Annotated in this window: 46 protein-coding genes and 2 pseudogenes (2 of these 48 running past the window's edge); 8 read left to right on the top strand and 40 right to left on the bottom strand. The window is 31.9% G+C overall.

Annotated elements, in window-relative coordinates; translation table 11 throughout:
• The 4 genes from MHI13_RS21610 to MHI13_RS21625 form a co-directional block, all read right to left on the bottom strand.
• A protein-coding gene (locus tag MHI13_RS21610) for a thioesterase family protein (RefSeq protein ID WP_064210814.1) crosses the window boundary here: on the bottom strand, window positions 1-132 show its beginning. Its footprint begins 336 nt before the window's first position; only the first 132 of its 468 coding nucleotides appear in the window; its start codon is at window positions 130-132; its stop codon lies off the left edge, out of view.
• A gap of 5 nt (window positions 133-137) precedes the next feature.
• The gene (locus MHI13_RS21615; RefSeq protein ID WP_064210815.1) at window positions 138-1100 is read right to left on the bottom strand and encodes a 3-hydroxyacyl-CoA dehydrogenase NAD-binding domain-containing protein; all 963 of its coding nucleotides are present in this window, start codon (window positions 1098-1100) and stop codon (window positions 138-140) included.
• Window positions 1097-1987 carry a BKACE family enzyme gene (locus tag MHI13_RS21620; RefSeq protein WP_058121762.1) on the bottom strand — a complete coding sequence of 297 codons (891 nt, stop codon included), beginning with the start codon at window positions 1985-1987 and terminating at the stop codon, window positions 1097-1099. Before MHI13_RS21620 ends, MHI13_RS21615 begins: the two co-directional genes overlap by 4 nt.
• A gap of 135 nt (window positions 1988-2122) precedes the next feature.
• Window positions 2123-2671: a TetR/AcrR family transcriptional regulator gene (locus MHI13_RS21625; RefSeq protein WP_064210816.1), complete on the bottom strand. Its 549-nt coding sequence runs from the start codon at window positions 2669-2671 to the stop codon at window positions 2123-2125.
• A 301-nt stretch (window positions 2672-2972) separates the two neighbouring features.
• On the opposite strand from MHI13_RS21625, the gene MHI13_RS21630 reads away from it, so the two are divergent.
• Window positions 2973-3155, top strand: a complete 183-nt coding sequence (locus tag MHI13_RS21630) for a hypothetical protein (protein ID WP_340762015.1) — start codon at window positions 2973-2975, stop codon at window positions 3153-3155.
• Window positions 3156-3375: 220 nt separating this feature from the next.
• Here the strand turns inward: MHI13_RS21630 and MHI13_RS21635 are convergent, their stop codons facing one another.
• A complete protein-coding gene (locus MHI13_RS21635) occupies window positions 3376-3585 on the bottom strand; it encodes an LPXTG cell wall anchor domain-containing protein (protein WP_064212390.1) in 210 nt (69 codons plus the stop codon).
• 214 nt (window positions 3586-3799) lie between these two features.
• On the opposite strand from MHI13_RS21635, the gene MHI13_RS21645 reads away from it, so the two are divergent.
• Entirely contained in the window at window positions 3800-4015 is a 216-nt protein-coding gene (locus MHI13_RS21645) for a hypothetical protein (RefSeq protein WP_340762019.1), read from the top strand.
• Between the two features lie 320 nt (window positions 4016-4335).
• On the opposite strand, the pseudogene MHI13_RS23515 reads toward MHI13_RS21645, so the two are convergent.
• The 13 genes and pseudogenes from MHI13_RS23515 to kdpA all read right to left on the bottom strand — a co-directional run.
• A pseudogene (locus tag MHI13_RS23515) lies at window positions 4336-4419 on the bottom strand (YSIRK-type signal peptide-containing protein); the annotation flags it as partial.
• 377 nt (window positions 4420-4796) lie between these two features.
• Entirely contained in the window at window positions 4797-5975 is a 1179-nt protein-coding gene (cntE, locus tag MHI13_RS21650; protein WP_064210744.1) for a staphylopine family metallophore export MFS transporter CntE, read from the bottom strand.
• An 11-nt stretch (window positions 5976-5986) separates the two neighbouring features.
• Window positions 5987-6736: an ABC transporter ATP-binding protein gene (locus tag MHI13_RS21655; protein ID WP_064210743.1), complete on the bottom strand. Its 750-nt coding sequence runs from the start codon at window positions 6734-6736 to the stop codon at window positions 5987-5989.
• The gene (cntD, locus tag MHI13_RS21660) at window positions 6714-7544 is read right to left on the bottom strand and encodes a staphylopine uptake ABC transporter ATP-binding protein CntD (RefSeq protein WP_064210742.1); all 831 of its coding nucleotides are present in this window, start codon (window positions 7542-7544) and stop codon (window positions 6714-6716) included. The genes MHI13_RS21655 and cntD overlap by 23 nt, the downstream gene beginning before the upstream one ends.
• Window positions 7541-8410: a staphylopine uptake ABC transporter permease subunit CntC gene (gene cntC, locus MHI13_RS21665; RefSeq protein ID WP_064210741.1), complete on the bottom strand. Its 870-nt coding sequence runs from the start codon at window positions 8408-8410 to the stop codon at window positions 7541-7543. The genes cntD and cntC overlap by 4 nt, the downstream gene beginning before the upstream one ends.
• Window positions 8407-9339 carry a nickel/cobalt ABC transporter permease gene (opp1B, locus tag MHI13_RS21670; protein ID WP_064210740.1) on the bottom strand — a complete coding sequence of 311 codons (933 nt, stop codon included), beginning with the start codon at window positions 9337-9339 and terminating at the stop codon, window positions 8407-8409. The genes cntC and opp1B overlap by 4 nt, the downstream gene beginning before the upstream one ends.
• Before the next feature lie 12 nt (window positions 9340-9351).
• Entirely contained in the window at window positions 9352-10950 is a 1599-nt protein-coding gene (gene cntA, locus MHI13_RS21675; RefSeq protein WP_340762022.1) for a staphylopine-dependent metal ABC transporter substrate-binding lipoprotein, read from the bottom strand.
• Between the two features lie 50 nt (window positions 10951-11000).
• Window positions 11001-12311, bottom strand: a complete 1311-nt coding sequence (gene cntM / locus MHI13_RS21680) for a staphylopine biosynthesis dehydrogenase (RefSeq protein ID WP_064210738.1) — start codon at window positions 12309-12311, stop codon at window positions 11001-11003.
• Complete coding sequence (gene cntL, locus MHI13_RS21685; protein ID WP_064210737.1) at window positions 12304-13119, bottom strand: staphylopine biosynthesis enzyme CntL; 816 nt, start codon at window positions 13117-13119, stop codon at window positions 12304-12306. The genes cntM and cntL overlap by 8 nt, the downstream gene beginning before the upstream one ends.
• Entirely contained in the window at window positions 13116-13958 is an 843-nt protein-coding gene (gene cntK / locus MHI13_RS21690) for a histidine racemase CntK (protein ID WP_064210736.1), read from the bottom strand. Before cntK ends, cntL begins: the two co-directional genes overlap by 4 nt.
• 555 nt (window positions 13959-14513) lie before the next feature.
• Window positions 14514-15074, bottom strand: coding sequence for a potassium-transporting ATPase subunit KdpC (kdpC, locus tag MHI13_RS21695; RefSeq protein WP_064210735.1), 561 nt, complete (start codon window positions 15072-15074; stop codon window positions 14514-14516).
• 15 nt (window positions 15075-15089) lie between these two features.
• Window positions 15090-17111 carry a K(+)-transporting ATPase subunit B gene (locus MHI13_RS21700; protein ID WP_064210734.1) on the bottom strand — a complete coding sequence of 674 codons (2022 nt, stop codon included), beginning with the start codon at window positions 17109-17111 and terminating at the stop codon, window positions 15090-15092.
• A gap of 19 nt (window positions 17112-17130) precedes the next feature.
• A complete protein-coding gene (gene kdpA, locus MHI13_RS21705; protein WP_064210733.1) occupies window positions 17131-18813 on the bottom strand; it encodes a potassium-transporting ATPase subunit KdpA in 1683 nt (560 codons plus the stop codon).
• A 267-nt stretch (window positions 18814-19080) separates the two neighbouring features.
• Between kdpA and MHI13_RS21710 the strand changes: the two genes are divergently transcribed.
• Entirely contained in the window at window positions 19081-21741 is a 2661-nt protein-coding gene (locus MHI13_RS21710; RefSeq protein ID WP_064210732.1) for a sensor histidine kinase, read from the top strand.
• A complete protein-coding gene (locus MHI13_RS21715) occupies window positions 21741-22442 on the top strand; it encodes a response regulator transcription factor (RefSeq protein WP_064210731.1) in 702 nt (233 codons plus the stop codon). Before MHI13_RS21710 ends, MHI13_RS21715 begins: the two co-directional genes overlap by 1 nt.
• 144 nt (window positions 22443-22586) lie before the next feature.
• Here the strand turns inward: MHI13_RS21715 and MHI13_RS21720 are convergent, their stop codons facing one another.
• From MHI13_RS21720 to MHI13_RS21735, 4 genes are all read right to left on the bottom strand, one after another.
• Window positions 22587-23699, bottom strand: coding sequence for a quinone oxidoreductase family protein (locus MHI13_RS21720; protein ID WP_064210730.1), 1113 nt, complete (start codon window positions 23697-23699; stop codon window positions 22587-22589).
• 94 nt (window positions 23700-23793) lie between these two features.
• Window positions 23794-24672, bottom strand: coding sequence for a T3SS effector HopA1 family protein (locus tag MHI13_RS21725; protein ID WP_064210729.1), 879 nt, complete (start codon window positions 24670-24672; stop codon window positions 23794-23796).
• A 15-nt stretch (window positions 24673-24687) separates the two neighbouring features.
• A complete protein-coding gene (locus MHI13_RS21730; RefSeq protein WP_064210728.1) occupies window positions 24688-25644 on the bottom strand; it encodes a phosphotransferase in 957 nt (318 codons plus the stop codon).
• A 190-nt stretch (window positions 25645-25834) separates the two neighbouring features.
• Window positions 25835-25984, bottom strand: a complete 150-nt coding sequence (locus tag MHI13_RS21735; RefSeq protein WP_193750991.1) for a hypothetical protein — start codon at window positions 25982-25984, stop codon at window positions 25835-25837.
• Window positions 25985-26311: 327 nt separating this feature from the next.
• Here MHI13_RS21735 and MHI13_RS21740 point away from each other — a divergent pair, with 327 nt between their 5' ends.
• Window positions 26312-27232, top strand: coding sequence for a hypothetical protein (locus MHI13_RS21740; protein WP_064210727.1), 921 nt, complete (start codon window positions 26312-26314; stop codon window positions 27230-27232).
• 111 nt (window positions 27233-27343) lie between these two features.
• Here MHI13_RS21740 and MHI13_RS21745 read toward each other — a convergent pair whose 3' ends face one another.
• From MHI13_RS21745 to MHI13_RS21775, 7 genes are all read right to left on the bottom strand, one after another.
• Complete coding sequence (locus tag MHI13_RS21745) at window positions 27344-30457, bottom strand: CDP-glycerol glycerophosphotransferase family protein (protein WP_064210748.1); 3114 nt, start codon at window positions 30455-30457, stop codon at window positions 27344-27346.
• A gap of 564 nt (window positions 30458-31021) precedes the next feature.
• On the bottom strand, window positions 31022-32740 hold the full coding sequence (locus MHI13_RS21750) for a CDP-glycerol glycerophosphotransferase family protein (RefSeq protein ID WP_064210726.1): 1719 nt from the start codon (window positions 32738-32740) through the stop codon (window positions 31022-31024).
• A complete protein-coding gene (locus tag MHI13_RS21755; RefSeq protein WP_023350872.1) occupies window positions 32728-33756 on the bottom strand; it encodes an alcohol dehydrogenase catalytic domain-containing protein in 1029 nt (342 codons plus the stop codon). Before MHI13_RS21755 ends, MHI13_RS21750 begins: the two co-directional genes overlap by 13 nt.
• On the bottom strand, window positions 33749-34465 hold the full coding sequence (locus tag MHI13_RS21760; RefSeq protein ID WP_340762033.1) for a D-ribitol-5-phosphate cytidylyltransferase: 717 nt from the start codon (window positions 34463-34465) through the stop codon (window positions 33749-33751). The genes MHI13_RS21755 and MHI13_RS21760 overlap by 8 nt, the downstream gene beginning before the upstream one ends.
• 616 nt (window positions 34466-35081) lie before the next feature.
• On the bottom strand, window positions 35082-36551 hold the full coding sequence (locus MHI13_RS21765) for a trypsin-like peptidase domain-containing protein (protein ID WP_064210747.1): 1470 nt from the start codon (window positions 36549-36551) through the stop codon (window positions 35082-35084).
• 352 nt (window positions 36552-36903) lie between these two features.
• Complete coding sequence (locus tag MHI13_RS21770; RefSeq protein WP_064210724.1) at window positions 36904-37566, bottom strand: ABC transporter ATP-binding protein; 663 nt, start codon at window positions 37564-37566, stop codon at window positions 36904-36906.
• A gap of 12 nt (window positions 37567-37578) precedes the next feature.
• A complete protein-coding gene (locus MHI13_RS21775) occupies window positions 37579-38628 on the bottom strand; it encodes an ABC transporter permease (RefSeq protein ID WP_064210723.1) in 1050 nt (349 codons plus the stop codon).
• A gap of 276 nt (window positions 38629-38904) precedes the next feature.
• Between MHI13_RS21775 and MHI13_RS21780 the strand changes: the two genes are divergently transcribed.
• Together MHI13_RS21780 and MHI13_RS21785 are read left to right on the top strand one after the other, a co-directional pair.
• Window positions 38905-39882: a tRNA dihydrouridine synthase gene (locus MHI13_RS21780; protein WP_002434900.1), complete on the top strand. Its 978-nt coding sequence runs from the start codon at window positions 38905-38907 to the stop codon at window positions 39880-39882.
• 219 nt (window positions 39883-40101) lie between these two features.
• Window positions 40102-40596 carry an isoprenylcysteine carboxyl methyltransferase family protein gene (locus MHI13_RS21785; protein WP_002469851.1) on the top strand — a complete coding sequence of 165 codons (495 nt, stop codon included), beginning with the start codon at window positions 40102-40104 and terminating at the stop codon, window positions 40594-40596.
• Window positions 40597-40859: 263 nt separating this feature from the next.
• Here MHI13_RS21785 and MHI13_RS21790 read toward each other — a convergent pair whose 3' ends face one another.
• From MHI13_RS21790 to MHI13_RS21815, 6 genes are all read right to left on the bottom strand, one after another.
• Window positions 40860-41378: a dihydrofolate reductase family protein gene (locus MHI13_RS21790; protein WP_002434909.1), complete on the bottom strand. Its 519-nt coding sequence runs from the start codon at window positions 41376-41378 to the stop codon at window positions 40860-40862.
• Between the two features lie 257 nt (window positions 41379-41635).
• The gene (sph, locus tag MHI13_RS21795; protein ID WP_176605639.1) at window positions 41636-42616 is read right to left on the bottom strand and encodes a sphingomyelin phosphodiesterase; all 981 of its coding nucleotides are present in this window, start codon (window positions 42614-42616) and stop codon (window positions 41636-41638) included.
• 280 nt (window positions 42617-42896) lie between these two features.
• Window positions 42897-46124, bottom strand: coding sequence for a DEAD/DEAH box helicase (locus MHI13_RS21800; RefSeq protein WP_002434962.1), 3228 nt, complete (start codon window positions 46122-46124; stop codon window positions 42897-42899).
• Entirely contained in the window at window positions 46124-47308 is a 1185-nt protein-coding gene (locus MHI13_RS21805; protein WP_064210722.1) for a sigma-70 family RNA polymerase sigma factor, read from the bottom strand. Before MHI13_RS21805 ends, MHI13_RS21800 begins: the two co-directional genes overlap by 1 nt.
• Before the next feature lie 407 nt (window positions 47309-47715).
• Window positions 47716-49044, bottom strand: coding sequence for a 5-methylcytosine restriction system specificity protein McrC (locus tag MHI13_RS21810; RefSeq protein WP_193750995.1), 1329 nt, complete (start codon window positions 49042-49044; stop codon window positions 47716-47718).
• Window positions 49031-51034: an MrcB family domain-containing protein gene (locus MHI13_RS21815; RefSeq protein ID WP_340762035.1), complete on the bottom strand. Its 2004-nt coding sequence runs from the start codon at window positions 51032-51034 to the stop codon at window positions 49031-49033. The genes MHI13_RS21810 and MHI13_RS21815 overlap by 14 nt, the downstream gene beginning before the upstream one ends.
• 270 nt (window positions 51035-51304) lie before the next feature.
• On the opposite strand from MHI13_RS21815, the gene MHI13_RS21820 reads away from it, so the two are divergent.
• On the top strand, window positions 51305-52117 hold the full coding sequence (locus MHI13_RS21820) for a DUF6994 family protein (protein WP_002435014.1): 813 nt from the start codon (window positions 51305-51307) through the stop codon (window positions 52115-52117).
• A 234-nt stretch (window positions 52118-52351) separates the two neighbouring features.
• Here the strand turns inward: MHI13_RS21820 and MHI13_RS21825 are convergent, their stop codons facing one another.
• The 5 genes and pseudogenes from MHI13_RS21825 to MHI13_RS21840 all read right to left on the bottom strand — a co-directional run.
• The gene (locus tag MHI13_RS21825; protein WP_275477994.1) at window positions 52352-52786 is read right to left on the bottom strand and encodes a restriction endonuclease subunit S; all 435 of its coding nucleotides are present in this window, start codon (window positions 52784-52786) and stop codon (window positions 52352-52354) included.
• A gap of 140 nt (window positions 52787-52926) precedes the next feature.
• Window positions 52927-53595: pseudogene (locus MHI13_RS23520) on the bottom strand (restriction endonuclease subunit S); the annotation flags it as partial.
• Window positions 53588-55144 (bottom strand): type I restriction-modification system subunit M, encoded by a 1557-nt coding sequence (locus MHI13_RS21830; RefSeq protein ID WP_002469809.1) that lies wholly within the window; start codon window positions 55142-55144, stop codon window positions 53588-53590. The pseudogene MHI13_RS23520 and the gene MHI13_RS21830, both read right to left, overlap by 8 nt.
• A 147-nt stretch (window positions 55145-55291) precedes the next feature.
• The gene (locus MHI13_RS21835; protein WP_002469806.1) at window positions 55292-56377 is read right to left on the bottom strand and encodes a hypothetical protein; all 1086 of its coding nucleotides are present in this window, start codon (window positions 56375-56377) and stop codon (window positions 55292-55294) included.
• Window positions 56378-56673: 296 nt separating this feature from the next.
• Window positions 56674-57671 carry the 3' portion of an AlbA family DNA-binding domain-containing protein gene (locus MHI13_RS21840; protein WP_002434568.1) on the bottom strand. It continues 178 nt past the right edge of the window, so only the last 998 of its 1176 coding nucleotides appear in the window; the start codon falls outside the window, past its right edge — the gene reads right to left on this strand; its stop codon occupies window positions 56674-56676.

Here is a 57671-nt window from a genome sequence, read left to right on the forward strand (position 1 = left end):
AGTTAAACCTAGATGTGCTAACCAATCATCTGTTGCATCACTTAATACGCGATTGTATTCTGCATCATTCATATGTCCATTATGATCCACCCATTCTTGAATCACTTTCGTGTCATATTGATACTGATTCATTACGTTTAACGTACCTCCTGACTCGAATTTTTAAGTATATCTGAACCTTCAGGCCAATATTGTTCTGCCAACGCTTTGACTTTTATTAGAAATTCATTACGTTTTTGGTCTAATTCTGACATTGTATAACCTTGTGAAGATGCTTCACTTCCTGTAACTACCTTCTCGTATAAATCTTCTGTTAACTCAGGTGCAACAAGTTTCGTCCATGGCTTTTTGAGTGCAGGACCAAACTGTTTAAGCATATGACGCATACCACCTTCGCCTCCAGCTAAGTGGAAAGTCATAAATGGGCCATATTGTGCATAACGTAAACCGGCTGCGTGAGTGAAAGCTTTATCTACCTCTTCAGTTGATGCAATACCGTCGTTAACAATGTGTAATGCTTCTCTCCATAATGCTTCCATTAGACGGTCGGCAATGTGACCTTCAATTTCATGGCGTACATGTAACACGTCCATTCCAATACCTTCATAGAATTGTTTAGCTTTTATAGTATTTTCCTCTGAAGTTTGTTTACCAGGTACAATTTCTACAAGTGGCAAGATATACACAGGATGGAATGGGTGTGCAACGACTAAGCGCTCTGGGTGTGATAAATTTTTCTGTAATTCTGAAGGCATAATTCCCGAAGTACTTGAGCCAATTGTTGCATAAGGTGATGCATAAAAATCAATCTCTCTTAAAACTGTATCTTTAATTTCCTCAACTTCAGGTACATTTTCTTGTATGTGTTCAACTTCTTTAACAGCTTCTTTTAAATCTGTGGTAAATGTCAATTTCTCTAGAGATGCGTTGTCGGCAAGCCCCATTTGTTCAGCATATGGCCAATTCTGTTTCACTTGCGCCAACATTCTCTCATATGCGCCTTCACTTGGATCTGTAGCGATGACCTCATGTCCGTGGGCAAGCATTCGAGTAATCCAACCACTTCCTATAACACCTGTTCCTACAACTGCTACTTTCATGATTGGCCTCCTTTAGGAGTTCTAAGATTGAATTTTTCTCTAGCTTCTGCTGGTGTTAATGGTTCGATATCTAGTTCTTTTAAGATCTTTTTAGCTTCTTCGACAAGTGCTTCGTTTGTTGCTTTAACACCTTTAGAAATGTAAATATTATCCTCTAAGCCCACACGTATGTTTCCGCCACGTTGAGCAACTTCTCTCACTGTCGGTAATTGCATTTTCCCAATACCAAATGCTGACCAATGTGCATTATCAGGGATACGTGATTTTAAATAATCAATTGTTTCTGGATCATTTTCAGCGCCCCAAGGTATGCCTAAGCAGAATTGAAACATTGGATCGCCCTCGATAAGGCCTTCCTCAATCATTTGTTTAGCGAAACTAACATGGCCTGTATCAAAACATTCTAGTTCAGGTTTAACCCCAGCATTTTTAACCATTTCAGCTTGCTTACGTAACCAAGATGCGGGGCTTAAATAAACAGAATCACCCATATTGACACTGCCACAATCTAATGTACACATCTCTGGTAATAAATCTCCAACGGGTTTATGACGTTCTTCTGGGGTTTGAATCCAAGTGCCTTCTCCACCTGTTTCTGGATGTTCTAGACTTGGAATAAAGTCACCGCCACCTCCAGAAGTAATATTGATAATAATATCTTCTTCTGCTTCTCTTATAAGTCTTACTGTTTCTGCGTAAAGTTCTGGATCATGGCTTACGCCTCCAGTTTCTGGATCTCTAACATGAATATGAGCAACTGTAGCTCCTGCTCTGGCACATTTAATTGCTGAATCAGCGAGTTCTTGTGGTGTAACTGGAACATTTTCATTTTTTTGAATTGTATCGCCAGCACCTGTGATGGCTGCTGTTAATAGAACTTTATTCATCTTTAACACCTCTATATTTTTAGTTTTAAGACAGTAGTTACTATACCAACCAGTCGGTTTAGTTTCAACAGCTCTATAAAAAAATAGAGCCGAGTAATGCGTCTAACACCACTCAGCTCTATGCTTATAGAAATTTTAAATTTTTTTATTTTTTTGAACTTGTTCTTTTAATCTTTGAATGACTTGTTCTCTCATTTTTTCATCTATTGCACTAATACCAAATATTTCTGACAACCATAAACCATCTACAGCTAGCCTAATGATTGTCGCATCCACTTCGTCTAAACCATCACTCTCAATATGATTTTGCCAATCTTGATAAGACTCACGTAAAGGTGATAATAATAGTTTATTAGAACCTTGGGCAGCAAGCATTCCTGATGTAATAGGCGCATTTTCCGTTCTATGTTCACGTGTCGCTTCTATAAATGCATTTAACCATTGTCCAGACTCATCAGAATCAGAATTGACATATTTATTAACTTTTTCTTGGTAAAGATTATTTGCAAAATTCACAAGCTCTTGAATGAGTCCCTCTTTACTTTTGAAATGATAAAGTAAACCACCTTTACTAACACCAGCTTTTTTTGCTACAGCATCTAAAGTTAAATAGTCTGCACCTTGCTCATTAATAATACTGGCCGCGGATTCAAGAATGTATTGTTTTTTCGATACTCTAGCCATTACGCCTCATTCCTTTATTTTGAAAATTGTTATAATCAATGTTTTCATACACGTTTAACAATTAATATGACTAAGATAGTATGTTTCATTATAAATACTTTTACTCATAAAAGTCCAACTTTGAAAATTTAATTACCAAAATTCAGAGGTCTGCATGCTTTAGTACGATAAATATTAATATTTAGAATTTATGAATTTTTAACTCACACTTCGTTGTTTTATCATACTCATTAACATTATGCATATGGCTAGCACTCCACGCACGGTAATTACAAATATTCTAGGACTAATAAGTTTGTTAATGGCAATTGGTGCGATTGTATTATTCGGATTCAATAGTCCTATTAAATCAATTATCACGATTGCTGCGGTTGCAGTAACTGGATTGATCTTAGCATCTATTATTGGCTCATTAATTAAAAATTCGACTTATTACACTTACATATTCCAATGCCATGGAAATAAAGGTAAAAGTCAATCGTAATATATAAGAAACATCTACCCGTTGTGAGATTTTAACGCAACCAAGGTAGATGTTTTTTAATAGGTAGACTTAATATAATGACTTTATTTATAGACCTAAAAAAGCGCAAACTTGAAATCCACCCATTTCAAATTTGCGCTTGATACGTATTCTTCGGTAAATTGTGATTTAATTTATCTTCTCATTATTTTAGAGAACCGAATGTATCAAATTTAATATATTATTCTTGTTCTTTTCTTCTTCTAGAAACGACTAATGCTGCACCAGCTGCTAAAGCAAGACCACCAGTTAAGCCAACGTTAATACCTGAACCTTCCCCTGTTTCAGGTAATTCATTTGAATTAGCATTATGACTTTCACTAGTCACTTTGTCATTATTTACATGTGATGAAGATGGTTGATTAATTACTAAATCTGTACCTGCAACCACTAAGTTAGGATTTGAAATACCATTATCTTTAGCTATTTGATTTACAGTTGTATTATGTTCTTTAGCGATTTCTTCGATTGTTTCACCAGCAGCTACTTTATGAGTAGTCCCTTCTACAGTATTACCAGATTCTTTATTTGTTGCTTCTGATGAACCATTATCTTCTTTTGGTGCTTCTTTATCTTGGTCTCCATCTTGTTTTGATGCATCTTTGTTGTCTACTGTTGTTCCATCTTTATCTTGGTCTTCTGCTGTTCCATTTGATGAGCCGTTGTCATCTTTTGTTGCTTCTTTATCTTGGTCTCCATCTTGTTTTGATGCATCTTTGTTGTCTACTATTGTTCCATCTTTATCTTGGTCTTCTGCTGTTCCATTTGATGAGCCGTTGTCATCTTTTGTTGCTTCTTTAACTGATTGGTCTCCATCTTGATTTGATGCGTCTTTGTTGTCTACTATTGTTCCATCTTTATCTTGGTCTTCTGCTGTTCCATTTGATGAGCCGTTGTCATCTTTTGTTGCTTCTTTATCTTGGTCTCCATCTTGTTTTGATGAGTCATTTCCATTTTCTGTTACATTACCGCTGTTTTGATCTTGTTCTCCACTAGCTGTATTCGCAGGTGTATTATTATCTTCATTGTTATTGTTTTCAGTGTTACCTGCAGTATTTGTAGAATCTTGATTTTCGCTTCCTGATGTATCTTTAATAGTATTATCAACTGAATTAGATGGATTATCATCTTCTGCTGCGTGTGCACTATAACCTGACGAAATGAATAATAATCCCCCAATTGCTACTGATGCAATCCCAACGCTTAGCTTTCTAATTGAAAAAAGTGTTTTTTTTGTTCATAAATAACGCTCCCTTTGATTTTTTCACAAAAATATTAAAGTAGTAATTTAATAAACATCCCTATGTAAAAACCATTGATTAAGATTCTGAAAGTTAATAAATATTTAAGCCTAGCTACACCAATTAATTTTCACATTTTATCCACTAAAATATTGTTGTGCTACTCTTATTTTATGTTTAGATTATGTTTTGTAAATACTTTGTTTGAAAATTTACAAAAATTTTAAAATCACAAAATGATAAATTTACAATTTCTTTTCATTTTGAGAGGAATTCATTGGAAAAAGAAAGTGAGACACACAATTCTTGTCTCACTCTACAAATTTCATCTATTATTTCAAATTATTTCACTTCATCTTAATTAAATGACATTACCTTTTTTCATGATACTCATCAACATCATGCACATGACTAATATTCCACAAATCACATACATCCAACTTAATCCAACTAAGTCCGATACGGGCCCCATTATGCTTCCACCTAATGAAACTCCTAAATCTGCACAGGCAATAAACAATCCAAGTAACATATTTCGGCCAGATTTAGGCAACACAAAGCTTAAATACGATGTAAGTGTTGGATAAACAAGTGCTTGTGTAACACCAATGAATATAGCGCTTAGGTAAAAGATAACTACATGTACATGAGGTCCTATTGCCACAATCAATGACGCAATGGCAAGTAACAACAGCACACTCACCATATATAGTGGGTGCCAGAGTCCATCTGAGGGTATATATTTACGTAAATACATCCGCGCTAGTACCACTGCTATGGCTTGAATCGTTAAAAATATTCCCGCATTCGCAAATTCGTATTGTATTGTATACAGTGGCACAAATGTACTTACTGCCCCAAAGACAATAGATACAATCATCATAATTAACCCACTATTAAAAAGTTCTTTATTTTTAAAGAAATGGGCAAATACTGTAAAAGCGTTAAATTGTAATGGTTCAATCTTATCACTTGTGTCGGGCTCTGATTCAACAAAGGTCACTCGGTAACCGAAGAATGTCGTCATCGCTGCAATCCCTATCATCACTATTGCAAAAATAGACATATGTCCATAATTCCATATACCAACAGCAATTAACGGTCCTATTAAATTAGGAATTGTTGAAAATAACGAATATAAGGATACTCCTTCTGAACGATGCTCTTCCGGTAGTGCATCGATAATACCAAGTTGTAAGGACATAGAGAAGAATGCTGTACATACACCTTGCATCACTCTTGCTATAAAGTATCCTTCTATCTCTGTGAAACCGTATAATATTAACGCACACGCATTAATTAATAAGATCATCCGCAATACTTTAATGGGACCTACACGCGCAATAATCTGTCCTGCCCATGGACGGAATACCATTGTTGTTAACATATAAGCCCCCATCACAATACCGATAACTGAATTAGAAGCACCCCAATGATGCCCGCGTAATGGAATAAATACATTTAATATTGCATTTGCACTGAAAAACATTAATGTCAGTATGTATAATCTTAGAAATGGCCAAGCCATGGCTCCTTTCATTGTCTCACTCCTTAGAATATCAATTGTTTATGAATCAATGCTGTCGTATAAGGATGACGACTTAAATGTAAATCGTGCGTCGCTATACATTCTTCGATTTGACCGTCCTTGAAAATGATTAACCGATCACACACATAAGTTGCTGCTTGAATATCATGTGTGATAAAGATATAACTCAAATGACGTGTACGTCTTAATCGTCTCAGTAAGTCTAAAATCTGAGTTTGAATAGACATGTCTAATGAACTAATGGCCTCATCAAATAAAATATATTGAGGATTTATACTAATAGCACGTGCAATCGCCACACGTTGAGCTTCTCCACCAGATAACATATGCGGATATTTATCTATGTATTCTGCTGATAGCCCTACTTCTTCTAATAGTCGAATCACTTCAACTTCTAACTCATCTTTTCGCTTATGGTGACAACGACACATCACTTCAAACATGATTTCTTGTACATTTTGGAAAGGATGCAACGAAGACGTATAATTTTGAAATACTGCACTTATTTGATGTCGTCTTACTTTCTTTCGGAATATAGGCTGCTCATTCAACGTAACTTGTCCTTTGTCCGGTTTTTCAATACCTAATATCATTCGACTGAGGGTAGACTTACCGCTTCCACTTTCTCCAATAATACCAATACTCTCACCCACTGAGCATTCAAATGAGATACCTTTAATAATTAATTGGGAATCAGAACGAAATAAAGATTTCTTACCATATGACTTCTCAACATTGGTTACTTTTAGCATGTATTTCACCTCTCATCACACGTTCAAAATGCTCATTTATTTTCTTTTTAGCGGATATCAAATATTGTGTATATGCATCCTTAGGTTGGTTCAGTATAGCTTCTGTAGCTCCTGATTCAATCACGCGCCCATTTTTCATCACTATGACTCGATCTGCAATATGATGAATTACTGATAAGTCATGTGAAATAAAAATCATTGCACAATTAAAGCGATGTTTAATATCTTGAAATGCTTTGAGCACATCGTATTGCGTAATCGTGTCTAAAGCTGTAGTTGGTTCATCTGCAATAATCAATTTAGGTTTTAACGCTAATGCTAAAACAATCATCAAACGCTGCAACATACCACCTGACAACATATGCGGATATGACGTTAAAATCTTTTCTGGCTCTTTCAGCTTCATAAATGTCATATATTCTACTAGTGTTTGTTTAATCTGCAATTGAGATAACACTGTATGTATACGCATCGTTTCAAACATTTGTTTACCCACTGGAGTGGAAGGGTCAAATGCACGTGTACCCTGTTGCATCACCATCGCAATATACTTTCCTCGTTTACGACGTAAATCCCTTTTGGATAAGTGCATGAGGTTTTGATTTTCAAAATAAATATCGCCTGTCACATGAAGACGTCCAGGGTTTAAACCTGTCAAAGCTTTACACGAAATGGATTTGCCGCTACCGCTTTCCCCAATCATTCCTAATGTTTCACCATGAGCTACGCTAAAGTGCACATCCTTTATCAATTTAACGTTCGTCCAACTATCTATGATTTGAAGATGTTCAACCGATATAAGTGTCATGACGACATCACACCTTTCTTTAAAGCACGTTGTTTCTCTTTAGAAGTAATGCGCGGGTCGATTGCAACTTGTAACGCATCCGATAAGAAGTTAAATGCCATTACGATAATAACGATCACGATTCCTGTAGTTATCATCATTTCAGGGTGCGTGAACATCACTTTACGTGCCTCATTTAACATCATTCCCCACTCAGCAGTGGGCGCTTTGACACCTAACCCTAAAAATGAAAACCCCGACATCTGCAATATCATTGAACACATTGAACTACTTGAAATAATAGCGATATCCGCTAACGTGAGTGGCAAAATATGTTTCCAAATGATCGTCATATGATTCATACCAATTGTTTTAGCAAACTTCACATGATCTGATTCAGTGTATTGCATGACGCTTGTGCGAATGACTCGACAGAACCATGCCCACCGCGTAAGTATGAATGCTAAAATAATATTTTCTACACCCATACCACACAGTGTAATTAATGCTAATGTCACCACATAACTTGGAAATGCTAACATGACATCACATAACCGCATGATGATGCCATCTATATAACCTGGGAAATAACCAGAAATAAATCCTAATATTGCTCCTATCGCAACGGTAATAATTAAGGCAATGAAAACATATAATAAACTCGGTCTAATAGCATAAATTATTCGTGTAAGTACATCTCGTCCTAAATGATCAGTCCCTAACCAATGTGACCAACTTATACTTGCGAATTTATTCGCCGTATCAATTTGATTAGGTTCATAAAATGTGACGATAGGCGCTAGTAAACCTAATGCCACATATACACAGATAATGGTCATTGCTATTACTGCACCTTTATCATGCAATAATCTTTTAAATATCATCATATTGCCTCCCTTAATTTGGGATTTAAGTATGCATTGATGATGTCTGCCATTGTGTTAAATACGATAAATAAAACCGCGATAATTAATACATACGCTTGTATAACTGGGAAGTCATGTTCAACAATCGCTTTAATACTTAATTGTCCTAGACCTGGCCAGGCAAAGACATTTTCAATAACAACAAGACCGCCCATAATCATTGGCACTGACATACAGAAGATGGACACTGCAACTTGTAAAGCATTACGTAAAACATGTGACAATAACGTCAACGTATGCACGCCGCTTGCTCTTAAATACAACACGTAATCTTCGTTCAGTTGCTCAATCATTGCACGTCTCACATTTCTGAAATAAATACCTGCGTAAGTAATAGTGACGACAAGAACAGGTAAAATATAGCTTTCTGGACCTGTTAAACCTGAAGTTGGTAATACATTTAATTTTACAGATATATAAATAATTAACATCGACGCAATCCAATATGATGGAAGTGCTGTTAAGAAAAATGCGATTGAGCGAATAATGCGATCTGTCAGTTTCCCTTTAGTTAGAGCACTTATAACCCCTAGTAAAATAGATGTGATAATAACTGAAATACTTGAAATCAACGTTAATTTGAAAGTATTGAAGAAGGCAGGCCCAATGCGCTCTGAAACTGATTCTCCAGTAATGTAACTCGAACCAAACTTAAACTGTATAGCTTTAATAAGCCAATTCATATATTGAATCAATATGGGTTCATTAAATCCATACTTCTCTCTCGTCTCTGCAATTAACTGAGGTGTAATGTTTGGTGTGCCTTGAGCGTGTAAAATCGTAACAGCTGGATCACCTTTAGTCAGGTATGTCATCATGAATGTCATAAAACTCACTACAATCAATAAAGGGAACATGAGTGCAATACGTTTTATTATAAATTTGACCATCAAGATGCTCCTTTACTTATATTGCATTTCGTTAAATGGTAATTCATATTGTGATTGTGTAAACGACACTTTGTCTAAGTCCTTAGGTGCTACCACAGTCATCCTGCCGTAAGATATCGGAATGAAGATACCTTCTTCATCTACTTGTTTTAAAATGTGTTGATATGCTTTAGAACGATCCTTTGAATTCTGTATCTTGAATGCCTCATCGATATCTTTATATAATTTTGATTTATTCTTAATGCCAGACATTGCACTTTCATATCCTGTTTTAGTTTTGAGTGCTGCAAGCGTGCTTTGTGGATCATATAATAATCCCCAAGTTTGATTGAACATTAAATCATAATCTCCAGATGTACGTCTTTCAGCAACTTTATCTGACGTTTCTCCGTTAATATTTAATTTAACTCCTAATTTTTTAAATTCTGCTTGTAAATATTCCGCTTGCTCCTTTTGATTAGAGGATCCTTTATCGTAATACATTGATAAGGTTAAATCTTTACCATTCTTTTGACGGACGTTTTTCTCTTTGGTCAATTTCCAACCAGCTTCATCTAATAGCGCTTCTGCTTTTTTAGTATCAAACTGACGTGTTGGCATGTTGAAGTTAATGTCTGTCACATTTTTCGCAAATAACTGAGTTGCCGGTTTTTCTTGACCATCTAGGATGTCTTTAGATATTTTATCTCGATTCACCATATATCCTAGTGCTTGCCTTACTGTCTTATCATTGACTGCACTATCTTTATTACCTGAGTTCACCACAAGCATTTTCGTATTCATTGGCTGACTTCGTTTTATTTGGTATTGTCCTGTGTCCTTGAGTTGATTCAAACTATCTTTATCTAAGCTGTCAGTTCCTCTATCATCGGTAAACGCAAAGTTAGTTTCACCTTTTTTCATAGATAAGAATGCTGTTTCTCCAGCGGGTTTAACTTTCGCTTCGACTTTATCTAATTTAGCTTTTTCGCCCCAATATTGATTATTTTTATTAAATTCTGCTGACTCATCTTTGTGATGTTGACCCATTTTAAACGGACCTGTACCATCAAATGATTTCACGCCATCTTTTGTTGTGCCGTTTTTAAAGTCTTTAGGAGACACAAATACATATGGACGAGGCATAGCAAGCTCTGCTAAGGCTGGTTGATATGCTTCTTTTAAGTGAAGCTGAACAGTGTATTTATCTTTAACTTTCACATTGTCGATAAGTGTGGAAATTTTTAACCAAGAATGTAACTTTCTATTTTGTTGTACAGCATCGATATTTTTCTTTACTGCCGCAGCATCAAATTTTGTACCATCATGAAAAGTTACATCTTCTCTAAGATGAAAAGTGTATGTTTTACCATCATTTGAAATATCCCATTTCTTTGCTAATAATGGTTTAATCCCCTCTTTCGTATGACGTACCAGAGGTTCATAAATCATACTTTCTGCTGACATTGAACCACCGTAGACATGAGGATTCATATCTCTGATGTCCTTAACAGTCGTATAAGATAATGTCTTTTGTTCTTTCTTCTTTTCTAATCCCTCACTACCACCGCAACCTGCTAACAACATCCCTGATGCAAGTAAAATCGTACTCATCTTTGTTAATCTATTCATTTTGTTTCCTCTTTCTATGTTGATAATAATTGTTGTGTGTTCTTTAAGTATTAATGTGTCGCATTATGTTCAGTTTTATTTTTTAAAAATTGTTTTACCAAAGCAATGTCCTCATCGTACTGATGTGAGTCAAATTGAGCTGATAGAGATTGTTTAGGGTGTTCTGCACGGTAGCCATCACAATAGCTACGATAACGTGCTAAAAATTGATCAATCATTGGTGTTTTAACGTTAAGCGCCCTCCCTACAGCTTGAATCATAGCTGTTCGATAGCTATCCTCACTTGGCATTCGCGGAATGTATGTAACGCCTTCTTCATCAATATAAAGACGTTTATATGGTACTGCCGAGAAGTCAAAGTAATGTCCATTCGAATCTGGTTCAGAAAATGGATCGATTAAAATAGCAGTGTAACGAACATAGAGTAAATATTCTTGATGTATCGCTGGTAAGTCTTCAAATTGATTAATTTCTCGTTCACTTAGCGTTTCTGGTCTGACCGGATAATTCTCTTTGACCATAAATTTTAAAAGATTGACGGACGGCACTCTTAATTTTTTTAAAATTTTCATCATCTCTACCCACATTTGACGCATTTCTCGTATCAGTTTCATCGTGATAGGTCCTTCAGGAAATAACTTATAGACGTAAACAGGAACTGTTGTCCCTTTGAAAACTGCTTGTAATGAAAAGTCATTCATAAATAATGCAGGATGAACATAGAGCGAGCTATTATGTACTTCAGCATGTAACGGTGTATCCATTACAGCGATTTGGATATTCAAATGATGAAATAGTACACATATACGATCTATAAATCTTGAATCGGTACGAGTCGATCCAACATATAACTTTGACTTCACACCTGATGTGAGAACTTGATGTGGTTGAGTAGTATCAACTACTCGTGTGTCTCCTAAATATGTTGAAAAGGACACTACTTCTACATCTAGATTTAACTCTGACAACAGTTGTTCTATTACCATATGAGAACCTAAAGTCGGAGATACTAGAACAATGTGTTTTAGACACTCAACTGTGGCCTTTGCGAGTCGATCTAATATTGAGCGATACGCATCAGCCGTGCACGCCATGATTAGAGTATTGTAAGTACCACTCACTTCCTGTATATCTTTATAAAATTGTCGCACTTTAAATTCACCTGAAAGTTGTTGATGTGCAGCATTTTGAGTGGTGACCTTAAAATAACCGTCACGTTGATACGCATTATAAACACGTTGGGAGCTGGCTGAAGTCTTAACACGACTTACCATATCAATAGTTTGATGCGCCATTTGGCTACATATTTGAGCAAGTTGAATGGCCACAGGTCCACTTCCAACTATTAAAGTATTAGACATGCACCGCACCTCCTTTATTAGAAGCTTTGCGGTACAATGCAATATCGAAGATGTGTTCAGGTCGTGAGAGCCGTTCGACACAACTCCATTTTGTTTCCTCTGTTTGCTGAGATGGATAATTGAATAGCGATTTAATACCATCTCCATAACGCATCGCTACAACCACGTTATCGTTTGTTATAGCGTGTAATTGATTTAGAATATCGTATTTAACAGGGATGGTAGAGCTGAAAATGATGTGCGTAATCGTCTGCATATCGTCTATTTCTTTAACAGTTTGATTGGTAATTGCTATATCTTCGTTTGGAGCAAGCACCTGAACAATTCGTTGTCCTAAATCAACTGCTTGTGAATCGATATCAATGCCTATTACAGAAGCACCTGTTTCTTTAGCTACTTGAACAAGCGTCATGGGATAAGCACCTGACCCAATTAGTAATAATTTATCTTCTTTACCAAAATGAAATTGGCCGAATTCTTCATGAATACACTGTTCAACATTGTCAAAGTAACCAGTTGTAGACGCTCGTCCATCTAATAATCTTTTAGCACGTATTTCTTCAACACGTTTTACACACTGTGACGTTATATCTTGAAGCTGGTGAGTTAAACTTGCTTTTGCTTCATTGTTGCTCCAATCTTCAAATTGATGTTTAGCAATGGGATTTAAAATAAATTGACTATAATGGTCAACTAGCGTTTCCAATGCCTGGATATAATGCTCATCTTCTAATACTTGGTAATATAGTGTTTCAAATTGCCTCAGATATTCTTGTAACTGTTTGTTTATACCGTGTTTTGGGTTCATAATTGTGTCTTTGTCTCCTGTTCTATATATGCTAGTCCTGTTGCGACAGTTGAAACTTGACCTTTGATTGATGTGATGTATCCCTTTTTATTATTGTATGTCGAAGAAACCACTATACTTCCCCCTGGTTGCTTCACTTTGAAATCTTTACATGGTTGATTCGTTTGATATTGTTGGAAAACACCAATTGAAGCAGCACCTGAGCCATAGCTATTTTCCCAAATTAAGCTTTGCACTTCAGGTATATAAATAAGTGGCATTAAAAAGTGTTGTCGTGAATCAAATAGCATGATTCCAATAGTTTTAAATGTAGTATGCCATTGTTGTTCTCTAACAAATTGTTCGACTTGGTATTTGAAGTTCATTGTAGTCTCTTGCGTTTGAATAACATAGTGTATGTAAGTTTCATAAATTAATTCGAGCGCATCGTATGGTTGACCAGCGATAATTAATTGTCTTGGTACAATACTTTGCACTTGAGGCATCCCGACCTCATAATATTGCTGGTTATGAACGGTACATGACACGGTTTGAGAACAACCTGATATTTTTAATTGAAACTGCTCACTTTCAAGCAATTGATGTTCTTGTAAATAATGTATGTATGACATCGTTGCATTCCCACAAAATTCATTCCCACTCATTACTAAATGAAATTGATCCCCATTGGTATAATCACAAGATTCAATAAAACCAACTTGTTCACAACACACATGTGTCGTCGCCATTAATTGATTAGCGATTGATGCATATTCTTCAGGATGATGTTTAGAGTGAACAAGTATAGTCATATTTCCTGATGGATTATACTTAGAAAATTCAACTATCTGTCGATGCATATGATGCTCCTTTATGTTGTAAATTCTCTATTAAGGTTATTGATAAAAAAATAATTGTATGTAGAGTTATCAATAACCTTAAATTAGTTGTACAAAATAAATCGTAATAGTTACGATTTGAAGATTATAGTATACGAGTCGGATAATATTGTCAATATAATTGATAATAAATTTCATTTAGATGAGTTCGGTGGAAAGGACAATTTGTGCATTGTGAAGAGCGATTGAAGATAAAAAAAGCTAGCAAATTGGCTAAAAACAAGCCAATGCTAGCTTAAAAGGGGTATATAATTAGACTTCCCGATGTGTTACATCAGACAAACCGAAGGCTTACCCCATAAATTTTAAGAAGCTCTTATAAAGAGGATTTGAAGCGTCTTTATCTAATTTACACCTATAGATAAGTTGTTTTAATAATGACTTTCGTACTCACTACTTTTAAGAAATATATCTTCTAGTAAAAGTTCTTCTAAATCTACTTTGAATATATCTATGTCTAAAGAAACATAAAGTTTAACAATAGATGGAATAGTGTTTTTTCTTTAGTTTTTAACGTTATATCATTTTATCAAGTGCAATATTCATTTTAAGTACATTCACGTAGTCTTCAGTCATGGGTGAGGATTGTTTATGTTGTTGAATTATTTGTTTGATTGTTGCTTCCTCGATACCACGTTCATTCGCTATCCTTTTCGCTTGAGCATTAGCATTGGAAACAGTAATATCTGGATCTAATCCTGACCCTGAAGCAGTCACAGCATCTGCAGTAAGATGACGTCCTTCATTTTGAATCGAATCTTCAACACACTGTTTAAATTGAGGATTAGAATTTGCTAGATTTGAACCACCTGATGAAGGTCCACCGTTCGCTTTTAAAAGTTTCTTGTCCATATTATAATTTACGGCACTTATTCGACCATGGAAGTATTTAGAATCGTTCCATTGTTGACCAATTAATTCTGAACCAATTACTTTACCATCTTGTTTAATTAAACTTCCATTAGCTTGATGGGGAAATGCGACTTGACCTATTGCAGTCACTGTTAGCGGAAATATAAACCCACAAAGGACAAATAGTACTACTATAAGTCCAACACTTTTTCGTATCGTTGCCATTCTACATCTCCTCCTTTAGACAACGTATTGAATAATTACATCGATGAATTTAATACCTATAAATGGCACAATCATACCGCCTAATCCATAGACCAACATATTTTTCATTAATATCGTTTGCATTGAAGCGCCTTTAAATTGCACGCCTTTCATCGCAATTGGTATGAGTAATACAATGATTAATGCATTGAAAATGAGTGCCGATAGCACTGCTGATTCAGGTGAATATAAATGCATAATATTTAAACGATTCATCGCCGGCATAGCTGACATAAACATAGCTGGTAGAATTGCGAAATATTTCGCGATGTCATTCGCAATACTAAACGTTGTTAAAGATCCGCGTGTCATCAATAATTGCTTACCAATTAAAACGACTTCCATTAACTTTGTAGGATTAGAATCTAAATCAATTAAATTCGCCGCTTCTTTCGCACTTGTTGTACCAGAGTTCATAGCTAAACCAACATTAGCTTCTGCTAGAGCAGGTGCATCATTTGTACCATCACCTGTCATCGCCACAATATGACCTTTAGCTTGTTCTTCTCTAATAACATTAATTTTATCTTCTGGTTTACATTCTGCGATAAAACGATCTACACCCGCTTCTTTCGCAATCGTTGCTGCAGTAAGTGCGTTATCACCTGTACACATGACGGTTTCGATACCCATCTCGCGTAATTCTTGAAATCGTTCAACAAGACCGTCTTTAATAATGTCTTTTAAATATATGACACCTAAGATTTCATTATTTTCAATAACAATCAGTGGCGTGCCGCCTTTTTTAGACACTTCAGTGACGCGTTCATCTAAACCATCAGGAATAGTCCCACCCGCTTCTTTAACACGCTTAATCATGCTATTAGGTGCACCTTTATACACTTCATGATCTTCAAACTTCGCACCACTCATACGAGTCTCCGCAGTAAATGGGAAATATTCGCCTCTTTCTTGAGGTAGCTCAATGCCTTGGCTTTGTGCAAGTTTAACAATACTACTTCCTTCAGGTGTATCATCTTCTACGGAACTTTCATATGCTGCTCGCACTAATCTTTCATAACTCGTTGATGCCACAGGAATAAATGCATCTGCCATACGATTACCATAAGTAATCGTTCCAGTTTTATCAAGAATCAACACATTTACATCACCACATGTCTCTACGGAACGCCCACTTTTCGCTAAAATATTAAACTGAGTCACACGATCCATTCCAGCGATACCAATAGCAGATAACAATCCTCCAATTGTTGTTGGAATTAAGCAGACTGTTAAGGCAATCAACATCACAATCGATAAATTGAAATGAAGAAATTGTGCTAAGGGGTACATCGTCATAATTACGACGAGAAAGATAATAGTTAGCGTCATTAAGAGCGTGAACAATGCAATTTCATTCGGTGTTTTCTTTCTTGTCGCCCCTTCAACTAAATGAATCATTTTATCTAAGAATGATTGACCTGGTTCCGAAGTGATTTCTATTTCTAACCAGTCAGAAGTGACAGAGGTGCCTCCAATAACATTATTGAAATCTCCGCCACTCTCTTTAATCACTGGCGCTGATTCACCGGTAATCGCAGATTCGTCGACAGTTGCTAAACCTTTAATAACTTGGCCATCATTAGGTATTTGTTCTCCAGTTTCTACACGAACGATGTCTCCTTTTTTCAAATTGCTAGCATCTATCACTTCGTAGCTGCCGTCTTCTTTAATTAATCGCGCCGTCATTTCTATTTGTGTCTGGCGTAAGGCATTCGCTTGCGCTTTCCCTCGCCCTTCTGCTAACGCTTCTGAAAAGTTAGCAAAAATAAGTGTCAGCAATAAGATGATGAAGATACTTAACACATACATACGCGATACATGTTCTTGTATAAATAAATGAGGTACAAAAATTAATAAAAATGATAGCAACATGCCCACTTCTACAACAAACATGATAGGATTCTTCACCATATATTTTGGGTTTAATTTCACAACACTTTCCTTCAGTGCTTGTTTAACCAAACTTGAATCAAATATTTTTGATGTTTTCATCATTTTCTATCATCTCCTTTCATCACGAATGCAACAGTAGTTGTTCTCCTATTGGTCCAAGCATTAAATCTGGTAGGAAGGTCAAACCACTGAGTAAAATGATGAAGATAATCAACACGGTGCTAAAGAACAGGTTATTAATCGGTACATCTTGTGAGTCATCGGTATGTTGATATGTTTTCTTGTTGACCAAGCTAGACACAATCAACAGTTGTAAGACGATGGGGATATAACGTGCGACGAGCATCACAATTGCTGTCGAAATATTCCAAAATACAGTGTTGTCTTTTAAACCTTCAAAACCTGAACCATTATTAGCAGATGAAGATGTAAATTCATATATGACTTGAGAAATGCCATGGAATTGTGGGTTTGTTATCGCATCTTTCGCGCCAGGAATGATAAATGCCAATGCTGAAAATATTAATATCAATAATGGATGAACTAAAAATGTGAGTGCTATCCATTTCATCTCTTTGGATTCGATTTTCATACCTAAATAACTGGGCGTCTTTCCAATCATTAAACTGCAAATAAAAACAGTTAACATCACATAGATCAACATATTCATTAGACCGACACCTTCACCACCAAAAACGGCATTTAACATCATAAGAATCATTGGAACCATGCCACCCATAGGTGTGAGACTGTCATGCATGTTGTTAACAGTACCAGTCGTAAAAGCTGTCGTAATAGTTGTAAATAAAGCTGATTGACCAATACCGAAACGTGTTTCTTTGCCTTCCATATTGCCTCCATCAATTCCTAAGTGGTGTAAAATCGGACTTCCTCCAGTTTCATAATGTAGACAAATAAGTAAAAGCACGACAAACATCGTAAACATCGCAATAAAGACCATTACCGCATGGGGATGGATGTGCTGTTTAGCGTTCAGCATTCTGCCAAATAAAAAAACAAGCGATCCAGGAATTAACATCATACTTAAAGCCTCTGCGAAATTAGACCAATAGGTTGGGTTCTCAAATGGTGTGGATGAGTTGGCACCTAGGAACCCTCCACCATTCGTTCCAAGATGTTTAATTGACTCTAATGAAGCCATCGGTCCATATGCAATGGTTTGTTTCACGCCTGACATGGTTGCAACTACTAGATTGCCATGTAACGTTTGAGGTGTACCTTGACTGATAAGGAATATGCTTAACACGAATGCGAATGGGATTAAGACACGTATGATAAATCGCACGACATCTTGATAGAAGTTTCCTATGACGTCTGTCATACCCGTTAGTCTACGCAACATTGCGATGCATACTGAGTAACCTGAAGCGGCTGAAGTGAACATCAGACACGTAATGACACCCATTTGCGTGAAATACGTTAATCCTGTTTCGCCCGCATAATGTTGTAAATTTGTATTCGTTAAAAACGAGGCTGCCGTATTAAATGCGAGAGACACTGATTGACTTAAATTGTGATTGGGATTTAACCATAGCCATTGTTGTGTCAGTAGTAAGATAAATGCTAATGCACCAGTTAAACCGTTAAAACATAAAAAGTGTTTTAAATATGTTTTACCTGACATGTGCTCTAGTGACGTACCAATCAATTTGTAGAGTCCCTTTTCAATAGGTGAAAATAAGACATCCATCTTAGACGGTACGATTAAAGCCACTGTATATAAGTATCGACTCATCACGTATGAGAGCACGATAAATGTGATTAAAAATAGAATCATACTCATGATATTTCCTTCTTTCGCTACTAGAATTTTTCACTCCAAAGTAATGCATAAAATAGAAATAAAATTATTCCGATGATCATGAAGGCTAAAAATGTAATCATTGTGCTTCCTCCTCACTTTCATGGACATCTTAGCAAGAGCACTGTAATTAAAGTATTAATATTTGAACAAAGTTATAAAGGAAATATAAAGATAAGAAATTAAATAAAAATAAAAATGGATAAATAGATTAATCTTAATTAATATGTAATTAAGAGGTGGTGGCATATGGAAAGTTCACATAGACACAGAGGTAAACTCACCATTTATTTAGGCTATAGCCCTGGTGTTGGAAAGACATATGAAATGCTATCGAACGGTATCGACCTTTATAAAGAAGGTGTCGATATTAAAATTGGCTATATAGAGCCACATCAACGTCCTGAGACAAGTGCGCTTGCTAAACAACTACCAGAAATTAAGACCTCTAGCCGAAAATTTGGGAGTCATCTCTTTCACTTTATCGACGTGAATCAAATTGTTGAGGCGCATCCAGATGTTGTGCTTATCGACGAGTTGGCCCATACGAATATCTCAAAAACACGACATTTAAAGCGTTACATGGATATTGAAGAAATTCTTTCTCATGGCATTGATGTTTGGACGACACTTAATATTCAACATATTGAAAGTTTGAGTGGACAAATAGCACTGATGACAGGTATCCAAGTATCAGAACGTGTTCCAGATCAATTTATAATGTCTGCTGATGCTTATGAAGTCGTTGATATTTCGCCAAATATGTTGATTCAACGCCTTAAGGCTGGAAAGGTATACAAAAGGGAACGCTTGGATACTGCTTTTTCCAATTTTTTCACATATGAGAACCTGACAGAGTTACGTGAACTTACGCTAAGAACTGTTGCGGATATTATGAGTCAAAAAGAGCAACAGTATAAAACGAAGCATACTGATGTTACGCCTCATATTGCAGTAGCTGTAAGTGGAAGTATTTATAATGAACGTGTGATTCGTGAAGCAAGACGCGCTGCGTATAAAGAGCATGCAAAGTTTACTGCTATCTATATCGACACCTTTGAAACACGTTCTGAAAGTCGTGCGCAAGATCACTATGTTCATAAAAATCTGATGCTTGCCAAATCACTAGGTGCTGAGATTAAGGTGTTATATGCACAAGATATTGCGAAGACTTTGATTGATTGGTGCGATAAATCATTTGTGACTAAATTGGTGCTCGGTCAGTCTGAACAACCACCTTGGAAAGAGTACTTTAAGAAGTCATTAATTGAACAAATTAATCATACTACGCATCACTTTAAATTAGAGATTGTCCCGATACATCAGATTTATTCGGATAAGCAAAATCGTGATCGAAGTAGCCATAAAAAAGATAAAAAACCCTACCAACTCACGTTATCAATCGATATCGTTAAAATGTTAACCATCCAAATCGTATGCGTACTATTAGGAATGTGGATTTATAAGATGGATAAGAATGAGTCTAGTGCTATTATTCTTTTGATGTTTTTTATTGGCATTATCGTACTTTCCATTTGGACACAGTCATATTTAATTGGTTTCTTCGCATCGATATTAAATGTCTTCGTCTTTAACTATTTCTTTACTGTGCCGAGGTTTACGCTTGAAATGTATCGCTTTGAATATCCCATCACTTTTGTGACGAGCATATTTGCTAGCATTTTCACGAGTGGCATATTGAAAAATTTAAAATATCAGCACTCCCTCACCGAACGTCAGTTATACCGTACGGATATTATGTTGCAATTTAATCAGTCGATTAAGGAATCATATTCGACTATGAAATTGCTGAGTGTGGCTGGTGATCAAATTCACCAATTATTAAAGCAGGATGTTACTGTATTTCAAATCGAAGCTAAGAAAGTGATGCAGTCCGCATCGTTTGGAGTTAGCTCGAGTGCGCATAACCATGGGACTGAGGATGCTGAAACGTTAAGTTGGGTAATAGAGAATGAAAGACGTGCGGGTAGACTAACCGACACCTTCCCAGGTAGTAAATTTCTATGTATTCCAATTGGTACAAGACCAGTTAAGGGTATCATTTCGATTCAGTTTACAGATGAGGATTACATCGATACATACGACAATTCTATCTTAGATTCAATGTTAAACGATTTGACCCTTGCCGTTGAGAATGTCGCCCTACTCAAGCAAACGAGACAGTCGATGGTAATAGCTGAAAGAGAAGCTACAAGATCAAATTTCTTACAATCCATTTCACATGATATTAGAACGCCATTAACATCTATTATCGGTAATTTAGATGTAGTGAAATATCATAATGATGGCTTGGATAAAAATGAACGAGCGCAATTGTTAACCGCTTCATACGAAGAGGCACAATATTTATATACGTTAGTCACAAATATACTTTCTCTAACGAAATTAGAGCGTTCAGATATTCAAATTAAGCGCACATCATACCTTGTAGAGGAGCTACTCGAAGAATTTGAAGATGGACTCGTACGTCGTCATCAAAATCATAAAGTCACTATTGAAGATAATGGAACATTCGCACTGGTATATATCGACAGCAAATTAATGCTACAAGTTTTATTTAATTTGGTAGAAAATGCATTAAAGCACGCTGAATCGCATTCTGTTATCACCTTACGCGTGCATGAACAAGACTCAAAGATATTATTTGAAATCATTGATAATGGTAAAGGTATACCTAAAGAAGAGCGAGATTTAATTTTCAATCCATATTATTCGGGGGATTACTTTAAAGATAATAAAAAGGATAGTCTAGGACTCGGTTTGTATTTAGTCCAACTTATATTAAAACAACATCACAGTAAATTAGAATATCAATCCAATGAACCAAGTGGCAGTATATTTTATTTTTATTTAGATAAAGAACAAAATAAAAATGGAAGGGTGAGATGATGAAATCTACACTTTTAGTTGTTGAAGATGATGAAGCAATTTTACATTTAATCGATGTAGCATTAACTATGAGTTACTATAAAGTTATTAAAGCGAAAACAGGTAGAGAAGCGGACTTCCGCATTAGAACAGAACATCCAGATATTATATTACTTGATCTAGGTTTGCCAGATATTGATGGGCTTTCTTTAATTAAACGATTAAGAGAATGTGTGGACACCCCTATTATCGTTATCAGTGCGCGAACAGAAGAGGAAACTATTGTAAAAGCGTTAGACTACGGGGCGAATGATTATATGACTAAACCCTTTAATATTGATGAATTACAAGCACGTATCAGGGTTGCACTTCGCGTTTCGAAACGACCTGACACGATGCAAAATAACTTTGAGAACGGCCCGTTAATCATTGATTTCAGCGGTAATTCTGTTTATATGATGGGACAGGCTATTCACCTAACACCTTATGAATTCCAATTATTAGAAATTTTAAGTCAGCATGTTGGTAAAGTATTAACATATCAGGTTTTATTAAAAGCACTATTTGGATACGTTAACAAGTGTGACATGTCATCATTACGAGTACATATGGCCTCACTGCGGAAGAAGCTTAATAACAGTGATACAATGTATGAAAGTAGTATGAAAAAACTCATTATCACCCATCCAAGAATTGGTTATCAAATGCAACATTTGGAGTGATATTAAAGCTTTGTATAAATTAATAACAATGTAAACGCCACATTCTTTGTTGAAGAGGATTGTGGCGTTTTATATATAGCTTTTATATTTATGAAGTTTTAATTAAGTAGTAGTATGAATAACCTTCTAACATCTTTTTAACTTTTAATCATATAACATGATTGCTTTGCCTAGACGTCCTCGTGTGTTATAGGTACGGTCAACAAATGCACTACCTTCCTCTATAGAGTAGCTTCTATCGATTGGAACAATAAACTCATTTTCATTATAATCTGAAATACCTTTTTCTAAGTCTTCCCAAGTTCCGATACAATTACCTATCAATGAAAGATTATTAAGCATAACTTTTAACATAATATTTTTCAGATGGTTAGGTGTTTTTTCATCTTCATTTTCAGAAAAGTCGGGATGTTGGTTTTTATAACCACATGTAATATAGCGTCCGCCTACTTTCATTTGATTCACTGCTTTTTCTAAATGCAAATCAAAATAAGGATCAAATATGACGTCAAATTCACCTAAGTCTTCTTCCCACTTCTGCATGTTCCTATCTACTTTTTGTAATTTAGCTGGCCGAATGAGTGCTTGTTCTTCAGGCGTCCATTCCGATGTAGTTAATATTGTCGTATCGATTCCTTTACTGATTAAGTTATTAATAATAAACATAGACGTATTAGAGCGACCGCTCAGTACTAGTGCACGTTCATTCTGCTTAAGATTTACGCGTCTTACCATGCTTGTTGAAGTTTGACTACCTATTGAGAAGCCTGCTGCAACTGCGTTATTCATATGTTCTGGTATTTTGATAAGCTTTGATTTATGTAATCTGAGCCATCCTTTTGAAGCTTCGTTTGTGACTGCTCCAGGTGCCACCCCTGGAAAAGGAGGGTCGGGATACGCACAGTTGGGTATCACACGTTGTCCAATTTCAAATTCATCAACTGAATATCCTTTAGCTACAATTCTCCCTACAAAGTCAGAACCAAAATAATCGAATGGTGGAGCTTGAGAATTTACATCTTCTTGCATTTTTAAAGCGGCTTTTAGAATAATGGCTTTATCTCTGTAATTGCAAGAAAACGCATCAACTTTTACTAACACGAAATGGTCGTTCTCTGATGCATCTTCGTTAAAACTTGGTCGTTCTAATTCAATCAAACCACAATGAATGGGTGTTCCTGCAATACTTACATCAGGTAACATCGTTACATCTTCTTCTGATACTAAATTTGTATTAATTAAAGCTAAAACTTTCATAAGCTGAGTCACTCCTATCAGTATAAGTCACACACTTTTAAAACTTTTGGATAGAGTATTTTCATAATGTAGCGCACGCACCATAAATCTCTGTTCACTTAACTTTATTTTTAGACAAATCATTAATATCTATCTGATTCGCAATGAATCTTTGCTTTAGTAATAATTTGAAGGAGGCACCTGTAATAAAGTAGTCTTGAATGGCGTCGGCTATAGCACTACAACGATGTTCACCAAAGCTCTGTTGAATACCATTAGTTTGAATAGGTTCTTCAGCTGTAAAGAGGTTGTATGTTAATTGACTCGCAAGTTGAGAGCCTTTTTTAATCTTTATATGAACCCTTTTAACATGTTCAATTAATACTTTTTCAACTTTGTCTTTATCTTCGCTACTGTAAAACACGAGTGCGTCATTTCTTGGGTAACTATCAGAGGAGGATAAAATTTTAGCAGAAAAGCTCACGTTCTTTTCAACTAACTCATTTACACATTTACTCCATAACTCTATAGCATATTGAGGCGTGTCTGCATAAATATAATGACGTGTAACCTTATTAATATGTAAACCATTATTTGTATGTACGAACATGAAAAATCCAGGCGTCAAATTAGGTCTTGAACAAGGCACAACAATACTATTATCTTCATTGACTTCTTCTTTGATTCGAATCCCTTGAATAACATGGTAGATTTGACCGTTAAAGTTTTGTGTACTCGTCTCTACTCGAATCCCAGGATCTTTAATACTACTGGCAATTTGTTGGTTTAAATCATTAAATGTTTTTGATGATTGTTTGACTTGATTGTTCAAATTTCCAGTATGTAACATCGAATATAACCATTGTTTTAACTTACTTTTTTGATTTTCAAGGACGTCATCATATGTTTCATTATCTATTTTAACTTTGTTTAAATCCGTTTCTAATTCTATTTTTTGTGCTAAATCTTCTAACGTATTCACTTTTTCTGTCATAGTACGTCCTCCAATTTATTTAAATAGTTCTATTAGATTTTCTGGAAACACTATTACTTCTCTACCTATCCCAAGTATCGCTTTATCTATGGCAGTTATACGAAATGAAAATTTAGCTCTGCTCATGATTCTTTCCACGAGAAACCATCCGATATTTCGAGCAAGATGTAGGTTATTAATCATTTTCTTAGATACATATGTTTGATAAGCTAATTGAATTAAAGGTCTCATTTGTTCAATGTAATTAAGACCTCGTTCCATAAACTGATCTTCTATCTCCTTAGCATCTGAAGTTTCTTGAGTCGTTTCGGTAAAAGTTTTTAATAAGCAATCAAAATAAATAGAACCAATCAGTCCCGCTAAATCTCTACTTGGATTCCCTTTACGTAATTCTTCAAAATCTATAATCCAAATGTCCTCATCCGTAAATATAAACTGATCCAAACGAATATCACCATGACAAATACAGACGTCAATATCATGAGATTGCTGCATTATCGTTTCTACGAGTTCTGAGTCTTGTTGCAATAAACTAAACAACTCTAGTTCTGCGCCCGTACAGCCGGCATATTCATATTTATTTAATGCATATAACAACGATTCACGCTGCGGTAACTGATCTTCTGAATCTATATCCACATCATTGATATCGGATAAATGTAATGTCGCTAACATATCTGAAGCTTTTGCGATTTTGTGTTTAAAATTTGGGGATGGTTGTTCTAATTCTTCTTCTAACGATGTCGCATTTTCAATCCATTGATATTTAAGCGATAAACTGTCTTCATCATAGTCAATCAACTTTGGAGACTTCAATCGAATAGTATCTGTGCGTAAGTTTTCCCATTTCAAGCAATTATTGTATCTTCTGAGCGCATCAACTTTAGGTCCTTTAATTACTTTATGTAAATATTGAGTTGTTCCATCTTCTTCAAGACTGATGATATTACGACCTTCTTTAACTTTTTGCATTAAATGTTCTAAGCTCCTTTCATGTAAATTACATTTTTTATTTTTAAAATGTGTAAGGTATGATTTATGTAATGTTTGGCGTTATGAATTAGATATTAATATCTCACATAGCCATTTCTTTATTTATATTAAAAAGTTACTACCCTATAATCTTAGTCATTTAATTTAACATTATTGATGATTAACTGCGTTAATCTGCACTCCAAGTAACTGTATAAGAAACGGATGCAGAAATTGATGATGTACGACCATCACCTAAATCTCTTTCTTCAATTGCACTTCGTTGAATATTATTTGATGATGTATAGTGACTATATCCGTTGATTAAAATATTTTCCATATCGATTCCTCCTGATGTTATAGGGTAGCAACCGCTTTCATTATAATTCTGAAAAAGAGTAAATTCAATTTTTATATGTAAATTTACATTAAAATTATTAATATCTTAATAAATAAAATAATAAAATTGTCACTAGTATAAAGATAATATTAATGTTTAATAAAAATTAAGTAAGTTTATCGTGAAACAATTTTCAAAAATTCAAGACTACTACGTTAGAAGGAACTCAAATCATTCAAAATATAAAAAAGATAATAAATATATAAAACAGCGTAATATTAACAATAATTTAAAAATATTGTACGATGTATAACTGGAGGGATGATTATGAAAAAGCAATTATTAGGTACTGTTGTATTAAGTACATTCTTACTAAGGGCATGTTCACTCAATATCGGTACAGACGATAATCAAGGTGAAGGTAAAAAGAATAATGAAGAAAGTAGTGAACATAGTTCAAGTCAGTCTAAAGACAAGCAGAGTAATCAAGATACCAAGGTAGATAACCAAACAAATCAAGCTAATCAAAGACAAGCAAATGGTTCCAAAAATAATGATGCTTCAAATCCAGGCAATGAAAGAAACAATAACGAGACAAATTCTGAAAACCAATCAAATAATGGGACGATTTCAGAAGATGAAGCTATCCAAAATGCTAAAGAGCACTTTAAATATTCAGCAACTAACGATGATTACAAAGTTGATCCAAACCAATCTAATAGTAAAGAATACTACATTACCTTTACAGCACATGATGCCACTGGCTATCCAATGAAGGCGGCTACTACTGTTAATAAGCAGACAGGTCATGTTAATGGTTATATAGATAGAAGAACTAAAGCAGATAGAGAAAGACATATTCAACATGCTAATGAAAGTTCGTCATATAAAGGACCAGACAGTAATAATAGAAAAGCATTTGGTAAAGATTTAAGCCATCCAAATTACAATGATCAAAATGCGCAACAATCGCAAAATAACAATAACCAACAGAAACAAACTAGCGAAAATCAATCACAACAAGAAGTAAATAATGATGATTCGAGTCAAAGTGAGGAAGGTACATCAGAAAACGAAGCTGCTCAAAATAGTGAACAAGAACAAAATCAATCAGTAGAACAAAGTCAAGATGACGATACACAAGATCAGCAACAGCAAACTAATAGCTCTGCTCAAGATACTGACAATAACCAAAATAACGACCAACAGAATAATGTTGAAAAACCCGAATCAGTTAGCAGAGACTAAAATAAATTTATAACTAATAGAGCGTTCCCAAATTTTCTTTGAGAACGCTCTTTGTTTTTAACTATTTAGGATATTTATTTCATTAATGAGTTTAATATCCGCAATCAATGATTATAAAAAGTTTTTTATCTTTCTTGCAGTCTTAATAACTCTATTATTGGAAAAACGTTTTTTAATTTTTGCTTTTCTATTTTTTAAGTACTTATTGTAGAATTTATACGCTCTTTGAACTCCTTTAGGAGATCTTTTTAACGACATTCTTTTGTTTTTAGTTTTCAATGGAACTTTTTTTCCTAATAACTTTTGTGAGGCCATTTTATAACTAATTGCAGGAGCGTATTCTCTCTCAGGTTCATATAAAATAACTGAGTCTTTAAGTGGTGCAAAGAATTGGACAATAAAATCATCTTCAGGTTTATTTTTAAAATAATCAACACCAAAATCATAGAAGTTTCTTTCTATTTCATCTTCGTCTATATAATTGTTACTATAAAATTCTTGAATGAATAGTGGTAATATCTTATCCATAGCATCAAATAATTTCTTATTATAACTCTTAAAATTAATTATTGGTTCAACTAAATTATTAATTTTACGATATCCTGGGATACTTTGATAAGGAATATTTGCGAAAATAGATTCAATAAATATTAATGAGGTCATCTTACTTGTATAGTTGTATCTTACTGCTGTACCAACTGTTGGATAAATACTTCTTGCATAGAAGAAAATCGTATTGATAGTTTTATCACTAATATTATTCAATAATCTATCTAAGCAATCTTGAGTATATCCTCTACCCCAATATTCAACAAATGCAAATTTCTCACTAAAATCAATTTCTTGAATTAAATATTCATTCACAATTTTACGCTCTTCTTTAGCTTTTTCTAATAATAAATTTTTATATTTAGTATTATTTTGTGCAGATAATCTAATTAATTCTTTTGTATTTTGATCAAATTCATAAAGTTCTTTAATATGTTTCAATTGAGGGAAAACCTGATCAAATTCTTTTTCATTAATATGAAGAGCATGTAAAGCACTATCAAAATTTGTTAGGCCTGTAAAATTCCCAAAAGGTGAAAAGAATTCTTGATCAATATTATCTATAAACGAAGGAATTCTCCATGCTTTACGTGACCCATAAATATACTTAGTTTTGATTTTATATCCTTTAATAGATATAATTTCATCTGCGATTTTTTTAAGTAACTCTCCGTCTCTTGATATAAAATAAAGCGTCGTTATATTTTCTTTAATTGCTTTTTTTATAGACCAACTTACATAAGGGATGAAATAACTACTTATATAACTATATACATAGTAATTTAATCTACTTTTATCATTTTCACGAAATCTTGCCATCTGAGTTGTTAGTAAGAAAGTATCATAATTTTTATTTCGATTTAAAAGACGATTTTCATATCCATTAAATTTAGTCAAACTATGATGTATAGGTTTAATATTTAACTTTTTAGGGATATTAAAATCTGCATGTCTATTATCTCCAAAGTGAATCCATTCTGAATAATCATAATTTAAATCCTCAAAGATATCTAAGTATAATAAGCTAGTTGATTTTTGATCTCCTATCTCACTTGATAAATAAAGTGGTAACTCAGTTAATTTTGGATCAACTTTATTTAACATTTTTAATATTACCTCTTTAGGTAAATACATATCACTGACTAAAATAACATCTTGATACTTATCTAATAGACTATAAAGAATTTTAAGTTTATCACTTTTGGCTTCAACACTTTCTAATTCAGCTTCAATTTCTAAATCATATAAAATTTGTGCTTGTTCATCTGTTAACTCGTGAATATTCTTAATTCTCTCAATAATATCTATAAATCTTATTTCGATTCTTTCTTCGTCACGTATAAATTCAGATTTTTTATAGTAATCTCTAACATAATTTTCTGCTTGAATTCTAACACGTGGATAATTTTGTATTAAATAGAACGGCAAATCTGTATTCATTCTTAAAAGCTTATCTTTAATGTAAAAGAAAATACCATCAGGTCTTAATGTTTTTCTTTGAATAATAGTGTCAAAAATATCAAAACTAAAAAGTTTAGGCAATTTTTTCTTTTTAATATTAAAATTCAAAGTTTTATCTATAATTTTTTCAAAACCATTTTCATTTATTTGATCATATTCCCAAAATTCATTTAAAAGTTTATTATTTTTCTTCTCATCGAATGTAATAGAATCAACTTGATTTAATACTTTAAGAAGTTCTTCAAAGTTAGAGGCAATTGGCCCAGAAGTCATTTCCTTATAATCATATACTAGAGTTCTATTCTCAATATATTTATCATAGTCATATATATATCGAATGAACTTTTTCACACCAGAAGCTAACATATCGTAGTAAATAGAAGAATAATCTATAATACCCATATCTATTTGATCAAATATCTCATAAATATCTTTATCATTATCCCAAAATAGAATATTTGGATGGTTAGCATACAACTTCTCAGCGGCTAAGTAATTAACATCATTTTTAACTAAATAATGCATTTTTACTATTAATAGAATATTATTTTTTTCTAATGTTTTAAGAAGCCTCTCCATATCAGGTATAGCTTCTCCAAAAAAGTTATTCATTTCATAATCTCTGAAGGTAGGTGCATATAAAGCTATTTTAGTCTCTGAATTAACGTCCTTGTAATTTTTAATATTATGATCAAATGAACTAAATGATGCTTTATTAAACATATTCGCTGGATAACCTGAACGAATAATTTGATCTTCATCTAAATTGAGCATCTTAGTGAAATGTTCTTCCATTAATGGGGAAGTGGCTAAAAATAGTTGGTTATTATGATATATGTCATTGTATTTAATATATTTTTTATATGTACGATACTTAATCCCTGGAGAATCAACAAAACGTTCTATTGGTTTTATGCCTACACCATGCCACAAATTAAGTATTACTACTTCATTTTTAAATTTTACAGGGAAGTGTTCTTTAGCTTGATGTACTACAAAAACCCCTGCTACACTTTTAATTTTTTCAGCCTTTTCTGAACTATATAATTCAGCATTAAATCCTAATTCTCTAATATGATTTACGACATTAACATCATCACACATCCAATATGCATCTATATCTTTTCTGAATTTATTTACGTAAATAAATAACCATTTCGGATTACCAACAAATTCATTTGTAGCATTAAATATCCATATTTTTTTATTTCTCATTTTTAACTCATTACCTTTCATATTGTCTACTAAATTGGTTGTTAACTTTTATAATTTCAATACCTTTAATTATATGTAGTTATTTTCTTCATAAAGTTTGCGATAAGTATTTCCCAGAAAATTAAGGGATACTTTATTTATTGACTTATATCAAGCCAGTTTAATTAAACTAATTAATCACTATAAGATAAGAAATGATTACATAAAATTATTACTTTAATGCATTTTTCATCCAACAATGTTAAAAATTGCTAAATAGTAAAATTACTTTACTATTAGGGGTTAGAGTTAAGTCTTTTAAATTTAAATATTCCATAAGTCTATAAATACTTAGACAATCACAGTTAAATCATTCTCTAATAGAAGATCTAAACACTCTAAATACAACAGCTTATGAGGTAATATAAGCTGTTGTATTTATATTGCTTATCAAGATTACTTATTTAATACTCTGTGTATTTCAATATAATTGATCATTAAATTAATCTTAACGATATATTGTTAAAAACATTCCTTTACTTAATCTAAATTTAAAAATTCATATAATTCTTCTCTCTTTTTTATTTATGAAATATCATTCTTAAACACGTCGTTCACTAAACGTTGACTTGCTAGGCCATCTTGATGTTGAAGGTGTTTACCTAAAAATTGAGCAACTTTTTCTGATTCAAAATCCTCATTGTCTAATGCTTCGATTAACTCATCAAAACTCTTTACTATTTTTCCTGGAACAAATGATTCATATGACTCATAAAAATCACGTGTCAAAGTATAATTTTCTAAATCAAATGCATAAAACAACATTGGCCTTTTGAAGCTGGCAAATTCGTATATCAAAGATGAATAATCACTAACTAAAATATCAGAAATAAATAAAATATCATTAATCTCTCTATATTCAGAAATATCTTTAAAACAGTCTTCATATTCTTCGCAAATTTTTATTTTTTCTTTAATAAAGGGATGCATTTTAAATAATACGACTGCGTTATGATTGCGACAGTAATTCGCCAAATGACCAAAATGAATGTTGCTAAATGGATAAAACGCTGATCGATGCCCGTCTCCTCTAAATGTTGGTGCAAATAAGATTACTTTTTTACCATTTATTATAGGCAATTCTTTTTTTAATTTAGATATCGTTTTTTCTTCATATAACTTATCAAATAACATATCGGTACGAGGAACGCCTGTAGCTATAACCTTACTTTCATCAATACCAAACGCTTCAGCATACATTGGTATAGTAGAACTAGAAGAAACATAAACTTTGGTATAATTCCTATGTCCAGTTGAATCAAAAAAGGGACCACCTTTTTTTCCGATACGACTGTAACCTATAGTTTTAAAAGCACCCACCGCATGCCAAACTTGAATAATTTCTTGTGTTTTTCTAAACTTTACTTTGTTTACTGTCGGGTGGTAGTCATCAACAAAAATAAAATCAGATTTCCCCAATAAATATGGTAATTTGAATTTATCAGTAAATTTATATCTATCAGAAATATGTGGTTTAAATATTTTATAAATTTTAAATTTATGTTGTAAATTTTGCCTTATCATTTCGTTATAAATGTACAAAAAATTCCCTGATAAACTGCCTCGTGATTCGGATGTAAACAAAATTGTCTTTCCTTTTTTGAAATGAACTAGCTTAGAAAGACTAAAAATACTTTTAAACAAACTTTCACGTATTTCAAACAAAACCTTCTTTTTGATTTTTCCTAAAGAAAAAGCAGAATCTACTTCGGAATTTAAACTTTCTTTTTGCTTCATATATATCACATTAAAGATAATAGCATTCGTGCTATTTTCTATTTCTGGTTTCACAGCAAAATAATTTTTATTAGATTTTCCATTTTTCTTAAATTCCTTTGATAAGCTTTTTAATAGATAGGTCTTCTTTTGCTTTTTTATTTCTTCTAAATTTTTATCGTACTGATTAAATTTGTTTCCTTTATTTTTCAAAAGTTTATTACTAATTTCAGCAACATAGGTTTGCGTTTCAGTTATGTAATTCAAAGTATAAGCACCCGGTTCCAAGTAACCTTCATTTATCTTTGCTACATTAAAGCGACAAATAAATTCATTTCCTTTAAATTGCACATTTTTTATATCAAGAGTTTTATCATCTTTCTTATTTTGAAATTTGAATAAACCTTTATTTGAATTAATACATTCTAAATGCCCTTTAATATACATTTGAACTCTTTCCCAAAAAATGTCATCGATTAGTACTCTAATTTCTTTATTGTTTGCTGTCTGGTTTACTACATTGTCCATTTTAATACTGTTTTCCCCCAAGAACTTGATAAATCTACTTCAAATGCATCAACCACGTCATTAATAGTCTTAACGTCTAATTCATTTCCTTTTAGTAGTGCTAATTTTTCCACAATTTCTGGATTATCTTTGTATAGTTTTGCAATATCAATAAAATCTTGCGCTCCGCTTCTACTGCTTCCTAGCATCAATAAGCCTTTTTCCAACACTAATCTTGTGTTAATTTCAATAGGATATTCACTTACGCCCATTAAGCTAACAGTCCCTTCAGGTGAAATCAAATCAATAATTTGATTCACTGCTGACTGGCTACCTTTCCCACCTACGCATTCAAATGCATGATCAAAAGTAACTCCTTCAGGCACTGCATTTATATGATAAATCTTATCTGCGAAAGAAAAATGGCTTAACTTATAATCTGTTTTTCCAAAAATGTAAATCGAAGCATTAGGATATAATTTATTTAATAAAATTGCAGTAATATATCCTAAATTACCATCGCCCCAAATACCAAAGCTACGTTTATTCTTATTTGATTTACTTTGAAATCTGTGAATTGCATGCCAACTTACGCTTACCAATTCAGAATATGCAATCGTACTTAAATCTTCTATACTATCATCAATTTTTACGACACGATCATGTTCCATAAAGACATAATCTTGCATAAATCCGTCATAGCCACTTGATCTAAATTTACTACTAGGCAAATAGTTTTCTGCTATAACTTCATCTTGTTCCACCGGTGTGTTAGGTATCATAATAACTCTTGTTCCAACCTTAAAAACACCCTTATTATCGTAAACGACTTCCCCAACTCCTTCGTGAACTAAAGACATAGGTAGTTTGTTTTCTAATACTAGTTCATCTCTATTCCCTGTGTAATATCTTTGGTCTGCTGCGCAAATTGACAAATATAGAGGTCTTACAACCACTTTATCGCTTTTAATATTTTCATTATTGTAAGATACTTCAAATTGTCTTGGTGCTACCAATTGATAAACTTGATTAATCACCTAAAACCCCACCCTTTATAATAGAGTTTGCTACTTTAAGGTCGTAAGGTGTAGTTATTTTAATGTTATACATTTCACCCATTACTAATTCTACTTTTTTATTAGCTACCACAAGTATCTTACATGCATCTGTTAATATTTCTTTGTCTTCTACTGATAAAGCATCATAACTGTTTCTTAATAATTCGATGTTAAATGATTGTGGCATCTGCCCTTGATACATCTCACTTCTTACTGGTATAGATTGTACTCTCTGTCCATCTTGAGAAGTTATAATTGTATCAGTTGCAGATATTACTGTATCAACGGCACCATGTGCCAAAACACCATCAATATTATCTTTAATAATTCGATGCGTTAAAAAAGGTCTAACTGCATCATGTGTAACAATGACATCTTCATCAGTGATAGGGTGCACTTTTTCTGCTTCTTTGATGATATTCATAATAGTCTCGTTACGATCTGAGCCACCTTGAACAACTTCGATTCTATCATCATTAATTTGGTGTTTTTGTAATATATCTTTCGTATGTAAAATCCACTTTTGTGGTGTTGCAATAAATATTTTATCAAATTCACTAGTTAGTAAGAATTTCTCAACTGTGTGAATTATGATAGGTTTCTCATCTAAATCCAAAAATTGTTTCGGTAAAGGGACATTCCCCATTCTAGACCCAATACCGCCTGCTAATATACCAGCGTATATCATAGTTTTAATTTCACTCCCCATTTAAAATTAATTATGCTCACTTATTCTGAATCTCACTAATGTAAGTATTGTCACTAATTCCCTTATATTAATCTCATTTAAAATTTACTAAGCAGAATCTAATGATTGGTACGCATTCTTTTTAATTAATTGTCCTACGCTTTATGATGAATAAATAACATACATAAACATACAAACATTTAATTAAAACAATAATATTTTTTCATTATACCAAAACTTTGACTTGTATATACATATTGCATTTATTTTATTAAATATCATTTTTATATTGTGGTTTCCCATCAATTACAAAAACTTTTGTGCCCTAGTTTGATACCACACTATGTTTCAGAAACTTTTTTAAAACAAAAAACTATATACCATAATTAAAAGGCTTATTTCCTACACAAAAATAGGAAACAAACCTTTAATGTAGTAAAAAATTAAAATACAAATTCGATTAAAGGAGTGTGGACAATGCAACTACTGCTACTATTGATAAAATTTCCACCTAACCTCTCTAACATGCACTTTGTATTTCTAGTTAGAGTTTTTAACTACTTTAGAGGTCCAAACTTAAACTACTTAATATTTCCAAATCATGCCCAATAAATTTTTACACAATATTATCTATAATTTCCTTACGTAATTTACCTCTAATTTCTGCCATTGTGTTTAAATGGTATTTCTTATAATCTCCAGCATCCACTCTAAAAGCGTGAACACCGATAATTTCGTTTTTGCTATTTAAAACAGCTCCACCAGATGAACCGGGTTCAGCCATCATTTGATAGTAGCCGATAGGATTTACATTTCGTGCAGTCATGGAATATTTACCTTTAGAATGATACATCGTACCAGCTGGATCATTTTTATATTTTCCATATGGCGTACCATAGTGATACATATGAATTGGCGTATTAGCTTTCATTGATTTAATGGTACTTTCTGATGCAATCTTACGTATTTTCATATATTTAGAAATGTCTTCATATGTATAAACCAATGCGACATCTCCGTATTGCAACATTTGAACGCCAAATACTTGGAGCGAACGAACTACTTTGGAACCTTCTTGTAATAAGTTGATTCTCATGTTCTCAGGTTGTGCAGGTGTTAATGGTTTGTGTGCACGTTGATCATTCACTACATGATTCGCAGTTAAAATCGTATGTCTACCAATTGCTGTACCCGTACCGTAAGTTAATTGTTTAGCTGTCGGATTCCAATTAAATACAGTTGCGATATTAGCGTCTTTCGCTTTAGTATGCTCGATTGTAACGCCCTTATTCCCCGATTTCTTCATGATTTTTAGAGCATCATCAATGCCTGATTCTTTTGTCGTTTGACCGAAATCACGCACGTTATCCCCACCTGGTACATTGGATGGCCAACGTTTAGGTGGTTTATTGTAGTAATTCTTTTTAGGTTGTGAATACGTTGATTTTGATTTTACTTTTACTGTTGAGGTTGGTTTTGCTTTTGACTTAGTTGTTGTTTTGATTGAAGTTTTGACACTCGGTTTTGTGGATTTCTTTTTTGTTACAGTTGAGGAAGTACGCTTCGATGTCGTTTTAGTAACTTTTGAAGTTGATGGTGCCTTTTTTGTTTTAGTTGCTGTTGATAACCAATGAGGTTTCTTGTTACCCGGTTTGATAGCTTTCGTTGTCTTTTGAGGTTTAACTTTAGTTGGTGAAACTTTGTGATGAATAATTGTGTGTTTAAGTGTTTTACGTTGTTTTGGTTGAGTCGTTTGCTTTGAATATGATTTTCCCACATGTTTAGTAGTACTTGGTTTGTGAAGATTGTTTGGTACTACATGAGTCGAAGATGGTTTCGTACGTTTAACATACTGTGTTGTTGTTTGTTTTGTTGGCTTTGTATATTTTGTCGTTCTAGTAGGCTGATTACTTTTATGAGTTATTTGTGTTGGTTGAATGCCATTTTTAGTTTTAGGTGTTTGATTTGTATACTGTTTAGCTACTTGGTGTTTAGGTGTCTCTTTTACGATCACAGTATTACCTTTAGTAGCAGCATCTGCCTCGTTGAAATGTAATAACGCAGAGAGACTAAAAATAACTAGCATCACAATTGAAGTGTAAATGAATTTTCCCAATAATTCCCCTCTATACACTGTGCATGTCCCCACTTTCTTATCGAAATAAGTATATTTTTTATATGTATTTTAACTATAATGCATTAGTGAGTTTTGCACAATATAAAAAACTGATTATCAATAAAGTTCTTTACAGTTTAAAATAGAATTGAAATTAATTATAAAATAGTGTTATATCAGCAATGATATTTATAATCACCACTGATTCAGAGAACTAAAACAGAAAACCTCATCATCTAGATTTTGTTCTAAATGATGAGGTGTGTACTAAACCGATAATTTCTACTCGTTATCATTATAATTTTTATATTTCGCTATTCTACTACTTTTCTTTTAAATAGCCATCTTCCATATGATACGTTTTATCACAGAATTTTGTTAAACGTTCATCATGCGTCACAATGATACATGTTTTATGACGTTGTTTAGATTGTTCTTTAAGAATTCTCATTACTGCCATCGCATTCTCTGTATCCAACGAAGCTGTTGGTTCATCCGCTAAAATAATAGACGGTTGGGTATATATTGCTTTAGCGATTGCCACACGCTGCTTTTGTCCCCCTGAGACTTCAGATGGTAATTTATTTTCGATTTCTTTCAATCCTAAATCATTTATTAATTTTTCAAATTCGCCAGTGCTTAAAACTTCTTTTTTATAATTTTTCAATAAACGAAATTGCTGTTTGATAGTTAGAAATGGCACTAGATTTGTAGATTGTAAAATAAAACCAATTTCTTTCATTCTCATCTTAGCAAGTTGTTTCTGACTCAATTGTGAAATTTTATTATCATTAATGTATATTTCCCCGTTTGTAGGCGTTTGTAGTGCGCCAGCCATTGTTAGGAATGTACTTTTCCCGGAACCAGAAGGCCCTACAATAGCTATTAATTCGCCTTTATCAAAGGTCAAAGATGTGGATTTAACAGCTTCAATCATTTGGTTACCATCTTTAAATTCTTTCGATACTTGATCAAACTTCAACATTGTAGCACCTCCTTATTCGATTGCTTTGAGTGGGTCAATTTTTCTAATAGATAATACCGAGAATAAGCTGCCAATCAAGGATGTTAATATTAAAACAACCCCAAACACTATGAGCGTCATAATATTAAATTCAACCGGTACCGCTTCTGGTAGGACAAATCCTGTGAGGATAGTAAGTACAAGACCTATCAATGTACCAATCAATGCTAGTATAAATGTTTGTGATAAAACCATCTTCATTAAGTAGCCATTAGTGAAGCCCTGTGCTTTTAAAACACCGAATAAGTTTTTCTTCTGCAATGTTATAACATACAAGAATACGCCAATCACTGTTGCTGAAATGATAAATAAGAATGTAATCATAAAGTTCATTGTTAGATTTTGTGGTTTATATCCAGGTAAATCTTCAATAAATTTATTAATACCTACCACTTCAAGATCTTTGTCTACTTTTTTATCTTTCCAGTGTTTATCTCGCACAACTATTGCATTGGTTTTATCTGTAGTTAACGTTGGATTGATTTTTTGCATCGTTTTATTATTAGTGAAAATAACAGGTGAAGCATTATATTTTGCACTTTCTGAGACACCTACGATGCGTAATTTTTCATCGGATTGAGATAATTTAATCTTATCTCCTACTTTAAACCCTTTATCTTTGAGTGTCTGATCAATAACGACTTCATTGTCTTTAGCAAATTTTTTACCTTTAACTATTTTCGGCATTAAAAATGAATCTGCTTTAATCCCAAAGAGTAGTGCATTCTCTTCACTATCACCATTAGAGGCGATGACACCCATTTGTGTTAATGAGGAGGTCTCTTTAAATTTATCGTTCGATTTAGATGTTTTGAAAATGGATTGTTGCACGGTTTGATTCGCATCTTTATTTAAAACTATAGCATCCGCTTTCCACTTTTTTATTCCTTCTGTATTCATGTTAATTAAACCATTAGCTAAACCTAAAAGTAAGAAGAGTAAATAACTTATAAGAACTAAAATACCGATAATCAGGCCAAACTTTAGCTTATTGCGTTTAATTTCATTCCATGCAAGAAACATATAATACCTCCTTTGTCTGCATTATTAATTTAGTATAGCAGTTATTAAACTTTGGGAGATAATAAATGTACTTCTGAGAATTTATGGTCAGAAATCATACAACTAAATCTAAATAGCTAAGCAATATAGCTTTTGTAATTATTTTAGACTACTCGTAGACTCCCTTTCCAAAAATGATAGCTATTAAAATTCATTTTGTGTATGTTCACATTTTATGGTAATATCATCATGCATAAATGTGCGAGATACTAATAATTAAGAAGGTTTAAATATATTATGAAAGAAAATTTTTGGAGTGAATTACCACGTCCATTTTTTATTTTGGCGCCAATGGAAGACGTGACGGATATTGTCTTTCGTCATGTTGTGAGTGAAGCTGCTAGACCGGATGTGTTTTTCACTGAATTTACAAATACTGAGAGTTATTGTCATCCCGAAGGTATACACAGTGTTCGTGGTCGTCTAACGTTTAGTGAAGATGAACAACCTATGGTCGCTCATATATGGGGAGATAAGCCTGAGCAATTCCGAAAAATGAGTATTGGTTTGAAGGAGATGGGCTTCAAAGGGATTGATTTAAATATGGGCTGCCCTGTTGCGAATGTTGCGAAGAAAGGTAAAGGATCTGGCCTAATTTTACGTCCTGAAAGAGCGGCTGAAATTATTCAAGCCACTAAAGAAGGTGGACTACCGGTAAGTGTTAAAACACGCCTTGGTTATTACGAAATAGATGAGTGGAAAGATTGGCTCAAACACGTCTTTGAACAAGACATCGCAAACTTATCCATCCACCTCCGTACACGTAGAGAAATGAGCAAGGTAGATGCACATTGGGAATTGATTGAAGCTATTAAAACAATGCGTGACGAGATTGCACCACATACTTTATTAACGATTAATGGTGATATTCCAGATAGACAGAAAGGTCTTGAACTTGCTAATAAATATGGTGTTGATGGTGTAATGATCGGTCGAGGCATCTTCCACAATCCCTTCGCATTTGAGAAAGAGCCACGTGAACATACAAGTGAAGAACTATTAGACTTGTTTAGATTACATTTATCATTGTATGAAAAGTATTCAAATGAGGAAACTCAACAATTTAAAGCTTTACGCAGATTCTTTAAAATATACATTCGTGGCATTAAAGGCGCGAGTCAATTGCGACATAAGTTGATGAGTACAGAAACGATAGACGAAGCACGCGAACTGCTCGATGAATTCGAGGCTAAAAGAAATAATACAGAAGTTTAAAATATACTAATCCCCCTGTTAACCATGTGATTATCAGGGGGATATTTTGATAATGTTCGCTTTTGGAATGATTGACTCCTAATGATTAAACTAAAAAATAAATAATGTCATTGTTCTAAAATTAATAAATAGTTAATAGTATTTCATGTGTTTCCTTTATAAAATACTGTATGTTATCCATTTAAGGTTTATACATATTATAAAAAGACGGAGGACACCATGATTTTAACTATTTTACTTATCTTTTTCTGTATCAGATTAATTAGTTTAAAGATATCTATTAATCATTCACAACAATTAATAACAGATGGCGCTATCGAGTATGGCGTTAAAAATTCAAAATTTCTAGCAATCACTCATGTTTTAATCTACGTTTGTGCAGGTGTAGAAGCACTTATAAACAAAGATACTTTGAGTTTAGTAAATAGCATCGGTTTAATGATATTAGTTTTTGCTTATATCATGTTATTTATAGTAATCAAAACTTTAGGTGGTATTTGGACTTTGAAATTATTCATTTTACCAAATCATCCTATTATTAAATCAGGATTATATAAAGTGACGAAGCACCCAAATTACTTCTTAAATATCATTCCAGAGTTAATTGGGGTGTTATTATTAACTCACGCTACATATTCAACGGTATTATTAATACCTTATGCATATTTCTTATTTGTGCGTATTAAACAAGAGGAGAAATTAATGAATATATAAAGGAAAAGCTTGTAATCACGGAAGTGAATAACGCGTTTAAATGTAACGTACTCATCCGTAATTATAGGCTTTTAACATGTTTAGTAGATATGTGAAGGTAGAATTTTACTAAGTTGTTTAATCGAAGTAAAAGTAACCAATGGATATCAAAAAGATAATTTAACATTACTGTTTGTCTTGCTTCAGACAACCTTCACACTTACCTTTATGTTAAACATCTCTCTTATATTTAAGCAGATTTAATCATTTACATCCTTGTTTACTTATATAATTTCATAATCTAACTCGACAAATTGATTATATTGTGTAACGTCACGTAAGTGGAGTTTTACTTTCTCATCTATTGAATTGAATAACTCAACACCATGGGTGAGTAGTGTTGGCGCTATGGTCAATTTTAACGATGTTATGATCTTCAAATTAATTAAAGTTGAAATCAACTTACCTCCACCAACAATCCATATTTTTTCATTATTATTAAATCTATTAAAAAGTTCGTCTAAGTCACCGCTATAGAATTCAATATCCCAATCAATATCTGTGACTTTCGAGGAAATTACTACTACCTTCTTACCTTGATACGGATTCTCTTCAACACCATTATTAATTAACCATCTAAAGGTACGTCCACCCATTACTACAACATCTACGCTATTATAAAAATCTGAATAGCCATTATCCCCTTCGCCTTTGACTTCTTCTAAGAACTGAACTGATTCATCTTTATCAGCTATAAAGCCGTCCACTGAGACAGCTAGATACGCACATACCTCTTTCGTCATAATCAAACTCCCTTTTTTTATTATATATAAGTTGCTCAATCTAAATTTGAGCGTCCTCACAATCATACAATTACATTTATTATTTACTTCATACATATTAGCATGTTTGGTTTATAATTCCTTTGTAAAGTTACTGAAAGAGGGCCCATACTCATGCATTGGTAATTTAAAAAAAGAGCTATATGAGAAATCAATTTTAAATTATGATTTCCATATAGCTCCTATTTTAAGTATTAATATTCAAATACATAGCAATACTAATTCGATGCATATGCAGAAAGTGGATAATGGTCAGAATAGTCGTTATATTTATATGTCTTGCCCCAAGATTTCACAGACCATTCTGGTGACTTCACTTTGTGTACTTTATTATGCCATGAGCTTGGTTGTGCATGATCACGATCTAGTAAAATATAATCTAAATGCTGTGGTTCTAATTTAGGATAGTTATATTTCGCAATGTCATTGCTTTGTGTATCCCAACTATAGGCGTTGCCCTCAAATTGAGTAGGCAATGAAACGTTCAAGTTATCAGACATTTGTTGATATTCTTCTGAACCTTTAATGACATTTAAATCACCGCCGATATATATAGGTTCATTTTTAGGAATATGTTTATCTTTGATAAATTGTTTAATTTCGTCCATTTGACTTTGTCTAATTTTTTTATCTTTTCCTTTAATACAAATTGGATCTTCAGCTTGAAGGTGTGTTCCAATAATGTGTTGGTATTTACCATTTTTATTAATTTTAATGTATGCGAAACCTTTATTGCCAGCTTTATCAGCGCCGCAACCCTTTTTGTAAATATGTTGTTCTTGTTCAATGATTGGCCATTTACTTACAATACCAACGCCACCGCTCACTGGTTTTACTTTTCTATAAGTACCTGAAGTCTGTTGCCAACCGTCTGTACCTTTACCAACAATAGGCGTTTGATAAGGATATTGAGATTGTAAATTTGTTAAAAGACGATTGGATGCTTTTTTATCGAATAATTCATTAAAAATAACGACGTCTTGATCTTGTATATAATCAGCTTTTGAAATTAAATCAGCGCGCTGCGATTGTCCCCAATTGGGATATAATGCTGTAGGTAAGAAGTAAACGTTATGTGTTGTGATTTTAAGACTGTCTTCAGACTTACTTTCATTAGCATAAGTAATTGTGGAAAATGCTAATAATAAACTGCTTACAATTAGGAATGTAGTAATTAAACATTTGCGTGACCAGTTCAAATACCTCATTCATACACCTCATTTCGTTTGATGAAATGAGTATAACAAAAGAAATTATGTTATTTTTAAAAATTACTATAATTAAATAAAATTTTAATAAATACTTAAAATAATAAGGATTATGTTAGAAAGTTGAAAAATCATTTTTACAAAAATGATTGTATTGATTAATATTTATTGCTATAAGATCCGTTATTTTCTTTATTATAAAACATAATATAACGTTCATAGCTTCACAAATAAAATCGTAGAATAAACCACGAATTTCAATTACATAATATTAATTCTTATATAATTTATTATTTACTTCACTTTCAACTTTAGATGGAATAACTCCAAAGAAGTAATCCTCAATAGTAGACCAGAATAGTTTTGTGTAATTGACTATTCTTTCACGAGAGTTTTCACCTTCAGTTGGTAAAGTAAATAAATATTTGAACATTTCAATACTGCGAATGAAATTTTTGTATTGATCTTCTAATAAATGATTGCGATATTTACCTGGATTGCTTAATGCTTTTTCTAATTGTGAGATAGCATTCATTCTGATGTTTATAGAAGGCGTTGCTCCGCCTTTCATCTCAAAATCTATTAATCCAAATGCTTCAAGGAACCCGAGCAATACGTTGATGTGATCTATCTTCTCATTATTACTATTTTTGAAAATATAGTATCGAACTTTATTAATTTCAACAGATTTTGCTGTATCGTTTACTAATAACGAAAATGTTTCTTTTAATTTAGTAAGTAAATCCTCATAATTATTTGTGATTTTATAAGTTTCATTTGTAGCTACTTCTATATCTCTCAAACTAAGGAGAGAGTTTATTTGAATAAGTGTATTGATAATTAGAGATGATAATCTATAACTTTCTCTTTTATTCGCTACTTGTAAACTTACTAATTTCTTAGCTAAATCTTGTTCACTAAAATAGTTTTGTTTAGAAGCAAATTCTCTTAACGCATCCTCTACTTTACTAATAATATGATTTAATTCACTTTGAGCTTTATCTTCATTAGAGAAACCATTAAAGTTCACAATATAACTTAAAGAAAAATTGAGTTTATTTAGTACTGGATCGTATTTAATTTCATCACTAGATTGTCCAACTTTATACTTAAATTGAGGAAAAGAAATAGTTTGATAATGTTCTTTCCAATATTTTTCAGTATCAAAAATAAAGATATATTTATAATGCGAGTTTTGAATTTCTTCAAGAAAGTGAAAATAACGTCTGTATTTCGAACTTTCAAAATACTTTTTGTTGGCTTCAGTAGCTAAAATAATATCCTGACTATTTAGCGACCCTGGTCTTGTAACGAAAGGAGGGTAATTCGTCTTCTGCTTAAAATCATTTTCGATAGTAAGTAAAGCAAGTTTGACCTTATTTTCGATATCGTCGGTGTCTTCAAAATCATTATTAAAAATATAATTAAAAGACTCTATATTAATAGTTAAATAACGCTTATTACCTGACTCTTTATATATGCTTTTAATTTTATCCATAATAGATAGAAGTTGTCCTTTTTTAATAGAGGATAAAGCTTTTAATTTTTTAAAATCATTAAAATCTTTATTAGGAATATAATCTAAACATGCTTTACCACGTTCTTTTTTTCTAGCTACTCGTCCTATTTCTTGAATATAATCTAAGACATTACCTGAAATAGCATAATGATACACTTCCTCTATGTCTGGAATATCTATACCCATTCCAAATGCTTTAGTTGCAAGAATTATGGGTTGTTCACCAGTTTTGAAATTTCTAAAATTAATATTTTTATTATCAGTACTTAATTGACCATGGTAAATAGCAACTTTCTCATACATCTTTGGTTTGTAAGCCTCTAAAGTATTTTTAAATTGATTTATACTCACTACTGTTGGGAAATAAACTAAAGTTTTTTTCTTTTTTTCAACATTTTTTTCTATTCTAGATATAAGCAATTTATCTTTAATTTGTTTAGCATCATTTCCGTATTTCTTCTTAGTCTCATCATTAATTGAATTTATATTTAGGAACACATTCTCTTTCTTTATACTTCCAATATAGCGAATTGGAGAAACTAAATTTAAAGAACGTTTGATTTCAGTGTACATATCTTCTGGACCACCAACTATAGCTGTTGCAGTAAATGTAACGACTGGGAAAGTGTATTTTTTTCTCAATTCATTTATATAACTGCCCATAAACCAATAATCGACTCGGAAAGTACGGCCCCATGTTGTGACTGTATGAGCCTCATCTACAACAAACAACCCAATTTCTCTTTCACCAATTAATGATTGGATATCTCCTCTATTAACAAGCGTTTCTATAGATACATACAATATATCTATTTTTCCATCTTTAATATCTTTAGCTATAGTTGCTTTTTCTGTAGGGGAAATTCCAGAATTAATAGTCTTTGCACTTTTGATATCTAGTTTATTTAAATTTTCCACTTGATCATTCATCAATCCAATTAGTGGAGATATAACTATAGTCAATTTTTTATTCTCAGGATCTTTGTGTTTCATATACAGAGAAGGTAATTGAAACATTATCGATTTTCCTGCTCCAGTAGATGAGGTTATAAATATATCCTTGGGTGTTTTTTTATTATTAGCAATTTTCATTTGTTCTACTATTTCATCAATAATTTGAGCTTGACTAATTTTTGATATTTCTCTGGTGTGAATATCTTCATAAATATCAAGATCTCTAAAACTCTCATAGTCCCAATATTTTTTTAAAATTTCTAAATATTGACTTTCTCTAGGTATAATTCTTTGCTTAACTTGAGGAATATAGTAAATAAATTGATGACGATCATATATGTTTGCTAGTACTGAAAAATATTGTTCCACTTCCGAAGGGAGTGTAAGTACAATTATCTTATGCTCGTTTTTATTTAAGAAATTAATTAAATTTATAATCGATTCTGGGTCGTCATTATAATCAAAAGAATAATCATATCTATCGTTATCAATTTCTTTAAATGATTCTAAATCTTTTTCATTATTATATAAATTAATAACAGAATATTCTTCAAACAACTGTGTATTATAAGCTATATAATACTCATTATTTATTTTCTTAATATTAGTGTAAAGTTCTGTCACTTTTTCATCGATATCATTAGCTTTAAAATCAATATTATTAGTGGTGAATAGATTCTCATAAAAACTTTCAATTTCATCAAAGGAATAATTAAATGGGTATAGACCTAAATACTTATTGTTATAAATAAATACAATGTCTTCTTTTTTTATAGCACTTTCTATAAAACCTCTTAATATAAAAAATTCTTCATACGTAAGCCAACTTTTTTGATTAGTGGTAAAAAAGTTAGTAAATAGATCAGGAGTTAAAGTTTTATTTGGATTATATATATACTCATTTATCCCATTAAATATAGGTAAATTTAATAACTTGTTAGGTAAATTTAATAATTCATCGCTAGTAAATCCCATTAAAACAAAGAATTTTTCTTTCCTATTGTTAATTACTTCTTGTAGCTTCATTATAGTTCCTCCAAATATCTACGAATTCCATCTTTTTCTAATTTTCTTCTTAACTTGTCTAAAGACTTAGCCTCGATTTGTCTAATTCTTTCACGAGTTACACCATAATCTACACCTATTTCCTCCAAAGTTTTAGAAGGAGCATTCCAACCTAACCTTTGTTTCAATATGTTTTCTTGTTTTTCACTTAACATAGCTTTAAAATAGTTTTCCATCTCTTCCCTGAAAATTTTACGAGTTATTATTTCTTCTGGAGTGATGCTTTCATTCTGATATAAGTTTTGATCATGACTCAACATTTCCCCCAAGCTAGTATCGCTATCCTCTCCTATAGAAGATTGTAAAGAAGCAAGGTTTTTATTGAATATTTTATCTATATACAACAACTCATAAAATTTTTCTTTAGTTATATTCATTTCTGACGTACAAATTCTTTCAATTTCTTCTGTTGAATAATTTCCATACTTTTTTAATAAATAATTAAATTTATTTAAACTTTCTACCATATGAACTGGTAAACGAATCGTATGTTTTCTATCAGCAATATCTCTAGTTATATTTTGTTTAATCCACCAAGTTGCATAAGTTGAAAATTGATATCCTAAGGATAAATCAAATTTTTTGATTGCTTTTAATAGACCTAAATTACCACTAGATATCAGATCATCATAATCCAGAATTGAGCCAAGTACAGTTTTTTGATATCTAGAAGCTATTTTCATAACAAGTTGTTGATTAGCATTAACTATTTGCGTAATTAATTCAATATCTTTTTCATTTTCTTGTAATCTTTCAAAATATAAATCATTAAATTTATAAGTATCGACTTTAGTAACAAGATCAATATCTTTGATTTTTTTAAACTCATCAGATTCAGTAATGTCGTCAAAAAAATCATCATTTGATTCAACTAATGTTGCTACATCATCTTTAGTAATAGAATGACCATCCTTACTTTCATTAAAATCATATCGCTGCTTTGTTTGTTCAGGAAAATATAATCCAAGTTTATTTATGAATTTTATCCCCTTTTCTTTGTCAAAAAATATTTTGCTATATAAGTAATTACTAATTGGAGCTTTTTGATCATTAAACAGTTTGAGTAATTCCTCAAAACTTAAAGTTAAATTATTTTCATTAGAATAACCCCTTAAAAATTCTAGTAATTCTAATTCGTTATTCATTGAATCTCTCCCTTATCCCCATAATAAAAAATTCAATCTCTTATATTCATACTTATTTTACTATTACTAATAAACAAACTGCAATTAAACATTAAATTAATATGTATTTCAAAATTTAATTAATTTTTAATTCGAAGAAGGAGTTTTCTAAGTCATTTAACTATTCTTGAACTTTAATTAGTACAAAATATACCTGTTGTATAAATATATTGTTTATAAAATCCTATTTATTATGTTTTTATTATTTGGCTGCTTTTAGCGGATAAGGCTAAAGAAGTATACTTCAACTAATCACAAATTAATACATGTACTTTTACACTAAGATCATCTAATAAAAACAGAGTAGCCAAATTTTTTTGACTACTCTGCTTTAAAACTCATGATTAAATAATTTTATAAAAGTGGTATTACAATTTTATTTTCTCTAAAAATTCTTGTTCTGATATTTTCATTTTCTCGGCAAACTCTCTATAATCTAACGTTTCTTTAGGGATTGTGAGTCCAACTTTAATAATTTTTATATCTTCACGCATTTGCACATTTTTTTCATATGTTATTCCTTGATTTAAAAATAATACTTCATTACTTTTTCCAGTTTGATTTGGAAAGAAATAATAACCTGTTTTAGCATCAAATCTATACATATAAGCTAAAACTTGCAAATAATCTCTATTCCCTATATTTTGGATTGGTTTATATTTAGCGTCTCCTATTATTCTATAATTTTGATTACGCCCAATAAAATCTGGATAAATCAATCCTATTTTGGCACCCATTTGTGTACTAAATAATCTTTGAGCTCCACTACCACCTTTATTTTTAGGATGGTAATAATCTTCATGAATTAAAGTGTCAATATATTCTTCCCATAACCATGCACCGTCAAATATGATTCCATGAATTTTCTCAGCGTTACTACCTATGTAATGCTTATGTTGTTGTAAAATTGTTAAACAAAGTTTTTGTAATTCTCTATACTCTTTATAATATGCATGTCTGATAGGCTGTTTATTGTTAAACATTAATACTTTATTTCTATCTAAATAATTATAACTAGTAGTGACTTCACAAATTTCTCTTACTTCATTCCTAACATTGCTTAATACATTGACGCCTTCTTTTTTCTTCTTAATAAATTCTATCGTATGTCTAATTAACTGAAGAATATAATTATCATATGAAAACTCTCTCTGAGAATAAGCTATTTTACCTATGAATGGTGTATTATTTTTAATATGTCTTTGAATATCTATAGTTCCTTTTACATTATGATTATTGTACTCATTTCTTGTATATTCTTTATACAACCCTTTTCGCATAGCTTTCTTTAAATAATAAGGAAATATAAATATAAAAAGATCAATTACTTTTTCATCTCTATCAATTATTGTATTTAGATCAATTACATATGGGATTTTTAGGACATTTTCTATTAAATATTGAAAAAAATAATCATTTTGTCCTTCTGAAAAACGTGACTCAATGATCAAATTCTCTTGATTGTAGCCAAGGAATCCCATAATGTTGCTAGAACGATAATTTTGACCCACTTTATTTAGGATTGTTTGTTCTTCAGTTATCCCTTCTTGTTCTTTTAAACTATTAGGAAAAACAAATATACCTGTCTTCTCAAGTTCTGAGACACTTTTATCCAATACTGAAGAAATTATGTTAGGAATCTCGCTAAATTCATTAGAGTTTCTGGAAGAATTATCTTTAATTTTAATCAGATTCATCTTCTGAACCTAATTCTAAATTTGGATTAGTATAAGCCGTTTTAAATGATTCCATAATCTCTTCTTCACCAAACAAGCCTCTTACATAATCAGATAATAGTGGCTCTAAATAGTCTTCCCATAGTTCTTCAAAACTCATATCTTTTAATTTTAGAAAATAAGCTGCACCTATATGATAATTACTATCCAATTCTTCTACTTGCGAAATTGCATTATTGAGGCTAATCATTTTAATAGTAGCTTCCTCTTTTTTATCTCCTAGTGACTCCAACATTTCAATATTTTCATTTGCTTTAATTTCAATGAATCTAAATCTACGTCTCATCGCAAAGTCAAATGTATCTACGGAACGGTCAATATCATTCATGGTACCTATGATATATACATTCTCAGGAATATAAAATTTATCACTTTCAGCTCCCATATTTGAATATTGAGTTTTTACTGCTCCTGTAATTCCTCTATAACTAGGGTCAATTGAAAAGAATAACTCTCCAAATATCTTTGAAATTTCTCCTCTATTAATTTCATCAATTACAAATACATACTTCTTATCATTTTCATTGTAATTTTCATGTTTTTCTACAACTTCATCAGAAAAATTATTGTTTTGTGTTTTTATAGCCTTCTCACAAAATGTTTTGAATATTCCAGATTTTAGTTTAAAACCCATGTTTTCATTTTTATCTATAATAGGTCTTATACCTTGAACAAAATCAGTATAATCATAATTTGGGTGGAACTGTACAAATTCAAATTGTTCAGAGGAATCTAGTTGTTCATCAGATATTCCAATGATTTGGGAAGCTACTGCTTTAGCTAAATAGCTCTTACCCGTACCAGGCGCCCCTCTTAATATAATATTTCTTGACTTAATCAATTTCTTAGTTATATCTTTCAAAATCCCACTTTCTATCATAAAACTCCCCTCGTTTTTATAGTTCATATAATCATTATAAAATTGTTTGAAATATTCATTAGGTGGATTGTCAGAAAATAAATCCATTTCTTCAATCTTGTAAACATGTTCTGTTTCTTGTTCTTTTTTGTTTATTTCATCCCACAATGTTATTCTAGCAACAGTCATTTTATAATCTTCAAATGTTGTTCTAATATTTACCCATCTTGAGTTAGAAGTTTTATAACATATATATGGAATTTTACCGCTTCCGTTCCCATTTTTTCTCCCATATTGTCCGCTATTAAATAAATGGACATGAAAATCAACACCATTCATATTTATGGAGTTATAATCTTTAATTTTTATAACTTCTATATCTTCAAGACCTTCATGTTTGATTTCAGTACTTTTATCGTTACTCGTAATATTAATTTGACTTTGTTCTACAAAATTTCTGAATAAGTTTTTGAAAAGTTGATATTTGCTTACTTTAGGATTTAGTATATATTGATAAAATTGGTCAATATTTTGTCCCTTTTCTTTGAATGTCCTAACTAATTGTTCATAATCATTCAATAGTTTAATAATGTCACTAACTATTATTGATGTATCAGGCATATCATCACTGTAGTATTTAAATCCACTAATCGCAGTTTTTTCATAAGCCCTACCTAACGACGTTTCAGATTTTAAATTAATATCTATAGGTTCACTTTCTGGAGAGTCTAAGCTTTCATAAATTGACTTTGATATTTTTACTATGTCATGATCTTTTAACTTTTTATCCTTAAAGTATTCGGCACCCTGATTTAAAGTTAGATATACTTCTTTTTCATCACTACTAAATAAAAAAACAATATACATACCTTTAGAAGTAGTTGTTGTTACATCTTTATCCATAATAGCAACCCAAGGTATAGCAGCAAATTGACCATTCCCTATACTACCTTTAATTTTAAAGTCTTTTAGATCTTCTATATTTCTTAGTTCCTCAACCATTTTATTTCGCACTAATTTTCCAACCTGTGCACCTTTAAATTTACCGGTTGCCTTTTCTTTAAAATATGTATGACTAATTTTTTTAATCAAATTTGACAAAGACATTCAAATTACCCCAATTCTTAAGATAAAAATTATATTATTATTATAATGCAAATTACATTAAAAATTCATTGCCCTTATACTATATTTATTGTCATATTATACTAATTTAATCATCCTACAACCGAAAATAATTAAAGAAATCACTAATAAAAGAAAAAATGATAAAAATTTTGATAAGTGAATAGAGCTTAAAATGTTAAACTGATAAAATAATATACTCTATACATATAAATTTTAAGAGTAGAGGGTAAATTAATGAAGCAGTACGTATATCAAAATGATATTTATTTAATTAAATCATTATATAAAAGTACCTTTTGGAAAATAGTAAAAGAGGACGCAGCATATTATCAGGAAAACAATAAACTAAAAAAAGATAATTCATCACGCAAACTTAAATCTTTAATTGAGGCTATATATGTGGATCCTGATGGCGTAGATAAAGCTCTCGTAGCTGAAATGCAGGATTTTTATAATGAATTACAAGAGCCACAAGACATTGATGATCCATACTATCTTAGTATTAATAATCAAAAATGTAGTCTAGATGCAATTATTGGATGGAAACCACTTTTCCAATATAGAAATGGTAACAAACAATGGTTAGAAGATTTTGAACTTATTAGAGGTAGTAGAATGGGGCATTTAGCCTTTCCAGTTCAGAAAAATTCTCTCAATCAACTTAGAGGTACTTTATTAAAAGATAGAATTGATTATGCGCTATTTGATATTAAATTATTTTACGCTAATGAAACTAATCTAAAGTTACAAAAAGCTTACGATCAAGAGGCAACCCGAAAATGGCTGATGTCGTTTGGCTCATTCAATCAATTTATAGATAGCATGAGATTAAACTATTTCGTATATAGACACCCCAACACATTAGAATATGAAGTTATTGACTTATCCATACTTTATAAATGTGATTTATCACATTGTTTAAAAGACATTCCACAAAAAATTGAAATTGATAAAAATTACATTACGAATATACTTCAGTATATTAAAGGATGTGGCGAAGAATTATCTCCTACCCATGCTGACTTGATGTATGATTATTATGTATAAAATTAAAAGAGCATCCTTCACTTTACAATGAGGAATGCTCTTTTAGTTTTTGTGATTATTTACTAATATTTATTATTAATTAATTCATCTAAGATCTCGTCTATTTTTTCTCTTTCTTACTCTAAAAACTTAAATTTTAATGCTTTAAAATTATCACTTAATATTGGAAAAATAAAATCCTTTTCTATATATTTTAATTTCGTTTTTAGTTAACATAATAGGTATTTATCAGAATTACACAAACATCTTTTGTAATAAGCCTTGTTTACGTTGTTTTAATAATTCGACTTTAGAAGATTGTTTTTCAATTATTTTATCTATTTTTTTTAAGAATAAACTGATTTGTTTTTGTTCTTGTCTTACAGGAAGTTTTATTTTATATAGTTCTATATCTTTCTTAGTTAATTGTGGTTGTGCAGAACCAAAGCTAAGTAAATCAATTTGTTTTTTTCCTAATGGTGAAGCTAAATATTTTGTTATAAAAAACGACTTAATATAGTCTTCTGTTCTAAGAATTAGCATACCTGAGTTAATTCTTACAAATGGTTTTTTCTTAGTAATTTTCTCATTATACAGAAAAACATTTCCAATAGATCCTCTTGTAGTCAGTACTACATCATTTATATTTAATTTTCCTTTCCCCATAGAGTTTGATTTTTCTTTAGTAATATATTGACTTTGATTTAAAGAAAAGCCTTGTTAAGTTACATTTGCTGCACTTAAAAAAAGTGTATGCCCATTTTCCATAAAATCATTTTTAGTAGGATAATTTTTACCTCGATCACCATCTATAACAGAAAGAAATTCCATTAATTTCATTTCTTTCCAACTAGGATGATTGTTCCCTCTTTCATCTTTAAATTTTAACTCTTGAGAAAAAATCTTTTGTATATACCCACGCTTTTGTTGTTCTAAAAGTTCAAGTTTCTCTTCTTCTAACTCAATTTGGTAGTCGAGTTTGCTAAAGAAATCTCCTATTTTTGATTGTTCTTGGTAATTTGGAAAAAACGCTTTATATTCTTTAAGTACTTTAAAATAAAGTCTTGTACGTGTTCCACCTTTTTTTGCATTCTACAAAATTTTTCAAATCGATTATTATTATTTAATTCATAAAATATAAAATTGTGAGAATAATAATTGTTGATAGTAAAAACAGGATATTCCTTACTTACGAGAATTGGAATATTAAATGTATTAATATTAAATTTAAATATATTATCATCACTCATATGTCTATAAGTAAAATAATTAACAGGAACAATACTGTACAAGACATCTTTTTTTGCAAATTCTCTGTCACCTTCAAAGTACTCATTTTGCATATATAAGCCTCTTCTAGAAGAGGTTGCTACAGGATAATGAGTTTCATTCTGAGAACCATATTTTTTGTATTCGACCAAATAATTTCCTATGTTCTGTTTAATCCATTCTTCTTTAAACTCTGGAAATCTTAGTTCTGGAGTATTTTGTTCAGTCATTGTTCAACACTCCTAGTTCTTTAAGGTATTCGTTGATTTCTGACTCTACATTAGCGATGTCTTTATCGATGTCTTTGAGTTGTTGCTGCACTTGGTTTAAGTCGATTGGTTCTTCTTCTTCGAAAGTATCTACATATCTTGGGATATTGAGGTTATAATCATTCTCTTTAATTTCATTTAAACTTGCTACATAACTATATTTATCTATTGTTTCTCTTTGACTATATGTTTCGACGATTTTTTCTACATCTTCATCTGTAAGGTGGTTTTGATTTTTACCCTTTTCAAATGATTGGGAAGCGTCGATAAATACCACATCATCATCTGCTTGACGACACTTTTTAAAGACTAGGACACACGTTGGAATACTTGTCCCAAAGAATAAATTGGCAGGTAAGCCTATCACGGCGTCTAAATAATTCTTCTCTTCGATTAAATATTTACGAATTGTGCCTTCGGCTGCGCCACGGAATAGAACACCATGTGGAAGAACAACCGCCATTGTACCCTCATCTTCTAAGTGATAAATCATATGTTGAATAAATGCAAAGTCTGCTTTAGATTTAGGTGCAAGTTTGCCGTAATCACTAAAACGTTCATCATCTAAGAATGAAGGTTCAGCACTCCACTTCGCACTGTATGGTGGGTTGGCGACCACCGCATCAAATTGTTCACCTCGATGCGCTGGATCTTCTAAGGTATCGCCATTTTCAATTTGGAAGGCTTTAAAGTTCACATCGTGAAGTAACATGTTCATACGAGCTAAGTTATAAGTTGTACTATTGTATTCTTGACCATAATAGTTACGTACTTTAGCTTCTCGACCCACACGTAAGAGTAATGATCCAGAACCACATGTAGGGTCATATACACTTCTTAAATCTTCTTTACCATCTGTGACAATCTTCGCAAGTATCGTTGATACTTGTTGAGGTGTATAGAATTCACCAGCCTTTTTACCCGCACTAGCCGCGAATTGACCGATTAAGTACTCATATGCATCGCCTAACATATCGATTTCTAAATCACTATGCACGAATGGTAATGTAGAAATATTCATCATGACTTTCCCAATTAATTTCGTACGAGCTGCATTCGTATTCCCTAATCGGCTGGAGTTCAAATCCATGTCATCGAATAAATGAATAAAGTCATCTTCACTCTCGTGACCACGTGTAGAGTTCTCAACATTTTTAATCGCATTGCTTAAGTCTTCAATTTCGAATGTTTGATTTTCAATTTTAGCTTTTAAATTACTAAATAAATTTTCCGGTTCAATGACGAAACCAATACGTTGAATTAATTCTTTCTCAACAATAGGACGATAGTCCTCATTATTCATTGCTTCTGAATATGTAATATTATCTTCTGCAAGTAATCGCTCAGATTGTTCTTCAACCTTTTCACTTAAGAAACGATAGAAGATGAGTCCGAGTATGTAATTCTTAAATTCATTGGCGTCCATATTCCCACGTAAGTCATTCGCAATGGACCATAATTTCTTTTGTAGTTCTGCTTGTTGTTGACGTTGCTTCTCTGATGTAGTCATTGCACATTCCCTCCATTTAGTACGAAATCTATAAATAAATAGCTGTCCACTTATTTTGTCTTTTATTTATAATTTTATAGCACAAAATAAAATAAGTTAAGTGGGAACACCCACCTAACTTAGCAATTACATTTATTAAAAAGTATCTCAGAATTTCTCTTCATTTACTTCAATATCATAAATAAACTTATAAACACCTGGTAAGGCAAAAAGTTGATCCTCATAGTATGAACCACCATAATAGCTAATTTTTTGGAAGTCTTTATAACAGAATTTTTGAGATTTAACACTTTTCACTCTGACACTAGTAAGTAACTTTTTAGCTTTTTTAGTATCATATCTTATTTTTATATTCAACAAAGCACTATATGTAAAAATTATAATACTAATTATAAGAATATCTGTTGTTATTTCAGAAGTAATCTTAGTCATTTGAAATTGATAAAAAATATCTCTTATTTTATTCACAAATTCCTGATTTGAAAGGAGCTTTTGCATTTCATTAGGATATTTTGAAAAATTAGGGTCTTTAGTAAAGTTAAGTGGAGGTTTTTCTATACTATTTATTTCAAACGTAATAATCAATAAAACTATATTTGGTAAACCATTGATGAATAATTGATTTTTATGTAAATCTCTAATGATGTAAGGTTGTGCACAAAAACATATAATGCCATAAGATATTATAGAAAATAAAGTAAATAAAATTTTCAATAGAATTAGGCTTTCAATTATTTTACTATCGTAAAGCGAATATACAATTGAAAGCGAAATGAAAGGTACTATAAAAGTGATAAAGCTTGGAAATCTATATAGTACGGTTTGTATTAAACAGTATAAAAAAATAATTAAAATCACTATTAGCAAAGCGTTTGCCATTGGTTGAATTATAGTTAGTACTTCTAAAAGAAGATACATAGCGATTATTAAAAAGAGGCTAGATACATACATTATCTTGTTCAAATTTTCAAAATATTTTCTAACTACTTTTTTATGATTTTGTTTTTTATCATCTAATATTACCCAATGTTTGAGCAGGTTAGTATTTTTTCGATCTTGATATACTTTTGAAAAGTAGGTTTGTAATTTCTTATTTTTGATATTTATAAAAAGTAGAATGGAAATTGTTAAAAATATGTAAATCATAGTAAAGATAGGTGGGCCGTCAATTATTAATCCTAGAATGAAAATCCATATAAAAGAGAAAACAATGTATAATGGTTTAATATTCACTCAACTTCATCTCCATTAAATATAATATCAATAATAAAGATTAACATAAAAAGTCATTTCATATTTTGTATTATAGATATTTCACTATTTCTATTCATTAATAAGCACATTCTTTTCAAAATTTAACTTCAATATTATTTACAATATCATTAAGAGATTCTTTACCTCTATGAAAAATTAAATTTTAAGTTTCATTTACATCAAAATATCTTATTCTATACATCAACTCAGTTTAATATAATAAATATTTATCAATAATTTTCTATTATTAATAGTTTGTCTCAACCTAAATGACTTTATTCAACACTTTTTTCTTTAAAAACCTTAGAATTTTTCATTCCAAATGCATTTGAGAGACTTGTAAGCAATGGATACATTGAATTTTGATAATTTTCTTCTTCGTTAATATATGCAGGCATTGAGTGAATAATATTTCTGCTAAATGGCTTACTTGGGTAAGTTTCAAAATCACCTAAACTTTGCTTACCTTTAGTGTTTAACAATGTCACAAATACAATATACGGTTTTGGTATTTCAAGTTCACCCATTACTTCTATAAAATCATGTAATTTTTCAAACAGTAATTTTTCAAGCTTTATCCAATTATATATATACTTCTTATCACTATTTTGGTTATCCAGGTTCATCATTCTTATTTCAGTAATTTCTATACTTCCATTATGAAACATTTGTGTATATGCTCCAATTTTATTATAAGATTCGTGAGAAATTAAAAGACCATCCATATTATAGCTTACTAATCCGCGTCTCATAATACTATCAGATAAAGGACTAAAGACATCTAATTTACGGTTATCCTCAGCCTTACTTAAATTTGTATAACTATTTAATTTTATGCTAGTTTCAGGAATTATATGAATAACCATTGCTGTGTCTTTATATATTTCACTAGCAATCTCTCCTCCTAAAAGCATACCCAATCTCTCATTTTTAAAGTTGATTATTTTGTTCTCGGTTATTGTTTTTTCATCAAAAGCATTACGAATATCTTCATATAACATCGGTGTTGTCATATTTCCATATCTTATATATAAATCATCTCTGCTACCATTGTTAATAGCATGTGGTTTTACTAAGCTCATAGGTACATCTATTCTAAGAAGGTTAACATTTTCAACTATCTCTAGACTGACTTTTATTCCATAAATAACCGGTTTAATTTTACTACTGATATACTGCCTAAATGATTGTTCCCACATTTCCAAAGTTTGTTCATTTACTCCTACATCTATAAGTTTATTAGGATTATGATTATCATCTTCCCCTATTCCTA

It is taken from the genome of Staphylococcus sp. FSL K6-0223, from assembly GCF_038008285.1.

Bases quoted from the DNA above. Each gene is read 5' to 3' on its own strand.
- cntD (WP_064210742.1), bottom strand. From the start codon at position 7,544: ATGACACTTATATCGGTTGAACATCTTCAAATCATAGATAGTTGGACG.
- MHI13_RS21750 (WP_064210726.1), bottom strand. From the start codon at position 32,740: ATGGACAATGTAGTAAACCAGACAGCAAACAATAAAGAAATTAGAGTA.
- MHI13_RS21790 (WP_002434909.1), bottom strand. From the start codon at position 41,378: ATGACGAAAGAGGTATGTGCGTATCTAGCTGTCTCAGTGGACGGCTTT.
- MHI13_RS21770 (WP_064210724.1), bottom strand. From the start codon at position 37,566: ATGTTGAAGTTTGATCAAGTATCGAAAGAATTTAAAGATGGTAACCAA.
- MHI13_RS21735 (WP_193750991.1), bottom strand. From the start codon at position 25,984: ATGGAAAATATTTTAATCAACGGATATAGTCACTATACATCATCAAAT.
- MHI13_RS21700 (WP_064210734.1), bottom strand. From the start codon at position 17,111: ATGATGAAAACATCAAAAATATTTGATTCAAGTTTGGTTAAACAAGCA.
- cntK (WP_064210736.1), bottom strand. From the start codon at position 13,958: ATGCATCGACAGATAGTTGAATTTTCTAAGTATAATCCATCAGGAAAT.
- cntC (WP_064210741.1), bottom strand. From the start codon at position 8,410: ATGATGATATTTAAAAGATTATTGCATGATAAAGGTGCAGTAATAGCA.
- MHI13_RS21740 (WP_064210727.1), top strand. From the start codon at position 26,312: ATGAAAAAGCAATTATTAGGTACTGTTGTATTAAGTACATTCTTACTA.
- MHI13_RS21760 (WP_340762033.1), bottom strand. From the start codon at position 34,465: ATGATATACGCTGGTATATTAGCAGGCGGTATTGGGTCTAGAATGGGG.
- MHI13_RS21810 (WP_193750995.1), bottom strand. From the start codon at position 49,044: ATGAATCTGATTAAAATTAAAGATAATTCTTCCAGAAACTCTAATGAA.
- MHI13_RS21710 (WP_064210732.1), top strand. From the start codon at position 19,081: ATGGAAAGTTCACATAGACACAGAGGTAAACTCACCATTTATTTAGGC.
- MHI13_RS21715 (WP_064210731.1), top strand. From the start codon at position 21,741: ATGAAATCTACACTTTTAGTTGTTGAAGATGATGAAGCAATTTTACAT.
- opp1B (WP_064210740.1), bottom strand. From the start codon at position 9,339: ATGGTCAAATTTATAATAAAACGTATTGCACTCATGTTCCCTTTATTG.
- MHI13_RS21820 (WP_002435014.1), top strand. From the start codon at position 51,305: ATGAAGCAGTACGTATATCAAAATGATATTTATTTAATTAAATCATTA.
- MHI13_RS21625 (WP_064210816.1), bottom strand. From the start codon at position 2,671: ATGGCTAGAGTATCGAAAAAACAATACATTCTTGAATCCGCGGCCAGT.
- cntE (WP_064210744.1), bottom strand. From the start codon at position 5,975: ATGAAAGGAGCCATGGCTTGGCCATTTCTAAGATTATACATACTGACA.
- MHI13_RS21800 (WP_002434962.1), bottom strand. From the start codon at position 46,124: ATGAAGCTACAAGAAGTAATTAACAATAGGAAAGAAAAATTCTTTGTT.
- MHI13_RS21765 (WP_064210747.1), bottom strand. From the start codon at position 36,551: ATGCTAGTTATTTTTAGTCTCTCTGCGTTATTACATTTCAACGAGGCA.
- MHI13_RS21630 (WP_340762015.1), top strand. From the start codon at position 2,973: ATGGCAATTGGTGCGATTGTATTATTCGGATTCAATAGTCCTATTAAA.
- MHI13_RS21725 (WP_064210729.1), bottom strand. From the start codon at position 24,672: ATGACAGAAAAAGTGAATACGTTAGAAGATTTAGCACAAAAAATAGAA.
- MHI13_RS21780 (WP_002434900.1), top strand. From the start codon at position 38,905: ATGAAAGAAAATTTTTGGAGTGAATTACCACGTCCATTTTTTATTTTG.
- MHI13_RS21775 (WP_064210723.1), bottom strand. From the start codon at position 38,628: ATGTTTCTTGCATGGAATGAAATTAAACGCAATAAGCTAAAGTTTGGC.
- MHI13_RS21785 (WP_002469851.1), top strand. From the start codon at position 40,102: ATGATTTTAACTATTTTACTTATCTTTTTCTGTATCAGATTAATTAGT.
- MHI13_RS21720 (WP_064210730.1), bottom strand. From the start codon at position 23,699: ATGAAAGTTTTAGCTTTAATTAATACAAATTTAGTATCAGAAGAAGAT.
- MHI13_RS21830 (WP_002469809.1), bottom strand. From the start codon at position 55,144: ATGACTACATCAGAGAAGCAACGTCAACAACAAGCAGAACTACAAAAG.
- MHI13_RS21745 (WP_064210748.1), bottom strand. From the start codon at position 30,457: ATGAGAAATAAAAAAATATGGATATTTAATGCTACAAATGAATTTGTT.
- kdpC (WP_064210735.1), bottom strand. From the start codon at position 15,074: ATGGCAACGATACGAAAAAGTGTTGGACTTATAGTAGTACTATTTGTC.
- cntM (WP_064210738.1), bottom strand. From the start codon at position 12,311: ATGTCTAATACTTTAATAGTTGGAAGTGGACCTGTGGCCATTCAACTT.
- cntA (WP_340762022.1), bottom strand. From the start codon at position 10,950: ATGAATAGATTAACAAAGATGAGTACGATTTTACTTGCATCAGGGATG.
- MHI13_RS21805 (WP_064210722.1), bottom strand. From the start codon at position 47,308: ATGAATAACGAATTAGAATTACTAGAATTTTTAAGGGGTTATTCTAAT.
- MHI13_RS21620 (WP_058121762.1), bottom strand. From the start codon at position 1,987: ATGAATAAAGTTCTATTAACAGCAGCCATCACAGGTGCTGGCGATACA.
- MHI13_RS21655 (WP_064210743.1), bottom strand. From the start codon at position 6,736: ATGCTAAAAGTAACCAATGTTGAGAAGTCATATGGTAAGAAATCTTTA.
- MHI13_RS21615 (WP_064210815.1), bottom strand. From the start codon at position 1,100: ATGAAAGTAGCAGTTGTAGGAACAGGTGTTATAGGAAGTGGTTGGATT.
- kdpA (WP_064210733.1), bottom strand. From the start codon at position 18,813: ATGAGTATGATTCTATTTTTAATCACATTTATCGTGCTCTCATACGTG.
- MHI13_RS21730 (WP_064210728.1), bottom strand. From the start codon at position 25,644: ATGCAAAAAGTTAAAGAAGGTCGTAATATCATCAGTCTTGAAGAAGAT.
- cntL (WP_064210737.1), bottom strand. From the start codon at position 13,119: ATGAACCCAAAACACGGTATAAACAAACAGTTACAAGAATATCTGAGG.